The 56,294-nt window shown below is 68.1% G+C and carries 54 protein-coding genes and 1 pseudogene (1 of these 55 running past the window's edge); 30 read left to right on the forward strand and 25 right to left on the reverse strand.

What is annotated here, in order from left to right:
• The 7 genes and pseudogenes from BEMPMBAN_RS08710 to rfbA form a co-directional block, all read left to right on the forward strand.
• A pseudogene (locus BEMPMBAN_RS08710) lies at nt 1-537 on the forward strand (hypothetical protein); the annotation flags it as partial.
• Between the two features lie 73 nt (nt 538-610).
• Entirely contained in the window at nt 611-1,951 is a 1,341-nt protein-coding gene (locus BEMPMBAN_RS08715) for a UDP-glucose dehydrogenase family protein (RefSeq protein ID WP_159229975.1), read from the forward strand.
• A 10-nt stretch (nt 1,952-1,961) separates the two neighbouring features.
• Nucleotides 1,962-2,285, forward strand: coding sequence for a DUF1330 domain-containing protein (locus BEMPMBAN_RS08720; protein ID WP_159229976.1), 324 nt, complete (start codon nt 1,962-1,964; stop codon nt 2,283-2,285).
• On the forward strand, nt 2,285-3,631 hold the full coding sequence (locus tag BEMPMBAN_RS08725) for a cytochrome P450 (protein WP_159229977.1): 1,347 nt from the start codon (nt 2,285-2,287) through the stop codon (nt 3,629-3,631). Before BEMPMBAN_RS08720 ends, BEMPMBAN_RS08725 begins: the two co-directional genes overlap by 1 nt.
• A gap of 1 nt (nt 3,632) precedes the next feature.
• Nucleotides 3,633-4,379, forward strand: a complete 747-nt coding sequence (locus tag BEMPMBAN_RS08730) for a maleylpyruvate isomerase family mycothiol-dependent enzyme (RefSeq protein ID WP_159229978.1) — start codon at nt 3,633-3,635, stop codon at nt 4,377-4,379.
• 45 nt (nt 4,380-4,424) lie between these two features.
• Nucleotides 4,425-4,793 (forward strand): nuclear transport factor 2 family protein, encoded by a 369-nt coding sequence (locus BEMPMBAN_RS08735; protein WP_159229979.1) that lies wholly within the window; start codon nt 4,425-4,427, stop codon nt 4,791-4,793.
• Entirely contained in the window at nt 4,793-5,656 is an 864-nt protein-coding gene (gene rfbA / locus BEMPMBAN_RS08740; RefSeq protein WP_159229980.1) for a glucose-1-phosphate thymidylyltransferase RfbA, read from the forward strand. Before BEMPMBAN_RS08735 ends, rfbA begins: the two co-directional genes overlap by 1 nt.
• On the opposite strand, the gene BEMPMBAN_RS08745 is transcribed toward rfbA, so the two are convergent.
• The 5 genes from BEMPMBAN_RS08745 to BEMPMBAN_RS08765 form a co-directional block, all read right to left on the reverse strand.
• The gene (locus BEMPMBAN_RS08745; RefSeq protein WP_159229981.1) at nt 5,610-6,875 is read right to left on the reverse strand and encodes a YibE/F family protein; all 1,266 of its coding nucleotides are present in this window, start codon (nt 6,873-6,875) and stop codon (nt 5,610-5,612) included. The genes rfbA and BEMPMBAN_RS08745 overlap by 47 nt on opposite strands.
• A 33-nt stretch (nt 6,876-6,908) precedes the next feature.
• A complete protein-coding gene (locus BEMPMBAN_RS08750; protein WP_425294953.1) occupies nt 6,909-8,174 on the reverse strand; it encodes a pyridoxal phosphate-dependent aminotransferase in 1,266 nt (421 codons plus the stop codon).
• Between the two features lie 116 nt (nt 8,175-8,290).
• A complete protein-coding gene (locus BEMPMBAN_RS08755; RefSeq protein WP_200845921.1) occupies nt 8,291-11,398 on the reverse strand; it encodes a (Fe-S)-binding protein in 3,108 nt (1,035 codons plus the stop codon).
• 126 nt (nt 11,399-11,524) lie between these two features.
• Nucleotides 11,525-14,065 carry an isoniazid response ATPase/transcriptional regulator IniR gene (iniR, locus tag BEMPMBAN_RS08760; RefSeq protein ID WP_159229983.1) on the reverse strand — a complete coding sequence of 847 codons (2,541 nt, stop codon included), beginning with the start codon at nt 14,063-14,065 and terminating at the stop codon, nt 11,525-11,527.
• Between the two features lie 9 nt (nt 14,066-14,074).
• On the reverse strand, nt 14,075-15,895 hold the full coding sequence (locus tag BEMPMBAN_RS08765; protein ID WP_159229984.1) for an Hsp70 family protein: 1,821 nt from the start codon (nt 15,893-15,895) through the stop codon (nt 14,075-14,077).
• A 212-nt stretch (nt 15,896-16,107) separates the two neighbouring features.
• Here BEMPMBAN_RS08765 and BEMPMBAN_RS08770 point away from each other — a divergent pair, with 212 nt between their 5' ends.
• The 5 genes from BEMPMBAN_RS08770 (at nt 16,108) to BEMPMBAN_RS08790 (ending at nt 23,367) form a co-directional block, all read left to right on the forward strand.
• Nucleotides 16,108-16,623, forward strand: coding sequence for an Rv0340 family IniB-related protein (locus tag BEMPMBAN_RS08770; RefSeq protein ID WP_159229985.1), 516 nt, complete (start codon nt 16,108-16,110; stop codon nt 16,621-16,623).
• A gap of 291 nt (nt 16,624-16,914) precedes the next feature.
• On the forward strand, nt 16,915-17,994 hold the full coding sequence (locus tag BEMPMBAN_RS08775; RefSeq protein WP_159229986.1) for an IniB N-terminal domain-containing protein: 1,080 nt from the start codon (nt 16,915-16,917) through the stop codon (nt 17,992-17,994).
• 99 nt (nt 17,995-18,093) lie between these two features.
• Nucleotides 18,094-19,929: an isoniazid-induced dynamin-like GTPase IniA gene (gene iniA / locus BEMPMBAN_RS08780; RefSeq protein ID WP_200845922.1), complete on the forward strand. Its 1,836-nt coding sequence runs from the start codon at nt 18,094-18,096 to the stop codon at nt 19,927-19,929.
• 30 nt (nt 19,930-19,959) lie between these two features.
• A complete protein-coding gene (locus tag BEMPMBAN_RS08785; RefSeq protein ID WP_159230307.1) occupies nt 19,960-21,471 on the forward strand; it encodes a dynamin family protein in 1,512 nt (503 codons plus the stop codon).
• A 63-nt stretch (nt 21,472-21,534) separates the two neighbouring features.
• A complete protein-coding gene (locus BEMPMBAN_RS08790; RefSeq protein WP_159229987.1) occupies nt 21,535-23,367 on the forward strand; it encodes an Hsp70 family protein in 1,833 nt (610 codons plus the stop codon).
• Here BEMPMBAN_RS08790 and pcp read toward each other — a convergent pair.
• The 7 genes from pcp to BEMPMBAN_RS08825 form a co-directional block, all read right to left on the reverse strand.
• Nucleotides 23,364-24,032 carry a pyroglutamyl-peptidase I gene (gene pcp, locus BEMPMBAN_RS08795; protein ID WP_159229988.1) on the reverse strand — a complete coding sequence of 223 codons (669 nt, stop codon included), beginning with the start codon at nt 24,030-24,032 and terminating at the stop codon, nt 23,364-23,366. The genes BEMPMBAN_RS08790 and pcp overlap by 4 nt on opposite strands.
• An 8-nt stretch (nt 24,033-24,040) precedes the next feature.
• Nucleotides 24,041-24,526, reverse strand: coding sequence for a hypothetical protein (locus BEMPMBAN_RS08800; RefSeq protein WP_159229989.1), 486 nt, complete (start codon nt 24,524-24,526; stop codon nt 24,041-24,043).
• A gap of 27 nt (nt 24,527-24,553) precedes the next feature.
• Nucleotides 24,554-25,006: a hypothetical protein gene (locus BEMPMBAN_RS08805; protein ID WP_337761749.1), complete on the reverse strand. Its 453-nt coding sequence runs from the start codon at nt 25,004-25,006 to the stop codon at nt 24,554-24,556.
• Between the two features lie 40 nt (nt 25,007-25,046).
• A complete protein-coding gene (locus BEMPMBAN_RS08810) occupies nt 25,047-25,988 on the reverse strand; it encodes an LLM class F420-dependent oxidoreductase (protein ID WP_159229991.1) in 942 nt (313 codons plus the stop codon).
• 16 nt (nt 25,989-26,004) lie between these two features.
• Entirely contained in the window at nt 26,005-26,628 is a 624-nt protein-coding gene (locus tag BEMPMBAN_RS08815) for a TIGR03085 family metal-binding protein (RefSeq protein ID WP_159229992.1), read from the reverse strand.
• A gap of 1 nt (nt 26,629) precedes the next feature.
• Nucleotides 26,630-26,788, reverse strand: a complete 159-nt coding sequence (locus BEMPMBAN_RS08820; protein ID WP_159229993.1) for a hypothetical protein — start codon at nt 26,786-26,788, stop codon at nt 26,630-26,632.
• Nucleotides 26,789-26,851: 63 nt separating this feature from the next.
• Complete coding sequence (locus BEMPMBAN_RS08825) at nt 26,852-27,397, reverse strand: hypothetical protein (RefSeq protein ID WP_159229994.1); 546 nt, start codon at nt 27,395-27,397, stop codon at nt 26,852-26,854.
• 321 nt (nt 27,398-27,718) lie between these two features.
• Here BEMPMBAN_RS08825 and dnaK point away from each other — a divergent pair, with 321 nt between their 5' ends.
• The 4 genes from dnaK to BEMPMBAN_RS08845 are packed head-to-tail and all read left to right on the forward strand — an operon-like array spanning nt 27,719 to nt 31,861.
• Nucleotides 27,719-29,587, forward strand: coding sequence for a molecular chaperone DnaK (gene dnaK, locus BEMPMBAN_RS08830; RefSeq protein WP_159229995.1), 1,869 nt, complete (start codon nt 27,719-27,721; stop codon nt 29,585-29,587).
• Nucleotides 29,584-30,222 carry a nucleotide exchange factor GrpE gene (gene grpE, locus BEMPMBAN_RS08835; RefSeq protein WP_159229996.1) on the forward strand — a complete coding sequence of 213 codons (639 nt, stop codon included), beginning with the start codon at nt 29,584-29,586 and terminating at the stop codon, nt 30,220-30,222. The genes dnaK and grpE overlap by 4 nt, the downstream gene beginning before the upstream one ends.
• A 45-nt stretch (nt 30,223-30,267) precedes the next feature.
• Nucleotides 30,268-31,464 carry a molecular chaperone DnaJ gene (gene dnaJ, locus BEMPMBAN_RS08840; RefSeq protein ID WP_159229997.1) on the forward strand — a complete coding sequence of 399 codons (1,197 nt, stop codon included), beginning with the start codon at nt 30,268-30,270 and terminating at the stop codon, nt 31,462-31,464.
• Nucleotides 31,465-31,495: 31 nt separating this feature from the next.
• Nucleotides 31,496-31,861, forward strand: a complete 366-nt coding sequence (locus BEMPMBAN_RS08845) for a heat shock protein transcriptional repressor HspR (RefSeq protein ID WP_159229998.1) — start codon at nt 31,496-31,498, stop codon at nt 31,859-31,861.
• 4 nt (nt 31,862-31,865) lie between these two features.
• On the opposite strand, the gene BEMPMBAN_RS08850 is transcribed toward BEMPMBAN_RS08845, so the two are convergent.
• From BEMPMBAN_RS08850 to BEMPMBAN_RS08860, 3 genes are read right to left on the reverse strand one after another with little or no spacing between them, the layout of a single operon-like run.
• Nucleotides 31,866-32,867, reverse strand: coding sequence for an acetamidase/formamidase family protein (locus tag BEMPMBAN_RS08850; RefSeq protein ID WP_159229999.1), 1,002 nt, complete (start codon nt 32,865-32,867; stop codon nt 31,866-31,868).
• Nucleotides 32,854-33,657, reverse strand: a complete 804-nt coding sequence (locus BEMPMBAN_RS08855) for a CbtA family protein (protein WP_159230000.1) — start codon at nt 33,655-33,657, stop codon at nt 32,854-32,856. Before BEMPMBAN_RS08855 ends, BEMPMBAN_RS08850 begins: the two co-directional genes overlap by 14 nt.
• A 13-nt stretch (nt 33,658-33,670) precedes the next feature.
• The gene (locus BEMPMBAN_RS08860; protein WP_159230001.1) at nt 33,671-33,898 is read right to left on the reverse strand and encodes a CbtB domain-containing protein; all 228 of its coding nucleotides are present in this window, start codon (nt 33,896-33,898) and stop codon (nt 33,671-33,673) included.
• A gap of 253 nt (nt 33,899-34,151) precedes the next feature.
• On the opposite strand from BEMPMBAN_RS08860, the gene nthB reads away from it, so the two are divergent.
• From nthB to BEMPMBAN_RS08890, 6 genes are all read left to right on the forward strand, one after another.
• The gene (gene nthB / locus BEMPMBAN_RS08865; protein WP_159230308.1) at nt 34,152-34,850 is read left to right on the forward strand and encodes a nitrile hydratase subunit beta; all 699 of its coding nucleotides are present in this window, start codon (nt 34,152-34,154) and stop codon (nt 34,848-34,850) included.
• Between the two features lie 26 nt (nt 34,851-34,876).
• A complete protein-coding gene (nthA, locus tag BEMPMBAN_RS08870; protein WP_159230002.1) occupies nt 34,877-35,473 on the forward strand; it encodes a nitrile hydratase subunit alpha in 597 nt (198 codons plus the stop codon).
• Nucleotides 35,473-35,874, forward strand: coding sequence for an SH3-like domain-containing protein (locus BEMPMBAN_RS08875; RefSeq protein WP_159230003.1), 402 nt, complete (start codon nt 35,473-35,475; stop codon nt 35,872-35,874). Before nthA ends, BEMPMBAN_RS08875 begins: the two co-directional genes overlap by 1 nt.
• 13 nt (nt 35,875-35,887) lie before the next feature.
• Nucleotides 35,888-36,400 carry a DUF1097 domain-containing protein gene (locus BEMPMBAN_RS08880; RefSeq protein ID WP_159230004.1) on the forward strand — a complete coding sequence of 171 codons (513 nt, stop codon included), beginning with the start codon at nt 35,888-35,890 and terminating at the stop codon, nt 36,398-36,400.
• Between the two features lie 58 nt (nt 36,401-36,458).
• Nucleotides 36,459-36,899: a MarR family winged helix-turn-helix transcriptional regulator gene (locus BEMPMBAN_RS08885; RefSeq protein WP_234897376.1), complete on the forward strand. Its 441-nt coding sequence runs from the start codon at nt 36,459-36,461 to the stop codon at nt 36,897-36,899.
• A 110-nt stretch (nt 36,900-37,009) separates the two neighbouring features.
• The gene (locus BEMPMBAN_RS08890) at nt 37,010-38,101 is read left to right on the forward strand and encodes a substrate-binding domain-containing protein (protein WP_159230005.1); all 1,092 of its coding nucleotides are present in this window, start codon (nt 37,010-37,012) and stop codon (nt 38,099-38,101) included.
• A 72-nt stretch (nt 38,102-38,173) separates the two neighbouring features.
• Here BEMPMBAN_RS08890 and BEMPMBAN_RS08895 read toward each other — a convergent pair whose 3' ends face one another.
• From BEMPMBAN_RS08895 to BEMPMBAN_RS08905, 3 genes are read right to left on the reverse strand one after another with little or no spacing between them, the layout of a single operon-like run.
• Nucleotides 38,174-39,076, reverse strand: a complete 903-nt coding sequence (locus tag BEMPMBAN_RS08895) for an aldose 1-epimerase (protein ID WP_159230006.1) — start codon at nt 39,074-39,076, stop codon at nt 38,174-38,176.
• A gap of 24 nt (nt 39,077-39,100) precedes the next feature.
• Nucleotides 39,101-40,267, reverse strand: a complete 1,167-nt coding sequence (locus BEMPMBAN_RS08900; protein WP_159230007.1) for an FAD-binding oxidoreductase — start codon at nt 40,265-40,267, stop codon at nt 39,101-39,103.
• Between the two features lie 19 nt (nt 40,268-40,286).
• On the reverse strand, nt 40,287-41,303 hold the full coding sequence (locus tag BEMPMBAN_RS08905) for an ABC transporter permease (protein ID WP_159230008.1): 1,017 nt from the start codon (nt 41,301-41,303) through the stop codon (nt 40,287-40,289).
• Between the two features lie 100 nt (nt 41,304-41,403).
• Here BEMPMBAN_RS08905 and BEMPMBAN_RS08910 point away from each other — a divergent pair, with 100 nt between their 5' ends.
• Nucleotides 41,404-42,039, forward strand: a complete 636-nt coding sequence (locus tag BEMPMBAN_RS08910; RefSeq protein ID WP_159230009.1) for a TetR/AcrR family transcriptional regulator — start codon at nt 41,404-41,406, stop codon at nt 42,037-42,039.
• Here the strand turns inward: BEMPMBAN_RS08910 and BEMPMBAN_RS08915 are convergent.
• Nucleotides 42,034-42,705, reverse strand: a complete 672-nt coding sequence (locus BEMPMBAN_RS08915; RefSeq protein WP_159230010.1) for a GAP family protein — start codon at nt 42,703-42,705, stop codon at nt 42,034-42,036. The two genes, BEMPMBAN_RS08910 and BEMPMBAN_RS08915, sit on opposite strands and share 6 nt — an antisense overlap.
• Before the next feature lie 76 nt (nt 42,706-42,781).
• Here BEMPMBAN_RS08915 and BEMPMBAN_RS08920 point away from each other — a divergent pair, with 76 nt between their 5' ends.
• Together BEMPMBAN_RS08920 and BEMPMBAN_RS08925 are read left to right on the forward strand one after the other, a co-directional pair.
• Entirely contained in the window at nt 42,782-44,182 is a 1,401-nt protein-coding gene (locus tag BEMPMBAN_RS08920) for an amidohydrolase family protein (protein WP_159230011.1), read from the forward strand.
• Entirely contained in the window at nt 44,175-45,125 is a 951-nt protein-coding gene (locus tag BEMPMBAN_RS08925) for a putative antibiotic biosynthesis monooxygenase (RefSeq protein WP_159230012.1), read from the forward strand. Before BEMPMBAN_RS08920 ends, BEMPMBAN_RS08925 begins: the two co-directional genes overlap by 8 nt.
• A gap of 48 nt (nt 45,126-45,173) precedes the next feature.
• Here BEMPMBAN_RS08925 and BEMPMBAN_RS08930 read toward each other — a convergent pair whose 3' ends face one another.
• Genes BEMPMBAN_RS08930 through BEMPMBAN_RS08955 form a run of 6 tightly spaced genes read right to left on the reverse strand, consistent with a single transcriptional unit; the run spans nt 45,174 to nt 50,325 of the window.
• A complete protein-coding gene (locus tag BEMPMBAN_RS08930) occupies nt 45,174-45,569 on the reverse strand; it encodes a hypothetical protein (RefSeq protein WP_159230013.1) in 396 nt (131 codons plus the stop codon).
• On the reverse strand, nt 45,566-46,417 hold the full coding sequence (locus tag BEMPMBAN_RS08935; RefSeq protein WP_159230014.1) for an ABC transporter permease: 852 nt from the start codon (nt 46,415-46,417) through the stop codon (nt 45,566-45,568). The genes BEMPMBAN_RS08930 and BEMPMBAN_RS08935 overlap by 4 nt, the downstream gene beginning before the upstream one ends.
• Complete coding sequence (locus BEMPMBAN_RS08940) at nt 46,414-47,178, reverse strand: ABC transporter ATP-binding protein (RefSeq protein WP_234897377.1); 765 nt, start codon at nt 47,176-47,178, stop codon at nt 46,414-46,416. The genes BEMPMBAN_RS08935 and BEMPMBAN_RS08940 overlap by 4 nt, the downstream gene beginning before the upstream one ends.
• Nucleotides 47,175-47,897 (reverse strand): GntR family transcriptional regulator, encoded by a 723-nt coding sequence (locus BEMPMBAN_RS08945; RefSeq protein WP_159230015.1) that lies wholly within the window; start codon nt 47,895-47,897, stop codon nt 47,175-47,177. Before BEMPMBAN_RS08945 ends, BEMPMBAN_RS08940 begins: the two co-directional genes overlap by 4 nt.
• On the reverse strand, nt 47,894-49,195 hold the full coding sequence (locus BEMPMBAN_RS08950) for an FAD-binding oxidoreductase (protein ID WP_159230016.1): 1,302 nt from the start codon (nt 49,193-49,195) through the stop codon (nt 47,894-47,896). Before BEMPMBAN_RS08950 ends, BEMPMBAN_RS08945 begins: the two co-directional genes overlap by 4 nt.
• Complete coding sequence (locus BEMPMBAN_RS08955; RefSeq protein WP_159230017.1) at nt 49,192-50,325, reverse strand: hypothetical protein; 1,134 nt, start codon at nt 50,323-50,325, stop codon at nt 49,192-49,194. The genes BEMPMBAN_RS08950 and BEMPMBAN_RS08955 overlap by 4 nt, the downstream gene beginning before the upstream one ends.
• A 289-nt stretch (nt 50,326-50,614) precedes the next feature.
• Between BEMPMBAN_RS08955 and clpB the strand changes: the two genes are divergently transcribed.
• From clpB to BEMPMBAN_RS08980, 5 genes are all read left to right on the forward strand, one after another.
• Nucleotides 50,615-53,194, forward strand: a complete 2,580-nt coding sequence (gene clpB, locus BEMPMBAN_RS08960; RefSeq protein ID WP_159230018.1) for an ATP-dependent chaperone ClpB — start codon at nt 50,615-50,617, stop codon at nt 53,192-53,194.
• A 152-nt stretch (nt 53,195-53,346) separates the two neighbouring features.
• A complete protein-coding gene (gene ttfA, locus BEMPMBAN_RS08965) occupies nt 53,347-54,204 on the forward strand; it encodes a trehalose monomycolate transport factor TtfA (RefSeq protein ID WP_159230019.1) in 858 nt (285 codons plus the stop codon).
• Nucleotides 54,205-54,217: 13 nt separating this feature from the next.
• Nucleotides 54,218-54,994 carry an SDR family NAD(P)-dependent oxidoreductase gene (locus tag BEMPMBAN_RS08970; RefSeq protein ID WP_159230020.1) on the forward strand — a complete coding sequence of 259 codons (777 nt, stop codon included), beginning with the start codon at nt 54,218-54,220 and terminating at the stop codon, nt 54,992-54,994.
• A gap of 33 nt (nt 54,995-55,027) precedes the next feature.
• On the forward strand, nt 55,028-55,903 hold the full coding sequence (locus BEMPMBAN_RS08975; RefSeq protein ID WP_159230311.1) for a hypothetical protein: 876 nt from the start codon (nt 55,028-55,030) through the stop codon (nt 55,901-55,903).
• A protein-coding gene (locus BEMPMBAN_RS08980) for a TrmH family RNA methyltransferase (RefSeq protein WP_159230021.1) crosses the window boundary here: on the forward strand, nt 55,896-56,294 show its 5' portion. 258 nt of this gene lie beyond the right edge of the window; the window shows 399 of its 657 coding nt (coding positions 1-399); it begins with the start codon at nt 55,896-55,898; the stop codon falls past the right edge of the window. The genes BEMPMBAN_RS08975 and BEMPMBAN_RS08980 overlap by 8 nt, the downstream gene beginning before the upstream one ends.

A 56,294-nucleotide genomic window follows, 5' to 3' on the forward strand; every position in this document is an offset into this window, starting at 1 on the left:
GCCCCGGTGGCCCCGCCCCCGGTGGTCGCACCCCCGGTGGTGGTACCGCCCCCGGTGATCGTGTTGCCGCAGCCGGAATGGCCGCGGTGGCAACCGCCGTGGGAGCGGGACGACGCCGGGGGCGACGCCGAGGACGACGCCGAGGACGACCCCGGGGACGACGCCGAGGCGCCGCAGACCACGCGACCCACCACGCCGCAACCCACGACGCCGCAACCCACGACGCCGCGGCCGACCACGGTGGTGCCGACGACGGTGGTGCCGACGACACCGCGCCCGACCGTGCCGCAGGTCCCGACAGTTCCGCAGGTCCCGCAACAGTCCCAGTGGCCGCTGCCCGGTAGCGGCTCCGGCTCCAGCGGGGGTTCCGGCTCGGGCGCCTCGGGCGGGAGCGGCAGTCGCGGGTCTGACGCCTCCAGCCGCGGATCCGGTAATTCCGGCTCCTCGCGTGGAAGCTCGGGTAGCGGGGTGCCCGGCGACCTCAACGGCGACGGCTGCTTCCTGGTGTTCTGCTCGTCCGACGGCGGCCGCGGCTAGCATTCACCTGCCGTTGGCCCGGCGCTCAGTGTCGCGTAGCGGCCAGCTCATCCCGGCTGCCTAGAGAGGCAGTATGCGATGCACCGTGTTCGGTACCGGATACCTCGGAGCGACCCACGCGGTGGGGATGGCCGAGCTGGGCCACGACGTGATCGGTGTCGACATCGACCCGGGCAAGGTCGCCAAGCTCTCCGGCGGTGACGTGCCGTTCTACGAGCCGGGCCTGCGAGAGATGCTGCAGCGCAACCTGCACGACGGCCGGCTGCGTTTCACCACGGACTACGCGGAGGCCGCGGAGTTCGCCGACGTGCACTTCCTCGGCGTGGGCACCCCGCAGAAGAAGGGCGAATACGGCGCCGACCTGCGCCATGTGTACGCGGTGATCGACACCCTCGTCCCGCTGCTGCGGCGTCCCGCGGTGATCGTGGGCAAGTCCACCGTGCCGGTGGGCACGGCCGCCGAGCTGTGTCAGCGTGCCCGCGGCCTCGCCGCCGACGGGGTCGGTGTCGAGGTGGCGTGGAACCCGGAGTTCCTGCGCGAGGGGTTCGCCATCCACGACACCCTGCATCCCGATCGCATCGTGCTTGGCGTGCAACGAGATTCGGTGTTCGCCGAAGACGCCATCCGTGCGCTGTATGCAACCCTCCTCGACGACGGGGTGCCGTTCCTGTTGACCGACCTGCAGACCGCCGAGCTGGTCAAAGTGTCGGCGAATGCCTTTCTGGCGACCAAGATCTCGTTCATCAACGCGATCTCCGAGGTGTGCGAAGCCGTCGACGCCGACGTCACCCTGCTGGCCGACGCACTCGGATACGACGCCCGCATCGGCAGGCGATTCCTCAACGCAGGACTGGGATTCGGCGGCGGCTGCCTGCCCAAGGACATCCGCGCGTTCATGGCCCGTGCCGGCGAGCTCGGCGCCAACCACGCGCTGACGTTCCTGCGCGAAGTGGACAGCATCAACATGCGTCGCCGGGTCAAGATGGTGGAGCTGGCCACCAGGGCGTGCGGCGGTTCGCTGCTGGGCGCGAACGTCGCGGTGCTCGGCGCGGCGTTCAAACCCGAATCCGACGACGTGCGTGACTCGCCCGCGCTGAACGTGGCCGGAATGCTGCAGCTCAACGGGGCCACCGTCAACGTCTACGACCCCAAGGCGATGGAGAACTCGCGGCGGGTGTTCCCCACCCTGAACTATTCGACGACGGCGGTGGAGGCCTGTGACCGGGCCGATGCGGTGCTGGTGCTGACCGAATGGAACGAGTTCGTGCAGCTGCAACCCGAGACGCTGGCGCAGATCGTGCGCGCCAAAGTTGTTGTCGACGGCCGCAATTGCCTCGACGCCGCGCTGTGGCGACAGGCGGGCTGGCGGGTTCACGCGTTGGGCCGGGCGGAGGGGGCGCCGACGGCGGCGTAGCCTCGCGGCCATGACCGTGTACGCGCTGAACCTGTTCGACATCGCCGACCGCGACGAGTACCTGGCCTATTCGAAGCGCTCACCGAAGGAGGTCGCCGACCACGGCGGCCGCGTCGTCGCGCTGGGGCAGTTCCGCGAATCCGTCACCGGCGACATCGAGCCGCGAACGGTGATGATCCTCGTCGAGTGGGATTCCAAGGAGGCCTTCGACAGCTACCGCAACGACCCCGACCTGGCCGAACTGCACGCTCATCGGGAGAACGGCTCGTCGTCCTACATCTGGCATCTCTTCGATTCCTTGGCCGATCTGCGACCCCTGCTTAAACTCGGGTGATGGCAGTCGAACTGCAGCAACGAATCCGGTGGCTGGCCCTGCACGGAGTGATCCGCGGACTGTCCAAGGTCGGCGCCCGCCGCAGCGGTGACCCGCAGGCCCGGCTGATCTCCGACCCGGACGTCCGCGCCGACCCCGCAGCGTTCGCCGACGAACTGCGCGAGCGCGGCCCGATCATCCGGTGCCGGGCGGTGCTGCTGACCTTTGACCATCAGGTGGCCCACGAGCTGCTGCGTTCCGACGATTTCCGGGTGTCGTCGCTGGGCGCCGGGCTGCCTAAGCCGCTGCGGTGGATCAACGACAAGACCCATCCCGGGCTGCTGCACCCGATCGAGCCGCCCTCGCTGCTGTCGATCGAGCCGCCGGACCACACCCGCTGCCGCAAGCTGGTGTCCTCGGTGTTCACCCCGCGGGCCGTCGCCGCGCTGCGCGACCGGGTCCAGCAGACCGCCGACCAGCTGCTCGACGACCTCGAGGCCGAATACCGGGGCGACGGCAGCGCCGTCGTCGACATCGTCGAGCGGTACTGCTCGCAGCTGCCGGTAGCGGTGATCAGCGACATCCTCGGCGTGCCCGAGCGCGACCGCCAGCACATCCTGCACTTCGGGGAGCTCGGGGCGCCCGGCCTCGACATCGGGCTGTCCTGGCGGCAGTACATGCAGGTGCACGAAGGTCTGGTCGGGTTCAACGACTGGCTCGGTGGGCACCTGCAGCGGCTGCGCCGCAACCCCGGCGACGACCTGATGAGCCAGCTCATCCAGGCCAGCGAGGACTCCGCCGAGGGGGCCCGGCTCTCCGAACGCGAACTGCAGGCCACCGCCGGCCTGGTGCTGGCAGCGGGCTTCGAGACCACGGTGAACCTGCTCGGCAACGGCATCCGGATGCTGCTGGACACCCCCGGACACCTCGAGGCCCTGTCGGCCCGCCCAGAGCTGTGGCCCACCGCGGTCGAGGAGATCCTGCGGCTGGATTCGCCGGTACAGATGAGCGCGCGCTTCGCCCGCCGGGACGTCGAGGTCGCCGGCACCGCGATCAAGCGCGGTGAGCTGGTGATCATCCACCTGGCCGGCGCCAACCGCGACCCCAAGGTGTTCGACGACCCGCACCGCTTCGACATCGAGCGCGACAATGCCGGAAAACACCTGTCGTTCTCCGGCGGACGGCACTTCTGCCTGGGGGCCGCGCTGGCGCGCGCCGAGGGCGAGGTGGGGCTGCGGACGTTCTTCGAGCGGTACCCCGACGCGCGGTTGGCAGGGGCCGGCAGCCGGCGTGACACCCGGGTGCTGCGGGGATGGTCAACCTTGCCGATCACCCTTGGCACGGCGCGCGCCGCGTTAGGTTCATGAGGTGGACTTCCGAGCAGCCTTGCTCGAGCAGACTCGAGCCTTCGGTGACCTGATCAAGTCGGCGGATCCTGCGACACCGGTGCCCACCTGCGGGGACTGGACACTGCGGGAGTTGTTCCGGCACGTCGGCCGCGGGAATCGTTGGGCCGCACAGATCATCAGCGACCGGCGCAGCCAGCCGCTGGATCCGCGCGACGTGCGCGACGGCAAGCCGCCCGAGGACGCCGACGCCGCGATCGACTGGCTCAACGACGGCGCGCAGCTGGTGATCGACGCGGTCGACCGGGTCGGTTCCGACGCCCGGGTATGGACGTTCATCGGCCCCCGGCCGGCGGGATGGTGGATACGCCGGCGGCTGCACGAGGCGACCGTGCACCGCGCCGACGCGGCGCTGGCCGTGGGCGCCGAGTTCGAGCTGCCGCCCGAATTGGCCGGTGACGCGCTCAGTGAATGGCTCGAGCGGGCCTGCGTCGACCGGCGGAACTCCGTGGTGCTGGACCGCGGGCAGTCGATCCACCTGCACGCCACCGAGGAGAAGTTGGGGCCGACGGGGGAATGGACCATCGTCCACGACGAGGACGGCGTGTGGTGGTCGCACAGCCACAGCAAGGGCAGCGTCGCGCTGCGCGGACCCGTCACCGAACTGCTGCTGGCCACCGTGCGGCGCAAGACCGCGGCCGAGGCCGGGCTCGAGGTGTTCGGTGACACCGCCGTCTGGCAGGCCTGGCTGGACAGCACGCCGTACTGATGGCGCACTTCGTCGGAGACGAACATTTGCAGTAGTTTCGCGGACATGACCACTTCGGAGATGGCCACTGTTCTTGCCTGGCACGACGCACTCAACGCCGGGGACCTCGACACGCTGCTGTCGCTGTCCAGCGACGACATCGAGATCGGTGACGCCCACGGCGCCGGCCAGGGGCACGCCGCCCTGACCGAATGGGCGCGCGATCTCGACGGTAAGGCCGAGCCCGGACGGATCTACGTCCACGACGGCGTGGTCGTCGTCGAACAGCGCATCACGTCGGTGACCGGTGAGACCGGCTCGGCCGCCACCGCGTTCCGGGTGGTCCACGACAAGGTGACGTCGGTGTTCCGGCACGATGACCTGGCCGCCGCACTGGCCGCGACCGAGCTGACCGAAGCCGATCTGACCGGCTGATGCGCGGGATCATCCTGGCCGGGGGATCGGGCACCCGGCTGTATCCCATCACGATGGGCGTCAGCAAGCAGCTGGTGCCCGTCTACGACAAACCGCTGATCTACTACCCGCTGTCCACGCTGATGATGGCGGGCATCCGCGACATCCTGGTGATCACGACGGCTCAGGACGCCCCGGGATTTCACCGGTTGCTCGGTGACGGTGCCGATCTCGGCATCAATCTGCGCTACGCCGTCCAGGATCAGCCGGACGGCCTCGCTCAGGCATTCGTGATCGGCGCCGACCACATCGGAGACGACTCCGTGGCACTGGTGTTGGGCGACAACATCTTCTACGGACCCGGGCTGGGAACGAGTTTGAGCCGGTTCCAGAACGTCAGCGGCGCAGCGATCTTCGCGTACTGGGTGGCGAACCCGTCGGCCTACGGGGTGATCGAGTTCGGCGCCGACGGCACGGCGACGTCACTGCAGGAGAAGCCGGCCGCACCCAAGTCACACTACGCGGTGCCCGGTTTGTACTTCTACGACAACGACGTCGTGGACATCGCACGGTCACTGCGCCGGTCCGCGCGTGGCGAGTACGAGATCACCGAGATCAACCAGACCTATCTCGACGCGGGTCGGCTGTCGGTCGAGGTGCTGGCGCGCGGCACCGCCTGGCTGGACACCGGAACATTCGACTCACTGCTCGACGCCAGCGACTACGTGCGCACCATCGAACGCAGGCAGGGCTTGAAGATCAGCGTGCCCGAGGAGGTCGCGTGGCGGGTCGGTTTCATCGACGACGACGCGCTCGCCGCGCGGGCGCAGGCGCTGCTCAAGTCGGGGTACGGCGCCTATCTGCTGGAGCTTCTGGAGCGCTAGACGGCGTCGCCAGCAGTGCGGCGATACCGGTGGTCAGCGGCACCGACAGCGCCAGCGCGATCCCGCCCACCGCGGAACGGGCGATCTCGATCGCCACGCTCTCGCTGGTCAGCACGTCACCCAGCGACCGGTTCGCGACGCTGAACAGCAACAGCAGGGGCAGCGCGCTACCCGCATACGCCAGCACCAGCGTGTAGACAGTGCTGGCGATGTGGTCACGCCCCACCCGCATCGCCCCGACGAACACTTCCCGCCGGGACGCGCCGTCGCCGACCGCGGCCAGCTCGAACGCGGTCGACGCCTGGGTGACGGTGACGTCGTTGAGCACACCGAGGGAGCCGATGATGAATCCGGCCAGCAGCAGCCCGGTGATCGACACGTTGCCCAGGTAGGCGGCCACCTCGTTGTTCTGGTCTTCGGACAGCCCGGTGAGATGGGCGAACTCTATTGCGCCCCAGGACAGGAAGGCCGCCAGGAACAGCGAGGCCAGCGTCCCCAGCAGGGCGGCACTGGTCCGTAGGCTCACCCCGTGGGCGAGGTAGATGACCGCATAGAGGATCGCGGAGGAGGCCACCACTGCTACCGGCACGGCGGGTGCGCCGTCGCGAAGCGCCGGGAGCAGGAACAGCACCAGCACCCCGAACGCGATGACGATGCCGACCAGGGCGCGCAGCCCGCGCCAGCGTGCTACCGCGACGATCACCACCGCGAACACCGCTGCCAGCGCCGCCAGCGGCCACGACCGCGCGAAGTCGTAGAACGCGTAGGTGGTGGCGCCGCCCTCGTCGACCGTTCGGCTCAGGCGGACCTCGTCGCCGACGGCGAGACTCGGTTGGCCGGGGCCGCCGCTGAACTCCAGCAGCGTGTTCGCGCCCTGGTTGGGACCGGAGTCGATGGCCACCAGGTTCTGCACGCACGGCGCGCCTTCCTGCTGGGCGGGGATGGGGTCGGCGGTGAGCACCGCCCCCGCCGAGGGACTCCCGCAGGGCGCGGACCTGCTGGAGAGGACGTGGCCGGCCTCGGTGGTCACCGCGCCACCGGCGGCGTTCTGAAACGGCAACGGGATGTCGGCCTTCTGCCCGCTGGGCCACAGCAGCGCCGCCCCGATCAGTGTCGCGACGCCGCAGGCGATCAGAAGCCCGACGACGATCTTGGCCGCCAGTGGCCCGAACGGGGACGGACCGCTCAGCGAATGCGAGTGTGAATGTGAGTGGGCCACCCGGACAGGGTATGGGTACCGCCGGTCAGGCCGTCACTGCCGGTAGCTGACCAGGAAGTTGCCCAGCCGTTCGATCGCGTTGGCCAGGTCACGCGCCCACGGCAGCGTGACGATCCGTAGGTGATCCGGTGTCGGCCAATTGAAACCGGTGCCCTGGGCCACCAGGATCTTCTCCTGCAGCAGCAGGTCCAGCACCAGTTGCTCGTCGTCGGCGATGTCATAGACCTCGGGGTCCAGGCGCGGGAACGCGTACAGCGCGCCTTCGGGTTTCACGCACGACACCCCGGGGATCTCGTTGAGCTGGGTCCACGCCACGTCGCGTTGCTCCAGCAGTCGGCCGCCGGGCAGCACCAGGTCGTCGATGCTCTGGTGGCCGCCGAGGGCTACCTGAATCGCGTGCTGTGCAGGCACGTTCGGGCACAGCCGCATGTTGGCCAGCAGGCTGATGCCCTCGATGAAGCTGCTGGCGTGTTCCTTCGGACCGGTGATGACCAGCCAGCCGGACCGGTAGCCCGCCACCCGGTAGGCCTTGGACAGCCCGTTGAAGGTCAGCGTCAGGACGTCGGGCGCCACCGTGGCCAGCGCGATGTGCTCGGCGTCGTCGTAGAGGATCTTGTCGTAGATCTCGTCGGCGAGCAGCATCAGCTCGTGCTTGCGGGCCAGTTCGGCGATCTGGTTGAGGACTTCGCGGGTGTACACGGCGCCGGTGGGGTTGTTCGGGTTGATCACCACGATCGCCTTGGTGCGTTCGGTGATCTTGGACTCCAGGTCCGCGATGTCGGGCTGCCAGCCCTGCGTCTCGTCACACAGGTAGTGCACCGGGGTGCCGCCGGCCAGTGACGTCGATGCGGTCCACAGCGGGTAGTCCGGCGCCGGGATGAGCACCTGGTCGCCGTTGTCGAGCAGTGCCTGCAGCGTCATCGTGATCAGCTCGGAGACGCCGTTGCCCAGATACACGTCTTCGATGTCGAAACGCGGGAACCCCTCGACGAGTTCGTAGCGGGTGAACACCGCCCGGCGTGCGCTGACGATGCCCTTGGAGTCCGAGTAGCCCTGCGCATTCGGCAGCGCCGCGATGATGTCGCGCATGATCACGTCGGGCGCTTCGAAACCGAACGGCGCCGGGTTGCCGATGTTGAGCTTCAGGATCCGGTGGCCCTCGGCCTCCAGGCGCGACGCATGCTCGTGGACGGGTCCGCGGATCTCGTACAGGACGTCCTGCAGCTTGCTCGACTGCGTGAACGTGCGTGTTCGGCCGTGCTGGCCGGTTGCCTGCCACGGCAACTGATGGGTGCTCACGCAGATCAGTGTCCCACCGGCGTCCAGCGATTATCGAATCTGCGCCGACCGTGGGCGTTGGGTACGCAGAATGGCGGTGCTGCGTACCCAGGGCCCACGGTCGAGCGCCGATCCAGTTATCTCTTGCCGGGGCGGCGGGCGCCCTTGGCGATGCCCAACCCCTTCACCGGCGGCTCGTCGCCCACGACCCCGGCCTCGCCGTTGCCGGTCGCCGGCGGCGTCGGCTCGGTCTTCGACTCCGGTTCAGCCGCCTCGGGGGCGGGCTCGGCGGCAGGCTCCGGCGCCGGCGGGGGAGCAGCGGCCGGCGCCTTCTTGGCTCCCGGCCTACGGGCGCCAGGGGCGATGCCCAGGCCCTTGACCTCGGGCTCGGGTTTGCTCTCCAGACCACGATCGGAGTCCGCGGTGTCCGCCGATTCGGTGCCGGCTTCGGCCTTGTCCGGATCGACGTTCGGCGGCTGGACGACCGTCGGCTCACCCTCGTTGGGTGCCACCTTCTTCGCCGCAGTCTTCTTCGCGCCTGGACGCTTGGCGCCCCCGGCGATACCGAGGCCCTTGACCTCTGGCTCCGCCTTGGCCGGAGCATCGGCCGGAGCGTCGGCGGCCGCTGGAGCGCTGTCGGCGGCCGGCGCGGCCGCGGTCTTCTTCGCGCCGGGTCGCTTGGCGCCCCCGGCGATGCCGAGGCCCTTCGGCGCGGTGGCGGGTGCGGAGGCGGCGGGTTCGGCGGACTTCTTGGCGCCGGGGCGCTTGGCTGGGCCCGCGATGCCGAGGCCGGTGACCGGCTTGGTTTCCGTCGGCGGAGCCGACGATTCGGCTGCCGTCGGCGGAGCCGACGATTTGGTTTCCGTGGCCGTGCTTGCCTTGGCTTCCGCAGCTGCAGCCTCTTCTGCGGCGGCAGGGGCCTTGGCCGGTGCCTGCGCCGCCACTCGTGCCGCGCGTTCCTCGGCTTCCTTTGCCGCCGTGCCCTTTTCGGGCAGCGTGACGGCGCTCTTGTCGAGCGAACCCAGCAGCAGCTGGGCCACGTCGAGCACCTCGGCCTTCTCCACGTCCCGGCTCGCCGCGACATCGTCGACGCCGTCGGTGATCATCACCCGGCAGAACGGGCAGCCGGTCGCGATCGTGGAGGCGCCGGTGTCCATGGCCTCTTCCACACGTTCCTGGTTGACGCGCTTGCCGATGTGTTCTTCCATCCACATCCGGGCGCCACCGGCACCGCAGCACAGCCCGCGGTCGGCGTGCCGCGGCATCTCGGTCAGCTTCGCGCCCGAGGCGCCGATCAGCTCACGCGGCGCGGAGTACTCCTTGTTGTGCCGGCCCAGGTAGCACGGGTCGTGATAGGTGATGTCGGCTCCGCCGCCGTCGCCGTCCACCGACTTGACCGGGACCAGCTTCTTGTCGCGGACCAGCCGGTTGAGCAGCTGGGTGTGGTGCAGCACCGTGTAGTTGCCGCCGACCTGCGGGTACTCCCGGCCGAGGGTGTTGAAGCAGTGCGGGCAGGTGACGACGACCTTGCGGTCCACCCGCTCGACGCCCTCGAACAGTCCGTTGAGCGTCTCCACGTTCTGCGCGGCGAGCTGCTGGAACAGGAACTCGTTGCCGGAGCGGCGGGCGGAGTCGCCGTTGCAGGTCTCGCCTTCGCCGAGCACCAGATACTTCACGCCTGCGGTCGCGAGCAGCTCGGCGACCGCCTTGGTGGTCTTCTTGGCCCGGTCCTCGAATGAGCCGGCACAACCCACCCAGAACAGGTACTCGTAGCCCTCGAACGATTCGACGTCCTTGCCGAAGACCGGCACGTCGAAGTCGACCTCGTCGATCCAGTTGGTGCGGTCCTTGGCGTTCTGACCCCACGGATTGCCCTTGGTCTCCAGGTTCTTGAACAGCACGCCGAGTTCGCCGGGGAACTCAGACTCCATCATCACCTGATAGCGGCGCATGTCGACGATGTGGTCGATGTGCTCGATGTCCACCGGGCACTGCTCCACGCAGGCACCGCAGGTGGTGCACGACCACAGCACGTCGGGGTCGATGACGCCGCCCTCTTCGAGGGTCCCGACCAGCGGGCGGGTTGCCTGCAGCGGGGAATCGGCGGGAATGCGCTCGAAGCCGGATTCCGGAACATGGTCGTGCGAGTGCTTCTCATCGTGCTTCTCGCCGCGGATCTCCTCGCCGAGACCACCCTCGGGGGTGTTCTCCAGCGGGCTTTCCTTGCCGTCGAGGAAGTACGGCGCCTTGGCGAACATGTGATCGCGCAGGTTCATGATCACGAGCTTCGGGGACAGCGGCTTGCCGGTGTTCCACGCCGGGCACTGCGACTGACAACGCCCGCACTCGGTGCAGGTGGTCATGTCGAGGAAGCCCTTCCAGGTGAAGTCCTCGATCTTGCCGCGGCCCAGCACCGCGTCCTCGGCGGGATCCTCGAAGTCGACGATCTCGCCGTTGGACTCCACCGGCAGCAGCGGGCCCATGCCGTTCGGCAGCCGCTTGAAGGTCACGTTGATCGGGGCCAGGCCGATGTGCAGGTGCTTGGAGTGCAGCACGATCAAGGCGAAGCCCAAGGCCACCCCGATGTGGGCCAGCAGCGCCAGTGTCTCGATCCAGGAGTTGGCGGTGTAGCCGAGGGGCGCCATCAACCAGCCCATCAGCTGCGAGAAGAATGCACCGTTGCCGTACGGCAGCACATCGGTGTTGACGGCGGCGCCGCGGACCAGGGCATAGGTCCAGATGACATTGAAGATCATGAACAGGATCAGCCAGGCGCCGCCGGTGTGGGAGCCGTAGAACCGGGAGTCACGGCCGTGCTTCTTGGGCTCGCGGACGATGCGGATGATCGCGAACGTGATGATGCCGAGCAGCACCGCGACGGCGAAGAAGTCCTGTAGGAAGCCGAGTGCGTCCCAGCGGCCGATCAGCGGGATGTGGAAGTCGTGGTCGACGAGCAGGCCGAAGGCTTCGATGTACACGGTCAGCAGGATGAAGAAGCCCCACATCGTGAAGAAGTGCGCGATACCGGCGGTGTTCCACTTCAGCAGCCGGGTCTGCCCGAACACTTCCTCGATCTGGGTGGTGATGCGCTTTTGCAGGTGATCTTTGCGGTTGTTGGACTCGCTCATCGGCTGGCCGGACCGGATCAGCTTCGTCAGCCACAGCACCCGCTTGACAGCGAACACGCCGATGACGGCGATCATCAGGACCCCGGCCACGATCCGTATCAGCATCTGCGTATCCACGCGTGTCCTCCGGTGATGAGGTTACCAGCAGGTAACTTAGTCCAGGTTACCGACGAGTAACTTTTGCTCGGTGCCTGCTCATAGTTACATCCTGCTGGGAAAGGGCGCTACGAAGGCTGTCCTAAGTCACTCCGGCGCGGGAGGGTCCGACAAGGCCCGCAGCATCGACAGCATTTCCGAGCGGGACTCCGCACCGAGCCGCCGGCGGATGCGGGCGACGTGGTGTTCGACCGTCTTCGCTGAGATGAACAGCTGTGCGCCGATGTCGCGGTAGGGCATGCCGTTGAGCAACAGCTCGGCGACCTCGCGTTCCCGATCGGACAGCTGTGCGGCGGCCCGGGCCGGGCCGCCGGACAGGGCGGCGGCGCGGTCGTCCGGCGCGTCGGTGTCGGGCAGCTCCGGGCTCACGACGGTCTGCTTGAGGTCGCGGGCCAGCTGCAGCATCGCCTGCGACACCCGTGGGTCGGTGGTCTGCAGGGCGGCCTGGCTCGCCAGCCGGGTGGCGTCCCAGGTGTGACCGAACTGCGCCAGCGCCCGCGCCGCGGCGGCCACCTCGTCCGTCTCGACAGAATTGGCGAGCACACGAAGCCAGGTCCGACCCGCTGTGGCCAGCGCCTTGGCGAAAGGGGTGTGTGGCGCGGCCGCCGTCAACGCCTGACCGTGCGGGGCGACGGCGTCCGGGGAGTTGGCGAGGATGCCGGCGTGCACTCCCGCCCAATGCAGCGGCACCGACCACAGCACCGGCTCGCCCAATCCGGCGAGCAGGGCGAAGGCCTCGTCCAGGGCGTGTTGCAGCTGATCGATCTGCCGCATCCGGGCTGCGGCTACCCACAGTTCGCCCAGCGGCAGCAGCCCGAACAGATCCGCCGAGCACTCGGCCAGCACCTCCATCGCCGAATACCAGTGCTTCTGCATGGCGCCGCTGTCACCACTGCGCCGTGCGATGGCGGTCTGCAGCGCGCTCGCCCACAGGGCGTCGCGACGGTGCAGCGGCTGGGTGGCCGCAACGGCGGCACCGGCAGCCTGGAGTTGCCCGTCCTGCATGTGCGCCCAGCCCAACAACAGCCGGTGTCGGTGAGTGACAAAAATCGCATCGGCGCGCTCGGTCTGATCGCCGGGGCGGGAGTTGCGCACCGCGCGGGCGATCACGCTGCGGGCGCGCACCGGATCGCCGCCGTGCAGTGCAGCCAGCGTCACGAGCGCGGCGGGGGTGTCGGGGACGACGTGGGCCTGGCCACCGGAGGCGCCGTAGTCGGCGTCGATGGACTGGCTCAACCGCGCCACCGCGACGGGGTACGGCCGGTCCAGTGTCATCACCAGTCCCTCGGTGATGCTGCGTGCCGCCCTGGCCGTGGACGTCGGGGGACCGGAGATCGGCGCTTCCGCGGTCTGTCTGGCCGCGGAAGCGTCCCCGGCGGCCAACGCCGCGACGGTGGCCGCGGCGCCGACGACGGCGTCCGGTGCCGGGCCGAGCCAGCGGAACAGATCGTTGGCCTGCGCGGCGCTGCCGTCGTGCAGCGCGATGCTCGCCGCGATCCGCACCGCGGCGGCCCGCTCATCGCTGTCCGGGGAGGTGAACAGCTCGTCGGCCAGCCGCCCCGCGGTCACGCAGTCCCCGGTGAGGGCGAGGGCGTCGGCGAGTCGGGCGCTCAGCGCAGTGGCCCCGGCGTCGGAGGCTGCCCGGTAGAGCTGTGCGGCCCGTGCCGGGTGTCCGGCGGTCCGGGCGGCGAGGTCGGTGAGTGCGGTGGCCAGCCGGTCGTCGCGCACACCGTGCTCGGCGATCCGCAACGCCAGCTCCGCGGTCAGCGTCGACAGGTCGAGCTGCGAGCACAGCACCGATACCTCGATGTCGTGATGCCTTGCCGCACCGACGATCTGGGCGATGCCGTCGTGCACCGTCCGTACGAAGCCCGGCGGGTGTGACGGTTCGATCAACCCGGTGGCGCGGGCCCGGTCCACGGCCGTGAGCGCCGCGTCCGAGGGCATCCGTAGCGCGGCGGCGACGTCGTCGGGTCCGAGGTCACCGCTGAGGGAGGAGACGAGCAGCGTGTCGAGTAGCCGCCCGTCGAGGCGGCGAAGCCGTTCGATCAGCGCGAAGCGGGCTGCCTGCCGCACCGCGGCGGCGCCGTCGGCGGCCGCGGTGAGCGCGGGACCGAGCAGAAAGGGCAGCCCGGCCGTCGCCGACATGACCACTCGGACCAGTTCCACCGCAGGCGGGGTGCCGAGCAGTACCGCGGCGCTGCGGCCCACCTCGGCCGGTGACAGCGGTCCCAGCGCGACGGCAGGGTTCTCGCGTTCGAGCGCGGTCGCGAGGCCTCGCAGCGACGGGTGGTGAGCGAGCGGTTCGGCAGCCACCACCACCGTCGTGGCAGGATCGGCGACCAGCTCGGTGAGGCGGTCGAGGTCGTCGGCGCCGAGCAGGTGTGCGTCGTCCACGACGACTGCGGAGTCCACCGCATCGCCGCTCCGCAGTGGCCGCGACACCACGGGGCGGCCGGACGCCCGCAACGACCCGCGCACCGCCGCCATCACCGTCGATTTCCCGGTGCCGACACCACCGGTCACCAGCAGCTTGGTGGGGGATCGCGGATCGGCGTCCACGGTCGCGACGGCCTCCCGGGAGGCCGGGGGGAGATCAGTCGGCCGACGCGGCGCCGGACTCGTCATCGGCGCAGATCACGCACCGTCGTCGGGAGCGATGACCGTCGTCGTGATCGGATCCGGCGGGTCCGGCGGGTCCTGCGTGGTCGGCGGGGGCGCGGTGGTGGTCGGCGGCGGTGTCGTGGTGGTCGGCTGGGTCGTCGTCGGCCGGGTCGTCGTGGTCCGCGTCGTCGTCGTGGTGGTGGCCGTCGTGGTAGTCGTCGTGGTCGTCGTCGGCTCCGTCGTGGTGGTGGTGGCCGCGGTGGTTGTCGTGGGCGACGGCGTCACCGGCGGCGGTTGGCTGACCGTCGTGGTCGCCTGACCATCAGGTCCGACCGTCACCGTGGTGACCGGGTCCGGCAGCACCGGTGCGGCGGGTTCTCCCGGATCCGGCGTGGCGGTCTCGGTGACCGGGGCGGGTTCCCCGGTGGAGTTCGTCAACGTCACGGCGAGGCCGCCCATCGCGAGCAGCGCCGCCGCGGCGGCCGCCCCGAACAGCACCGGCGGACGCTTGTACCAGGGCAACGGTGGCGGCTCGTCCTGATCGCCGCCGTATGCGTCGTATCCGTCGTCGCCGGGGCCGAACGCCACCGGCGGCCGTGCGCCGGTCGCACCCGGGTCGCCGTAGGCGGCCGCCGTGGCGTAGTCGTCGCCGGTGTAGGGCAGCGGATCCCCGGCCGATTCGTCGTCCTGCGACCAGGCCAGGGCACGGAAGGTCGCCGACGCGGCACCGTCCTGGGCCGATTCGCCGGCGGCAAGGCCTGCTGCGCCCGCAGCCCATGCCGCCGGTCCCATCGCCGTCGGGATGTCGGCGGCCGCAGCCAGGCCGGTGGGTGCGTCGGCCTCCAGGCTCCGGTTGGCGACCAGAGCCGCACCGGCGGCCACGTTCAGCTGTGACTCCGGGGTGGTGACGACCGGCGCGCGCAGGTGTTCGGACAGCCGCTGGGTCACCAGCGGGATGGCAGCCCCGCCACCCACGGTGGCGACAGCCGTCACGTCGGCGATCTGAATCTGGTTGCGCTGCAATGTGTCGTCGATCGCGTTCAGCAGTCCGCCCAGGGGTTCGGCGATCACCTGCTCGAACTCGGGGCGGGTCACCCGCAGGTCGGAGCGGAATCCGGGGAGATCGGCCTGCACCACGGTGGCGGTCTCCGCGGAGAGGCGTTCCTTGGCCTTGCGGCACTCGTCGCGCAGCCGGGACAGCGCCCCGACGGCCTCGGTGCCCGCGGGATCGGCCTTGTTCGCGTCGGCGATCCCCGCCAGCACATGGTTGAGCAGCGCCTGGTCCATCCCGTCGCCCGAGAGCTCCGGGTAGCGGACGGTCTGGCCGATGGCGTCGAGGTTCGCCGCGGCGTCGGCCAAGGTGATGCTGGATCCGCTTCCGCCGAGGTCGACCAGCAGGACGACACCCCGGTCGGGCAGCCCCGGGGCGGCCTGTAGGGCGGCCAGCGCGGCTGTCGAATCGGGGATCAGCGCGGCAGGCACCCCGTCGGGTGCCAGGCTCGGCTTGTTGCGCAGCGCCCCGCGCAGCGCCCCCACGGTTCCCGGCCCCCAGTGGGCGGGCACCGCGATGGCGACCGGTGAACCCCCGTCGACGGTGCGCGCCATCGCCTCGAGCGCCTCAGCCAGTACGGTCTCGCCGCGGTGCGCCGATCCATCCGCGGCGACCAGCGGGACAGGGTCGCCGACGCGGTCGACGAAGCCGCTGAGGACAAGGCCCGACCCGGTGGGCACCCCGACCTCGGGCGCACGGTCGTCGAAGAGCGTCAGGATCGATCGCCGCATCACCGGTGCGCGGCCGACGCGGGCCGCGACCAGATGGGTCATCCCGATCGACAACCCCAGTGGTTCAGTCATGGTGGCGTCTCTCCTGTCTGGGCCGGTCACCACCTTAACGGCTGGCTCACCCGGGTCGGCGGATTTCCCCTAGTGGCGCGATTCCCCTAATGGCCGATCCCCTAATGGGCTCAACCCACGGCTGGGTTCCGCACCGATCCGAGGAGCGACCGACGTGGCTAGCATCGTGTCAGGCAGCGTGTAACACAGGAATCGAACAGAGAGGTGTGGTCGTGGCGAACTCGCTACTCGACTTCGTGATGTCGTTGGTGCGCGATCCCGACGCCGCGGCACGCTACGCCGCCGATCCCGAGCAAGCCATTGCAGACGCCCACCTCACCGACGTGACCAGTGCTGACGTCGGCAACTTGATCCCGGTGGTCGCGGAATCGCTGTCGATGACCGCTCCGTCGGCCGGACTGGATGCCTTGGGTGTGGAGCAGGCGGGCAACGTGTGGGCCAGCGGCGCGGCCACCGCCGCCTTCGATGCGTTCGCCGATCCGGCACCGGGGCCGGGAGTGATAGACGCCCCAGTCGTGGTGACCGACACCGTCGAGGACGTCGGCGCGGCCCTGGATGCGCCGTCCGACGTCGACGTGGCCGACGACGCCGCATCGCTGCAGCTCGACGACCCTGCGCTGGAGGCGGCCGGGGTCGGCGACCCGGGTCTCGCCGACGAGTGGGGCCAGCCGGTCGTCGACATCCAGCCCGGTGACGACCCGGGTCCGGGATTCGACATCTTCAGCTGATCGAGCCCTCTCCGATCACACCGCGCGGCCCTTCCAGGCCGCGCGGTTTTGTCGTATGAGGTGGGGAAATGACCGGACCCCGGCAGATCACCTCATGCCCCCGCCGCACCCCCTAATCCCCTAATGGGGGTAGCCCGGCATCCCTAGGTCGGTCGGATCAGGGAGGGGTCTCGACCCCGTTTGCCGCGGGTTCTCAAGTCCATAACGTGGTGTCCAGATCGCCGGGAGGCCCGGCGAGCAAACCTCCCCGAGGAACACGGTAGGACCCGGGAAGAACAGAAAGGCAGTTCAATGACAACCCTCATCGACTTCATCCTCGACCTGTTCCGCAGCCCCGCCGCAGCGACGTCTTTTGTCATCGACCCCGACGGCGCATTGCGTGACGCCGGCCTGCCCAACGTGACCGCAGCCCAGCTGGCGTCGGTCGCCGCGACTGCGGCGCCGGCCGGTTACATGTTCGGTAGCGGCGACCCGGTGCTGGGCTTGCAGCGCGCGGTGAGCGACCATCACAACCTCAACACCAGCTTCGCCTCGCCGTTCTCGCCGCAGACCACTTTCGCGCCGGACACCAACACCGAGTTGGGCAGCCGCAACAACACCGATCTGCTGAGCGGCAACAACGTTCCCGTCGCCAGCCCGGACCAGGCCGCGGGCGCCAACGCCCAGAACGGCGCGTTCAACCTCGGCTTCGGCGACATCACCCTCGGCGACAAGACCAGCAACACCGCCACCGACGGTGGTGTGGTGGTCGGCGGCGACAACGACGGTGACATCGTCAGCGGAGACGGCGCCGCGCTCGGCGACGGCAACACCATGAACAACGGTGACATCCTGGCCGGCTCCGGCTCCAACGTCGTGGTCGGCAAGGACAACGAGGTCGAGGACAATTCGCAGACCGCGGGTGGTGACCTCATCGCCGACAACGACGCCCCGGTGCTCAACGACGTCGACACCAGCGGCGGCAACGGCGGCGGCGCAGCCGGCGGCGACAGCCTGATCGGCATCGGCAGTGGCAACGCGGCCGGTGGCGACGGCGGCAGCGGTGGCGGCATCATCATCACCGACAACGACGTCAACACCGGCACCCAGATCGACGGGAACTACGGCAGCGACAACACCGAGGACAACTCGGTCAACACGTCGGTGCAGACGGAGACCACGTCGTCGACGGAGAGCTCGATCGAGGACAACTCCTCGAACTTCGAGTCCAACATCGGGTCGGGCAACGAGACCAACACCGATCTGTTCTCGGGCAACAGCACCGAGACCGAGCTGTTCTCGGGCAACGACACCGGTTTCGAGACCAACACCGGGATCGACACCGACGTCGCGTCGAACAACAGCACCGACACGTCACTGGACGCGTTCTGAAACACCGCGACCGCGTAGCGCAGCTGGCGGGGACCGTGATGGTCCCCGCCAGTTTCGCGCGCCTACCTTTGAATCACTGAACAGGACAAAGGGGCACCAATGACGCAACCCACCAAGGTGATCGTCGAGCTCATCGACCACACCAGCACGATCGCCGACACCAACGAGCGCGGCGATCTGGTGTCCCGGCTGGCGTGGGCGAAGCGGCGGATCAGCGATCCGCAGGTCCGGGTGGTGATCGCCGGTCAGCTCAAACAGGGCAAGAGTCAGCTGCTCAACTCACTGCTGAACATGCCGGTCGCCCGTGTGGGAGACGACGAGTCCACGGTGCTGGCCACCGTGGTGTCCTACGGCGAGCAGGCTTCGGCGCGGTTGGTGGTGGCGCGGCCCGACGGGGAGGAGCCCGAACTCGTCGAGATCCCCACCAGCGACCTCGGCAACGATCTGCGCCGCGCCCCGCAGGCCGGTGGCCGTGAGGTGCTGCGGGTCGAGGTGACCGCGCCCAGCCCGCTGCTCAAGGGCGGTCTGGCGTTCATCGACACCCCGGGGGTCGGCGGCCACGGTCAGCCGCACCTGTCGTCGACGCTGGGCCTGCTTCCCGATGCCGACGCGATGCTGATGCTCAGCGACACCAGCGGTGAGTTCACCGAACCCGAGATGACGTTCATCCGGCAGGCACTCGAGATCTGCCCGGTCGCCGCGATCGTCGCGAGTAAGACCGACCTGTACCCACACTGGCGGCAGGTGGTCGACGCCAACACCGGCCACCTGCGTCGTGCCGGCGTCACCGCGCCGATGATCCCGGCGTCGTCGACGCTGCGCAGCCATGCCGTGAAGCTCAACGACAAGGAACTCAACGAGGAATCGAACTTCCCGGCGATCGTGAAGTTCCTGTCCGAGGACGTGCTCGCCCGCCACCACGACCGGTTGCGCGGACAGGTGACGGCGGAGGTCCGGGCAGCTGCCGAGCATCTGAAACTGGCTCTGGAGGCCGAACTCTCGGCGCTGGCCGATCCGCAGGCCCGCGACGGTCTGACCGCCGACCTCGAGCGTCGCAAGCAGGAGGCCCAGGACGCGTTGCAGCAGACCGCGTTGTGGCAGCAGATCCTCAACGACGGCATCTCGGACCTGACCGCCGACGTCGACCACGACCTGCGGCACCGGTTCCGCAACATCACCCAGTACACCGAGAACGCGATCGACTCCTGTGATCCGACCCAGCACTGGGCCGAGATCGGCGCCGAGCTCGAGGACGCCGTCGCCACGGCGGTCGGGGACAACTTCGTGTGGGCGTATCAACGGGCCGAGGTCCTGGCCGCCGAGGTGGCCAGGACGTTCACCGAAGCCGGGCTGAATGCCGTGCGCATGCCCGCGATCAACCCCCGCGACATGGGCGCCGGGATGGACGAGTTCAAGTCGCTGACGGCGCTGGAGGCCAAACCGATCCGCGTCGGAGACCGGATGGTCTCGGGTATGCGCGGGTCCTTCGGCGGGGTGTTGATGTTCGGCATGTTGACGTCGGTGGCCGGCCTCGGGATGTTCAACCCGTTGTCACTGGGCGCCGGAGCGCTGATCGGCCGAAAGGCCTACAAGGAGGAGATGGACAACCGGATGCTGCGGATCCGCAGCGACGCCAAGATGAACGTCCGTCGCTTCGTCGACGATGTCGCGTTCGTGGTGAGCAAGGAGTCCAGGGACCGGCTCAAGGGGATCCAGCGGCAGTTGCGCGACCACTACCGCGAGATCGCGAACCAGACCACCCGCTCGCTCAACGAGTCGCTGCAGGCCACTGTCGCAGCGGTCAAGATGGAGGAGGCCGAGCGCAACACCCGGGTCAAGGAGCTCGAGCGCCAGCTCAACATCCTGCGGCAGGTTCTCGATCACGCGGACAAGCTCGCCACGGCGACGGGGTCACTAAGCTCGAACGGTCAATAGTCGGGCGAGCGGGACGGGACTGGGCGAACCCTGAGCACAAGCGACCAAGTGCGGGCCATCCTCGGGGGCACCATCGCGGCCTACCGGGCCGATCCCGCCTACCGCCAACGTCCGGACCTGCAGCGCGAACTCGAGCGCATCGGCGGCCGGCTCAACCAGCCCATGCGCATCGCGTTGGCCGGCACGCTCAAGGCCGGCAAGTCGACTCTGGTCAACGCCCTGGTCGGCGAGGACATCGCTCCGACCGACGCGACCGAGGCGACGCGCATCGTCACCTGGTTCCGTCACGGCCCCACCCCGAAGGTGACCGCCAACCATCGCGGCGGGCGACGTTCCAACGTGCCGATCACCCGGCGGTCGGACGGTCCTGCGCAGGAGCGGGGCCTGACGTTCGACATGGCGATGCTCGACTCCGACGACATCGTCGACCTCGACGTCGAATGGCCGGCTGCCGAACTGACCGACGCGACGATCATCGACACGCCCGGCACCTCGTCGCTGTCCCGCGACGTCTCGGCCCGCACGTTGCGGTTGCTGGTGCCCGACGACGGCGTGCCCCGGGTCGATGCCGTGGTGTTCCTGCTGCGCACCCTCAACGCCGCCGACATCGCGCTGCTCAAGCAGATCGGTCAGCTGGTCGGCGGCTCGTCCGGCGCGCTCGGGGTGATCGGGGTGGCCTCCCGCGCCGACGAGATCGGGGCAGGCCGCATCGACGCGATGTTGTCGGCCAAGGACGTCGCGCAGCGGTTCACCGCAGAGATGGACCGCACCGGCATCTGCCAGGCCGTGGTGCCGGTGTCGGGTCTGTTGGCGCTGACCGCCCGCACGCTGCGGCAGAGCGAGTTCGTGGCGCTGGAGAAACTCGCCGCGGTGGAGCCCGCCGCATTGGCCAAAGCGATGCTGTCGGTCGACCGATTCGTGCGCGAGGACGGCAGCGAAGCCGCGTTGCCGGTTGATGCCGCGACCCGCGCGGCGCTGCTGGACCGGTTCGGGATGTTCGGGATCCGGATCTCGATCGCCGTGCTGCGCGCCGGGGTCACCGACTCGGTGGCGCTGGCCGACGAACTGCTCGAACGCAGCGGTCTGGTGGCGCTGCGCGAGGTGATCGACCAGCAGTTCGCGCAGCGCTCCGATCTGCTCAAAGCGCATACCGCGCTGTTGTCGCTGCGACAGTTCGTGCAACGCAATCCGGTGTACGCGACCCCGCAGATTCTCGCCGACATCGAGCCGCTGCTGGCCGACACCCACGCGTTCGAGGAACTCCGGCTGATCAGCCAGTTGCGGTCCCGATCGACCACCCTCAACCCTGACGAGATGGCCTCGTTGCGCCGCCTGATCGGCGGCTCCGGAACCGATGCCGCCAGCCGACTGGGACTGCGGGCGGACGCCCCCGACGACGGGCCGCGCGCCGCCTTCGCCGCAGCTCAGCGGTGGCGTCGCCGGGCTGATCACCCCCTCAACGACCCGTTCACCGCGCGGGCCTGCCGGGCGGCGGTGCGCAGCGCGGAGGCCCTGGTCGCCGACTACGCGCGCGGCAGGTAGCGGCGCGGGATCGGGTGAGCCGGGGACGCCTAACGTTTTCGTGCTCGCAAACGACTAACAGATATGCGCAGTTCTCTGGGTGTCTCGTTGGGCGCAGCTAACCTCGTCGCAGTCGCCGACGGACGGCCGACAGTCCGGCGGGCGGTGGTGACGCTGCCCGGTGGTGTGTCGCTGACGGGGTTCGTCGACCGTGTCGGTGACCCGGTGCCACTGGTGGCGCCCGACGGCTCCAGCCACCATGCGGACCGGTTGGCTGCGACCGCCATCGAAACGTTGACCCGGATCGCCCGGCCGCAGCGGCGGCCCGACGTCGCCGCCGTCGCGGTGCCCGCGCACTGGCCGGAGTCGGCGGTGGCGGCGCTGCGCGCCCGCGTTCCGCATCTGACCGTGGTGTCCGACGCGGTGGCCGCACTCACCGTGCTGCAGACCGACCCCGGGCTGCCGACACGCGGTGTGGTGGCGCTGTGCGATTTCGGTGCCACGGGCAGCAGCATCACGCTGGCCGATGCCGGCAACGGCTTCGCGCCGATCGGGCAGACGGTCCGCTACCCCGACTTCTCCGGGGACCTCATCGACCAGGCCGTGCTGGGCCGCGTGCTCACCGACCTGGAGGTCGACCCGGCAGGCACGTCGGCGGTCGAGTCGCTGAGCGAGTTGCGTGAGCAGTGCCGTGCCGCGAAGGAGCGGCTGACTGGTGCGACCGCCACCGGGCTGGTCGGTGCCGGGGCGAGGATCCGGCTGACCCGAGCGGAACTCGAGGCGGTGATGCGGGCTCCGCTCGATGGGTTCGTCGAGGTGCTGCTCGACATGCTGCTGCGGAACCGGATCGCTGCGACACAGCTCGCGGCGATCGCCACAGTAGGTGGCGGTGCGCGTATTCCGCTTGTCACCCAACGGCTTTCGGAGACTCTTCGGCTGCCTGTGACCACCACGCCCTACGCGCAGGCCGCGGCCGCGGCCGGGGCGGAGCTACTCGCCCTGCGGGGCGCCGAACACGAGGCGCGCACCGCGCTCGTCTCGGCACCTGGGCTGCCCGAGACGGTGGCGGCTGCGGCGGTTCCGCTGGCCTGGTCGGCGGAGACCACCGACCTCGGCGCCACCGGGTTCGGCGACACCCAGTTCGTCGAACCCGTCTATGAGTCGGCCGACGCGCGACCCGACGTCCACTTCGATCCGCGAGGTGACGATGTCCCCGAGTTCGACCCGCTGCCCTGGTATCGGCGGCCCGGCGTGTTGTTCGCCGGTGCGGCCTGTCTGGCCGCGGTGGCGATGACGGGCTTGGTGCTGACCACGCAGACCGGTCAAGCCGACACCTCCCCGGCCGGCGCGTCCGGGATCTCCACACCGGTGGCGACGCAGCCGATGGAGGCGCTTGCCCCGCTCACCGCGTTGCCGCCTCCACCGGCGACCGAGACGGTGGTCGCGAACGCTCCTGCACCGCGGGTGGTCCAGGTGTCTCCTCAGGGGCCGCCGCCCCCACGGCGGGTGGTCGCCAAGCAGGCGGCGCCGCCGGTGATTCCTCTCCCTGCGGCCCCTGCGACATCCGCCGCGCCGGAACCGACACCGACATCGACACCAGAGCCGACCCCGACACCTTCGCCGACCCCGACGCCTTCGGCCACGCCGGAGCCAACCCCGACGCCTTCGCCGACTCCGGAGCCAACCCCGACACCTTCGCCGACTCCGGAACCAACCCCGACGCCTTCGCCGACACCGGAGCCGACCCCTACACCGACGCCGACGCCGACTCCGGAACCTTCGCCGACACCGGAACCGACGGCCACGCCCGAGCCGCAGCAGACGCCACCACCTGAGCCCGGAACGTCAGCCGTCCCCGAGGCGGTCGCCGACTCCGAATGCGCGCCTGACTCGGCTTCCGGCTGCCAGGCCGGCTAGATCTGCAGGCGGGACGGGAACGGGTCGGCGATGTCGTCGGTGTGTGTCACCGCCGCCTCGATCGCAGCCGAGATTCCCGCCGCTGCCGTGTCCACCGACATGCTGGGAGCGCCCAGGTTGCGGTCGAGCGCGGCGACCTCGGGCAGATGGGGCAGGTGCAGCCAGCCCGCCCGGATCGGCAGGTCGTGCCGGGCGATGTGGTGCAGCATCCCGTACAGCAGGTGATTGCACACGAAAGTGCCGGCGGCGTCGGACAAGTCGGCGGGAATGCCGGCTCGGCGCATCGCGATCACCATCGCGCGGTTGGGTGTGGTGGCCCAGTAGGCGACGGGACCGTCGGGGGCGGTGGGTTGCCCGTTCAGTACTTCTCCGGCGGTGTCGGCGACCCCGTAGCGCGCGCAGTCGTTGAGGTTCTGCGCCAGCCGTTCAACCGTGATCATGGAACGCCCGCCGAACTCCCCGAGCATGATCAACAGCTCAGGTCCCACTTCGTCGACCGCCTGAACGGTTGCCGCGACGGACTCGAAGTATGCGCCGGGCACGATCCGCGACACCACCGAGGCGCCGGCGATGACTCGGCCGTCCACGGCCTCCGCGGCCAGCTGCGCGGGATTGGTGGGGGTATCGGCATAAGGCCCGAAACCGGTGACAAGCACCTTCGTCACAGCTGGACTCAGGGCTCTGCCGGCGGCGGCGGAGTCTCCGTCACTGTCTCGGTTTCGGTCTGGGTGACGGTGCTGGTACTGGTGCTCGTGGTGACCGACGTGGTCGGCGTCGTCGTGGTTGTTGTCGTTGTTGTCGTGGTGGTCGTCGGCTCGGTGGTGGTCGGGGCGACCTCGGTGGTCGTCGTCGGGGTGGCGGTCTCGGTCACTGTCGCGGGGGGCACCACGGCCGGGGCCGGGGTCGACGTCACCGGTGTGAGGGATGTCGTCGTGGTGGTGTCCGACGTCGAGTCGCCGGTGATGGCCTTGGCCAGCCCGTAGACGATCAGGGCGATAAGCACCGCGCCGATCGCGCCGAACGCGACCAGTGCCACCGGCTTGCGGTACCAGGGCACACCGCCGGGCGGCGGCTCGTCGTAGGAGCCGTAGTTGCTGAGCTGGGTCGGCTCCTCGTCCGAGTAGTTGTTCGGGTCGTCAGGAGATCCGTAGCGCGCCACGAATCCCGATAGTAGGCGCGCTCGCCGCTACGGAGCCGGGTTCAGCGTGCGTGTCACGTTGGTGCGCGGGCGGTTGCGGGTGGTTCGTGAGGTGGAATCGTCGTCCGCGTCGTCCTCGCGTGTCCTGGGAGGGCGGTAGTTCGGGTTCCGGCCAGGTGATTCCGAGGTGTCGGCGGTGCTCGGAGGCGTCAGGTCGGGATTGATGTCGGTGGTGACCGGCGGGCTGGTGCTGGTGATGGTCCCGGTCGTGGTGCGCGTCGGCGACCGGGTCTCGGTGGCCGAGGTCCCCGAGTCGATGTAGTTGATGGGTGCCTGCGGCGGATCGTTGAACTGCCGGGTGCCCCAGCTGATCGTGACGACCAGCAGCGCGATCGCGGCCATGCCCGCCAGGCTGGCTCCGAGCAAGGTCGAGGTGCGGTTGTGCCAGGGGACGGGTGGCGCCTCCCCATGGGCGTCTTCGTCTCGATCCCGGCTGCTCACGGCCACCGATAGTAGCCGCGGATACCGGTCGGACGCTGACTCAGCGGAGCTGGGGGACGACCCGCTCGGCGAAGAACGCCACGTGGTCGAGATCGGACATGTCGAGGAGCTGCAGGTAGACCCGCTGCACACCGGCTTCGATGAAGGGGCCCAGTTTGTCGACGATCTCTGACGGGGTCCCGACCGCAGGCGAGTTCGTGCGAAGTTCGTCGACCTCGCGGCCGATCGCCGCCGCGCGCCGGGATACGTCCTCGTCGTCGCGGCCTGCGCACACCACGAACGCGGCCGAGTAGGTCAGCGAATCCTTTTCCCGCCCCTGCTCCTCGACGGCCGCTGCGACCCGCGCGTACTGCGTGCTAAGCGTTTCCAGCGGTACGAACGGGATGTTGAACTCGGCGGCGTATCTGGCGGCCAGCGCCGGGGTCCGTTTGGCGCCACCGCCGCCGATGATGATCGGCGGGTGCGGTGATTGGGCGGGTTTGGGCAATGCTGGGGACTCGGAGACGGTGTAGTGCGTCCCGGTGTAGTCGAAGGTCTCACCGACCGGTGTGGTCCACAGCCCGGTGAGGATCTCGAGCTGCTCGGTCAGCCGGTCGAATCGCTCGCCCAGCGGCGGGAAGGGGATGGCGTAGGCGCGGTGTTCGGCTTCGAACCACCCGGCGCCGATGCCGAATTCGATACGTCCGTTGGACATCTCGTCGACCTGGGCCACCGAGATGGCCAACGGCCCGGGGTGGCGGAACGTCGCCGAGGTCACCATGGTGCCGAGCCGGATCGAGGTGGTCTCCCGGGCGAGGCCGGCCAGCGTCACCCACGAGTCCGTCGGACCAGGCAGCCCGTCGCCGGCCATCGCGACATAGTGGTCGGACCGGAAAAACGCCGAATATCCCGCGCTCTCCGCGATCCGGGCGACCGCGAGCTGGTCGGCGTAGCTGGCTCCCTGCTGGGGTTCGACGAAGATTCTGAAGTCCACTGGGTCCACGACTTTCAGCCTATGCTCACAGCCCGCCGCGGGCCTTCTTCACCCGCTCGATCAGGTCGGCCGGTCCGTCGATCGAGACCCGGGCCTGGTCGCGGCCGGCGGCGAACAGCAGCAGCTCGCCGGGCTCCCCGGTGACCGTGACCGGTTGGCCCTGCCCCGCGGTGGCAAGCGTCTGGCCCTGCGGGGTGCGGAGAACGACCTTGGCCGGTGCCTTGCGCAGCGTCATCCGCGACATCATCGCCACCGGCCTGCGCAGCGCCGCGACGGTCCTGTCGTCGAGCGCCCGGGGTTCCCAGTCCGGACGAGCCCGTCGGACGTCCTCGTGGTGGATGAACATCTCGGCCACGTTCGCGATCGGATCCAGCAGCTTGAACGGCGAATAGAGCGGCGGTCCCTCGGCGACCTGACCCAGCAGCGCATCCCAGTCGGTGGATGCCGCCAGTTGTTTCTGGACCCGCTCGGTGTAGCCGGCGAACGCCGGGATCAGGATTCCCGGCGCCGCGTCCAACCGGCGCTCTCGGACCACGAGGTGTGCGGTGAGATCGCGGGCGTCCCAGCCCTCGCACAAGGTGGGTGCGTCCGGCGGAACCTCCCGGAACGTCGCAACAAGGGCGGCCCGTTCCCGCTGTGCCACGGTCATGTCAGTGGTGGCCCTTCTGTCGTGTTTCCCGTAGTGCGTCTTTGGTGAGTTTCCCACCTGCCCGCCGGTCGACCCAGTCGCTTCGGGTGAACAGCGCCCGATCGCCGCGCGCCCCGAACAGCACGAGTACCTGCGGTTCGATGGTGGTGTCGGCGTTCATCCGCTGTGCTGTTCCACGTCGGATCAAACGTCAAACTTCAGGCGGATGTGACGCGCCGCCGGGTCAGAAGCCTTCGACGCCTTCGACACTGACGACCATGCCCCGTCCGGTGCTGTCGTTGGTGAACCGGGTGCCGTCCACATCGGCCTCGATGGTCCAGCCCACCGCCGAATAGGTGCGATAGTCCAGGGTTTCGGCGGGGATGGCACCCAGATTGCCCAGCACCCAGCTGATCCTTCCGTCGGCGGTGAGGCGCACCCCGTTCGCCGGCGTCCCCTCGATCTCGGGCGCATCGGTGAACGCCGCCTCGCAGCCCACCTCCTGCGCGTTGAGTTGGCACCTGGTCTTGCCGGACTTCGTCTCGATGAACACATACCCGTTGCGGGGCTGGAGCACCTCGCCGCTGGAGGGCCGGGGCGCCGTCGGGGTCGGACGCGGGTTCATGGTGGACGGCGGTGCCGCGGTGGGGCGGCTCGGCCGCGGGGTGGAAAACTCCGGCTCGGCGAACGAGTCCTGTTCCCGCGTGGCGGTGCCCTCGACGCTGGACTGGCATCCGGCGAGCAGGCCGGCGCAGGCAAGCACGCTTGCGATCGCCAGGCGCGTGTTCATTCCGACCAGCGTACCCAGCATGTGGCGACAGTGACGCAAGTGACGCGCGGGTCGACGCTGGTGGAGGAGGTCGGCGGTCGCACCGTGAGTGTGAAGCCAGGGCTGCGATGACGCTGCAGATCGCGACCCGGAATGGTATTTCGCGCAAGCGAGCGGTGCGGACGGGAACAAATCACGGCACGGTCCCGTTGGCTCTATCGATAGTTGAGTGAATCAGACTCAAGTCTGAGTTGACACCACGGTGGCAACAGGTGCAGTCTTGAGCGCGGTGCACTCACACATCTGAGGACCAACTAAACGTCTATTCAGGAGGCAGCAATTATGGCTCGTGCGGTCGGTATCGACCTCGGGACCACCAACTCCGTCGTCGCAGTGCTGGAAGGTGGCGACCCAGTCGTCGTCGCCAACTCCGAGGGCTCCCGGACCACCCCTTCGGTCGTCGCGTTTGCCCGCAACGGCGAAGTGCTGGTGGGTCAGCCCGCCAAGAACCAGGCGGTGACCAACGTCGACCGGACCATCCGTTCGGTCAAGCGTGAGATCGGCACGGAATGGTCCGTGGAGATCGACGGAAAGAACTACACGCCGCAGGAGATCAGCGCACGCATCCTGCAGAAGCTCAAGCGCGACGCCGAGAGCTACCTCGGTGAAGACATCGCCGACGCCGTCATCACGGTGCCCGCCTACTTCAACGACGCTCAGCGCCAGGCCACGAAGGAAGCCGGCCAGATCGCCGGGCTCAACGTGCTGCGCATCGTCAACGAGCCGACCGCGGCCGCGCTGGCCTACGGCCTGGACAAGGGCGAGAAGGAACAGACCATCCTGGTCTTCGACCTCGGCGGCGGCACCTTCGACGTGTCGTTGCTGGAGATCGGCGAGGGTGTGGTCGAGGTGCGCGCCACCTCCGGCGACAATCACCTCGGCGGCGACGACTGGGACGACCGGATCGTCGAATGGCTCGTCGACAAGTTCAAGGCCTCGGCCGGCATCGACCTGACCAAGGACAAGATGGCGATGCAGCGGCTGCGTGAAGCCGCCGAGAAGGCGAAGATCGAGCTGAGCTCGGGTCAGTCCACCTCGATCAATCTGCCCTACATCACGGTCGACGCGGACAAGAACCCGCTGTTCCTCGACGAGCAGCTGACCCGCTCGGAGTTCCAGCGCATCACCCAGGATCTGCTCGATCGCACCCGCAAGCCGTTCCAGCAGGTCATCAAGGATGCCGGGATCGCAGTCGGCGACATCGACCACGTGGTCCTCGTCGGCGGCTCCACCCGGATGCCCGCGGTCTCCGAGCTGGTCAAGGAGATGACCGGCGGCCAGGAGCCCAACAAGGGCGTCAACCCGGACGAGGTCGTCGCCGTCGGCGCCGCACTTCAGGCCGGTGTGCTCAAGGGTGAGGTGAAGGACGTTCTGCTGCTTGACGTCACGCCGCTGTCCCTCGGTATCGAGACCAAGGGCGGCGTGATGACCAAGCTGATCGAGCGCAACACCACGATCCCGACCAAGCGGTCGGAGACGTTCACCACGGCCGACGACAATCAGCCGTCGGTGCAGATCCAGGTGTTCCAGGGCGAACGTGAGATCGCCTCGCACAACAAGCTGCTCGGCTCCTTCGAGCTGACCGGTATCCCGCCGGCCCCCCGCGGCGTGCCGCAGATCGAGGTCACCTTCGACATCGACGCCAACGGCATCGTGCACGTCACCGCCAAGGACAAGGGCACCGGCAAGGAGAACACGATCCGCATCCAGGAAGGCTCCGGCCTCTCCCAGGAGGAGATCGACCGGATGATCAAGGACGCCGAGGCGCACGCCGAGGAGGACCGCACGCGTCGCGAAGAGGCCGACGTCCGCAACCAGGCCGAATCGCTCGTCTACCAGACGGAGAAGTTCGTCAAGGAGCAGCGGGAACCCAAGGAGGGAGCGGGTGGTCCTTCAGTATCCGAGGACACGCTGACCAAGGTCGACGGCGCGATCACCGAGGCCAAGACGGCGTTGGCTGGCACCGACATCGGTGCGATCAAGTCCGCGATGGAGAAGCTGGGTGAGGAGAGCCAGGCCCTGGGCCAGGCGATCTACGAGGCCACCCAGGCCGAGCAGGCTGCCGGTGGCGGTGACGCCTCCGGGGCCGACGGTTCCAACGACGACGTCGTCGACGCCGAGGTTGTTGAGGACGATCAGGAGCGCAAGTGAGTGACGCCGACCGAGACCGTTCCGCTGAACAGGAACCGATCACCGTCACCGACAAGCGGCGCATAGACCCGGAAACGGGTCAGGTGCGGGACGCCGCGGCCGCCGGGCCGGCCCCCAGTGGGGGGCCGGCGCCGGACGAGTTCGCGGGCGAATCCGTCGAGGAAGCCGGCAAGGCGGCCGAGTTGCTCAACGACCTGCAACGCGTGCAGGCGGATTTCGCCAATTACCGTAAGCGGGCGCTGCGCGATCAGCAGTTGATCTCCGACCGCGCCAAGGCGTCGGTGATCACCCAGCTGTTGCCGGTTCTCGACGACCTGGACCGGGCCCGTAGCCACGGTGACCTGGAGTCCGGACCGCTGCGGTCTGTCGCCGACAAGCTCTCGACAGCGCTTGAGGCGCTTGGGCTTTCGGGATTCGGTAGCGAGGGTGACGAGTTCGATCCTGCGTTGCACGAAGCCGTTCAGCACGAAGGCGAGGGCACGCATCCGGTCGTTGGGACCGTGATGCGGCGCGGCTACAAGGTCGGTGATCAGGTGGTCCGCCACGCCATGGTGGGCGTCGTCGACACTGTTCCCGACGCGACCGCGGCCGACGGTAATGCCGACGTGAGCGCGGAACAACCCTCAGAATCATAAGAGTTGACCATCTACAACAACGAGCGGGAGAGGAGGTGACCCGATATGGCCCAGCGAGAGTGGGTTGAGAAGGACTTCTACAAGGAGCTCGGCGTCACCTCTGATGCCGACGAGAAAGAGATCAAGCGGGCCGCCCGCAAGATTCTCTCCGAGAACCACCCCGACCGGAACCCCGGCAACGCCGCGGCCGAAGAACGGTACAAAGCCGCCTCGGAAGCCAAGGAAGTCCTCACGGATCCGGCGAAGCGCAAGGAGTACGACGAAACCCGCCGGCTGTTCGCAGGCGGCGGGTTCGGTCGTGGCCGCTTCGGTGCGGGTGGCGGGGGCGGCGGAGGTTTCGGCGGGTTCGGCGGCGGCGGCGACGGTCAGGAGTTCAACCTGAACGACCTGTTCGATGCTGCCGGTCAAACCGGGGGTGCGAACATCGGGGATCTGTTCGGCGGGCTTTTCGGGCGGGGTGCTCAGCAACCGCGCCCGTCGCGTCCGCGCCGGGGCAACGACCTCGAGACCGAGACCGAGCTCAGCTTCCTGGAGGCCACCAAGGGTGTGGCGATGCCACTTCGGCTGACCAGCCCGGCGCCTTGCACCAACTGCCACGGCAGTGGCGCACGTCCGGGAACCAGCCCGAAGGTCTGCCCGAACTGCAACGGAGCCGGCGTCATCAGCCGCAATCAGGGCGCGTTCGGCTTCTCCGAACCGTGCACCGAATGCCGCGGCAGCGGGTCGATCATCGAGAACCCGTGCAACGAGTGCAAGGGAACGGGCGTGACCACCCGCACCCGCACCATCAACGTGCGGATACCTCCAGGCGTCGAGGACGGTCAGCGGATCCGGCTGGCCGGCCAGGGCGAAGCCGGACTCCGGGGAGCGCCGTCGGGTGACCTCTACGTGACCGTTCATGTCAGGCCGGACAAGGTGTTCGGGCGCAACGGCGATGACCTGACCGTGACGGTCCCGGTCAGCTATCACGAGTTGGCCTTGGGTACAACGCTTTCGGTTCCGACGCTGGAAGGCAAGGTCGGGGTGAGGGTGCCCAAGGGGACGTCGGACGGTCGCATCCTGCGGGTGCGTGGACGTGGCGTGCCCAAGCGGTCCGGGGGCCACGGCGATCTGCTGGTCACCGTGAAGGTGGCGGTGCCACCCAATCTGGAGGGTGAGGCCGTCGAGGCCCTCGAGGCCTACGCCAAAGCCGAGCGCGCCGCTGGGTTCGATCCCCGGGCGGGATGGGCCGGTTCGCTGTGATGAGCGCTCGCGCGAAGAACCGAGGGCTCCAATGAGTGCCGGCCGCAGGGAGGAAGCCAGGACGTTTCTGATCTCGGTGGCTGCCGAACTGGCCGGAATGCACGCGCAGACCCTGCGCACCTACGACCGGCTGGGTCTGGTCAGCCCCCAGCGTAGTTCCGGTGGCGGACGGCGCTATTCGGAACGTGACGTCGATCTTCTCCGCGAGGTGCAGCGGCTGTCGCAGGACGAGGGCGTCAACCTGGCGGGGATCAAGCGGATCATCGAGCTGACCAACCAGGTCGAGGCGCTGCAGGCCCGGGTCCGCGAACTGAGCGCCGAGGTCGAGCAACTGCGGGCTCAGCCGCGCGCAAAGAGCACCGCGCTGGTGGTGTGGCAGCCACGCCACCAGCGCTAGCTCCTCACGCCAACATCGCCCCCTGGGACCTCAGCGAGGTGTGCATCCCGGAGAACGGGCTGGCCTCGGGCAGAAGAACTTTCGGGATCTTGGTGACTGCGCTGTAGTTGACGTCGACGACGTTGGCCAGCGGCGACAGGCACAGCTGGCTGCACAGCTGATACGCATCGAGTTCCCCCAGGGCGTAGAGCTCGACCAACCACCGCACCATCTCCACCTGACTACACCGCCAGGCGTCTTCGAGCGGACGCGCGGAGCCCACGGTGAGAAGCGCGTCGTCGTGCTCGAACCGGGGCCAGGCCGGGGCGTGGCCCTTGATCAGATCGACGATGAGCGTGACGTCCATGGCCCCTTCCAAGGCGGTTCCGCACGTCTCACCCTCGCCCTGGCGGTAATGGCCGTCGCCGATGGAGAACAGCGCGCCCTCGACGTTCACACCGAGATAGACCGTGGTGCCTGCGCGCAGCTCGGGGGTGTCCATGTTCCCGCCGAAGTAGTCGGGCACCAGGGTGGTACGGACTTCGCGCAGTGCGGGCGCGACACCGACCGTGCCCAGCATCGGAGCCAGCGGAAACGTCAATTCGAAATCCGACTCGTGGGCGGTGAACACCGCGGTCGACGCTGCCCGGTCAACTGCGTATATCCAGGTCAGCTCCTTCAACGGTGTTTGAAGGCCCGCCGTCCTGTCGGTTCCGGTCAATGCTCCGAACAGGGGGATGGTCGTCGACGCCGCCCAGTCCCGCGCCGGTGTCAACGACACCACGTGCAGTGCGAGGGTGTCGCCGGGCTCTGCCCCGGTGACGTAGAACGGTCCGGTCTGGGGGTTGAGCTCCTTGGGGTTGAGTACCTGGCTGGGTTTGTCGTCGGGTGAGGTCACCCGGCCGGCGAATGCATCTTCGGTCCACAGCCGCAGGACGGTGCCCGGGGCGACCTCCATGACAGGTTCGGCGCCGCCGAACGTCCACACGTACTGCTCGCGGGACGGGGTGAACTCAACGACCGGCATGTGCCACCGCTGCCATCGGTGCTGGGGCGACGACCCGGGGAAGCGCGACGGCGAACGTGGCGCCGAGCACGGTCCACATCACAGCGTGGCTGATCACCGAGGACAGTCGGAAGTCGGCGAGAAGCTCGGCCGGGAAGCCGGGGAAGATCGCGGAACCGTCGGGGCCGGTCAGGGGTTCCGGGACCTCGCGGACCGGGGGCATCACGACGATGACCGCTGTCATCGACACCAGGTAGCCGGCGAAGGCGGTGACTGCGGCTCGTGCTCCGCCGATCCGCGGTGCCAGCCGCAATGCCGCGGCCAGGGCGAGTGCCGCAACAGCGATCGACACGACCATCACGGTCAGGTACAGGAACGTGCGTTCACCTGCCGTATCGGGATCGCCGACGCCGGGAGGGTTGGCCGGGTAGGCCAGAGAAGGCATCAGTGCCACGGTGACGAACGCCGCTGCCGCGGTGGCCACGGCGGCTCCGCGCAGGTCTGCTCGCACCCCGTGCCGCGTGAGGGCGGCGAACGTCATCGTCAGCGCCACCGCGAACAGCGCACCCACGATCACGCCGAACGCAACGGTGCCCACCGCTGCCCCGACGTTCTCCTGCACCGCTCGGCTGAACACCTCGTGTTCGTGGCTGTGCCCGCCGGTCAGCGATTCCTCTACGTGTGCACGCGCCCCTTCGAAGTCGATGGCCGCGTCGATCAGCGGCGCCATCTGTAGGCGGGCGTAGACGAAGGTGGCCAACCCTGCGGCCAGCCCACCGGCCAGGCCGAGGGCGATGATTCGTTTCTCCATCGTCGGTGCCTTTCTAGTGGCAGGGGAAGCCCAGCAGATGCCGGGCGTCGTGGAGGAATTCGTGGACGTGGGTGTCGGACCCGAACACCGACACCGCGCCCTGGTCATAGCCGAGGAAGTAGTAGGCGATCAACGCCACCACGGTCGTGGTGGTCAGCCACAGGGCTGCCTCCAGCCGTGAGGTGTCCGGTAGATCGAGCACGCCGGCGCGCCGGGACGTTGCCGTCGAAGTGGGAGACATGGGGGACCTCTCTGTTGAATATTTGTCTGATGAAAATATTTTGAACGAGCGCCAGTGTGCGAATGCATGCTGCTCGCCGTCAACTCGAATGCCAGGTTAGGAGTTGGACGAAACGCACATTTAACACGGTTTTGGAATCAGGTTAAGGCCCTGTTACGGCTGGCCCCAGCAATTGCGATGGCGCACGCATCATGTGCATAGTTTCGTCTGGAAGTATTGCCAACATGAAATAAGGATCGGAGGCGTGACCGCGATGCATGGTCCGCATGATGTCGGAGGGCGTGACGGTCTCGGCGCCATCGCCGAGGAATTTCTCGAACCGGGGATCCCCGATTGGCGGTATCCGTTCGAGGGCCGCATGCACGCCGTCACGGCGATGGCGATCGCCAAGGGCGCGTTCAACCTCGACGAGCAACGGCACGGGATCGAGCTGATGAAGTGGAGCGAATACATCGACTCGACGTACTACGCGCACTGGCTGTTCTCAGTGGAGAAGCTGCTCAACGACAAGGGGTACATCTCCCATGACGAGATCGACGCACGAATGGCCGAGCTCGGTACCCCGCAGATGACTCCGCACCCGCAGAAGCCCGAGACCCTGTCGCCGTTCGCGCAGCAGATGGTCGACGTGCTGTGGGCGGGCACGCCTCACGACCTGTCAGCCGATACTCCGCCGGTGTTCGCGGTCGGTGACGCCGTCGCGGTGCGCAACATCAACGCGACCAGTCACAACCGCCTGCCGGGCTACCTCAATCGTGCCAAGGGAGTGATCGCCAAACTGTATGGGGCTTTTCATGATCCGGCGGCCAGTGCCCACCGGCAGGAGGATGAGCCACACCAGCTCTACATGGTGAAGTTCAGCTCGACCGAGCTGTGGGGCGACGAAGCAAGCGAGGAATTCGACCTTTACGCCGATCTGTTCGAGGGCTACCTCGAACCTCTCGGCAAGTGACCGCTTTCGGACAAGGAGAACACGAGATGGATTGGCTGTCTTTGAAAGACGTCGAAGCGCGGGTCAACGCGCTCGAGTCGTTGATGGTGGAGAAGGGCCTGGCCGAGCACGAGGCCGTCGACGCGGTGGTGGCGTCGTTCGAGAACGACATGGGCCCGGTCAACGGCGCCAAGGTGGTGGCGCGAGCGTGGACCGACCCGCAGTACCGTGAATGGCTGCTCTCCGACGCCACCGCCGCGATCGCGGACATGGGCTTCACCGGCCTGCAGACCGAGCACATGGTGGCTGTCGAGAACACCGCCGACCGACACAACGTCGTGGTGTGCACGCTGTGCTCGTGCTACCCCTGGACGCTGCTGGGCATCCCGCCCGCCTGGTTCAAGTATCCGCAGTACCGCGCCCGGGTGGTCAAGGAACCGCGCAGCGTGCTCGCCGAGTTCGGTGTCGAACTTCAAGACCACGTGAAGATCGACGTGTGGGACAGCAGCGCCGAGATCCGCTACCTGGTCATCCCCGAACGTCCGAAGGGCACCGAAGGTCTGACCGCCGACGAGCTGGTGCCGCTGATCAGTCGAGACTCGATGGTCGGCACCGCACTGGTGTCCGCGCCGGAGGCGGCCTGATGAGCGCGCCGACCGACGAGATCGCGTTCGTCGGATTCGACGATCCGGGTGACGCCACGGCACTGCCTCGCTCCAATGGCGAACTCATCTTCGATGCACCCTGGCAGGGAAGGCTTTTCGGGCTCGTTGTGCAGATGTGCAAGTCCCGGATTTTCGAATGGGACGAATTCAAGAAACACCTCATCGACGTGATCGGGGAGTCGGAAAGCCTCGGGATGACCGACGTCTGCGACCCGGCGGTGTACTACCGCCAGTTCGGCGAGGCGTTCACCCGACTCGCTGTGGAGAAGCAGTTCCTCCACGAGGCCGGCCTGGAGGACCGCGTTCGCGAGGAGGCAGTCCGACTTTCGCACGCCGACCATGACCATGGACACGACCACGACCATGACCACGGGCACTGAAGGGAGCGCTGTGATGTCGAAGATGACTGCGTTGTCCATCAGCGTCGGGGTGCTCGGGATGCTCTCGACGTTGATGACCGCAACGGTGTGGCCGTTGCCGGTGTGGGTGTTGTTCCTGGCTTGGGCATCGTTCTTCTTCGTCGGATCGGGGATCAGCGGGCTGCTGAAGTCGGTGGCGTGCAACTGGACCGGGATCGCGATCGCCACAGCGACACTGTGGTCGGTTCAGTCCACCGAAAGCGCACTGCTGCTGTCGATCGCTGTCGGGGTCGGCAGCCTGGTGATGGTTCAGGTTTCCCGAGTGCCATGGATATCAGGGACTCCAGCAATCGTTTTCGGGTTCGCGATGACGGTCGGCACGATAGCTGCCACCGGAAACGGCGTGACCACAGCAGGATTCGGGCATCCGGCACTGGTCGCCGCGACGACGGCGTTGGTCGGAGCGGGATTCGGGCTGGCCTCGGAGTGGGGCGCCACGCTGATCGGGAACCTGGTTCCCCCGCGCGCGGTCGCCGCGCCCGGGTGACCGGGATAAGCTGCAGTCGACAATAGTTTTCATCGGAAGCAATGACGTCAGGAGCGTTGTGCCGACCTCGACCAGTATCGAGAGCGTTTCCGAGGTGTTCTTTCGGGTCGGACGCTGGTGGACCGAGGCGTTGACGCAGGGATTGCTCGACGCCGAGATTGCGAGCCTGGAGGGCTGGCGGGTCCTTGGTGCGCTCCGCAGCGGGGATGGCTTCACGATGAGCGACATCTCCGCGGCGATGGGGATCCCGCCGCCCACGCTCACCCGGATCGTCGACAAGCTCGTCGAAGGAGGATTTGTGCTCCGCCGCGTCGATGCCACCGACCGCCGGCGCGTACTGATCTACCTGTCGGTCAGGGGCAAGACCAAGGTGCGGCGGCTTGCCCGGCAGGAGGCGCAGGTCAAGGCATTGCTGGTCGAGGAGTTCGGTGAGGACACCGCGATCCTCCTGATTCGGACGCTGGCCCGGGTGGGTGAGCTTCCCGTCGGGAGACGCTGACCGATGAGCCGGCGGCGGCGGGCTTATCGCCAACAGAACAGCTGCGCAATGGCGCGGTAACGCAGTACCGCGACGATGGGGCTGTATGGGTGCGGTGAGGAGGCACTGCGATGGATGTTCCACCGGTTCTCGGCGGTGATCGCCGCCGAGCGACCATCGACATCGCACTGGTCGTGCCGCGCAGCGGTTCTGCAGGGATCTACGGTCCATCGTGCGAGGCGTGCGCCGAACTCGCGATCACCGACCTCAACGACACCGCCGGCTTGCTGTCGCGGCCGGTGCGGCTGCTACCCGTTGACGGCAGCCGTCCGCCCGCCGTGGTGGCGGCCGACATCGCACGGTTGGTGGCGGCCGGGGCCATCGACGCGGTCACCGGCTGGCACATCTCGCCGGTGCGGCAGGCGGTGGCCAAGGTCACGGCGGGGCGGATTCCCTACGTGTACGGCCCGCTCTACGAAGGCGGCGAACGTACCCCGGGACTGTTCCTGACCGGGGAGACGCCGTCACGTCAGTTGCTGCCGGCCATGGATTGGATGACGGCGGAGTACGGTGTCGATCGCTGGATCGTGATCGGCAACGACTATGTCTGGCCCAAAGAGACCGGTGCCGCGGCGCGGCTGCACGCCAGGTCCCAGGGACGGCCGCTGGTCGACGAGATGTACCTTCCTCTGGGCACCGAGGATTTCAGCGCTGCCATCAAGCAGGTCGAGATCACCGGTGCCGCCGGCGTCGTGCTGTTGCTCGTCGGTGGTGACGGGGTCGCCTTCAACCGACAGTTCGCCGGCGCCGGCCTGGCCGCCTCGGTGCCGAGGCTCAGTCCGCATGTCGAGGAGAACATGCTGCTGGCCAGTGGGTACGGCAGCAACGACGGGTTATTCGCGGCGGCAGGGTATTTCGAAGCCCTCAACACCTCCGCGAGCATGGAGTTCGCGGCCCACTACTACCGGCATTTCGGGCCGGCCGCCCCAGCACTGAACAGCATCGGCGAATCCTGTTACGAGGCGATCACCTTGCTGATCGCGCTGGTGCGCAGAGCCGGCTCGCTGCGCATCGCGGAGATGACGACGGCAGCGGAGAACCTCACCTATGTCTCCCCGCGCGGGGAGGTCCGGATGCGTGGCAACCAGCTCAACCAGGACATCTACGTCGCTGAGGCGCACGGCCTCGATTTCGAGGTACGCGACCGCATCTCCGCCGCTTGATCGTCGTCCGGCTGGTGTTGTTTGCCGGACTCCTCAACGCGGCTCGTTCCTCGCCGCTTGATCGTCGTCCAGCTAGGCGACCTTGATCCGGAACTGGGCTGTCGCAGATTCGCCTGGCTGCACCTCGTGATACCCACCGCGGCGCAACGCGTCGGTCGGGGCGGCCATCGGCTCGAAGCACACGACGTCGTCGTCGCCGGGTGCGAACACCTGCGCAGCGGTGAAACCCTGATCGAAGTGCACCTCGATGCGCCGGTCGCCGCCCGAGAGGGCGAACACCGAGCCCGGTGCGACCTCGTCGTACCCGTCATCGATGAACCTGTCCCCCAACAGCTCTGAGGCTGCCGGACGGTCCTCGATCCGGCCGGTCGGAATTCCCCAGGCGTTCACCGGCTGGTACCGCATGGCGGGTGTCTCGATGTTCCAGTTCGCCCGCGGCACGCCGGGCAACTGCAGGTAGGGATGGAAGCCGAAGCACATCGGCACCCGCGACCCGGTGGTCGCAGTGACCGTGGTCTTCACCGTGAGGGTGCGGTCGAGCAGGGTGATGTCCAACGTCAGCAGGTGCGGGAACGGAAAGGTCGCCAGCAGCGCCGGCCGGGCGGCGAAATCCAGTTCGGCTGTCAACTGAGACTCCAGCATGGTGGTGACGTCCCAGTCCGGGTACGCGGCCAGCGTCCCGTGGATCGGCACGCCGTGCTCGTCGGTGCGCACCCCGCCGGTGCCCGGGGTCAGCGTCACGACGGCCCCGTCGACGCCGTAACCATTACTGCTCAGTCGGTTCGCCCACGGATAGAGGATCGGGATCCCCATGGTCTTGTGGTTGGACACGTAGGCCTGCAGGCCGCGACGCTGACCCAGCAGTTCGGCGCCCCCGTCCGACAGCGACGTGGCGACCATGCCCGCGCCGGGGACGTAGGTGACGGTCAGCGCGGACGAGGGATCGCGCAGCGTGACGGTTTCAAACTCGGCCATGGCAGTCGATCCTGCCATGTGGGCTCAGCTTGCCAGCGGGTCATGGCGGATTTGTTCGGCAGGTGCGCCTTTGGCGATCAGTGCGGCCTTGGTGGCCTGCACCATTTCGGGCTTGCCGCACAGCAGGATCTGGCGGTCGCTCCAGCTGCCGTACCGGGTGACGACGTCGGGCAGGGCACCGGTCTGCCGGACGTGAAGTCCACGAGGCGGCGTCGCGTCGGGGTAGTCGGCGGCCCACGGAGGATCGGTCTCGAGCTCCGACACCGGCGTCACCGACAGCCAGGGGTTGGTCGAAGCGATCTCCCAGAGGGTGCGCAGGTCGTAGAGCTCGCACGGGTACCGCGCCCCGAAGAACAGGTGGACGCGAGGGTTCTCCCCGAATCTGGTCAGATCCATGATCAGGGCACGCAGCGGCGCCAACCCGGTCGAACCGGCGACCATCAGGACGTCGCCGGCGTCGCGGTCGACGTGCATCGCGCCGTGCGGGTTGGACAGCCGCCACCGATCGCCGGGGCGGGCTTCGCCGACGATCGCCGTGCTCACCATCCCGCCGGGCACCGAGCGGATGTGGAACTCGACGTACCCGGCCGGGTCGGCCGGGATCGACGGGCTCAGGTAGCGCCACCGCCGCGGCCATTGCGGGACCTGGACCGGGACGTACTGACCGGGCAGATAGTTCAGCGCGTGGTCCATCTTCAGCCGAACGATCGAGACGTCGCGGGTGGGCCGCAGATGTTCGAGCACGGTGCCGTCACTGAACGGCGGGCTGGTCTCGGCGTCCGCGGCGCCGCTCATCACGCCGATGACCAACTCGACGACGTCGTTGACCGCCTCGTTGAGCCGGCGGTCCCACCGGTCGGCCAGCTGGGAGCGCAGCACGGTCAGCAGTGCCTGCTGCAGCGACGCGTAGTGCGCCGGGGTGACACCGTACTTGCGATGGTCCCGGCCGAGCTGGGCGAGGAAGGCCACCGGCTCCTCGGCACGCTGGGCGATGAGCTCGTCGCACAGCCAGCACAGGGCCTGGGCGAACACCCGGCGCTGCTTCGCCATGTCCGGCGGGAACAGGTCCCGGGCGGCGAGATCCGCGCCGAACCATCGAGTGTGGATCTCGCGGATCAGCGCCTCGGACCCGAGATCCGGGTCGACGGCATCGCGGAGGATGCGCATCGATTCCCGGTCTTCGAGTCCCACGCCGCACGATACTAAGTCACTACTCTGTGGATCCCGGTCGACGCAGCGCGGCGGTGACGATGAGCACAGTCCCGGCCAACACCCAGCAGGCCAGCACCACAACCGCGCTGGTCGCGCCCGCGCCGTCGAACGCGGCCGTCGACCGCAGCAGGGTGGCGGTTGCGCCCTGAGGCAGCAGCTGGCCCAGCTGTCCCCACGGTGCGGGCAGCATCTCCGGGGCACTCGTCAGCCCCGACAGCGGGTTGCCCACCAGCAGCGCCAGCAGCGCGCCGACAGCCAGGCCGACCCGGCCGAACAGCGCACCCAGACCCAGCACGGTCAACGAGGCAGCCGCCACCCCGAGGGTGACCGCCGCCGCGACGCCCCAGAAGTTCTGGTCGATCGAGCCGAACACATAACGCAACAGGATCGCGATCGTGACACCGGCGACGCCGGAGAAGACCACCGCGGCGCCGAAACGGGTCCACGCCTCGCGTCGCAGCACCAACAGCAGGGCGATCGCCGGCAGCAATCCGGCCAGTGTGATCGGGAGCGCCGACGCGGCGATGCCGGCCCCGCGGGGATCGGCTGACGGGAGCGGGGCGAGGTCTTCGGTGTCCATCGGCATCCCGGTCCGCTGGCTGATCTGGCTTCCGAGTTGGGTCAGCAGTTGGGCGATCGCCGGGCTGCCACCCGAGGCGATCAGCAGCCGGGGCTGTGCGCCCGGCTCGGAGGGGAGTACGACGCCGCCGTAGACGTCGCGCTGCCGGATGGCTTCTGTCAACGCCGCTTCGCCGGGGTAGTAGACGACCTCGAAGGCGCCGGGGGCGTTCTGCTCGAGCATCGTGGCGAGCTGCCCGCCCGCGGCCTGCGGGCCCGCCGCCCCGATGGGCACATCATGCGGACCGGTGTGCACGGCGGGTAGCGCGAACGCCAACGCCAGGATCACCAGGACCGTGGTGATCGCGACGATGACGCCCGCCGCGCGCGCCGCTGCCGGTGCCTCGTGCGAGGGCTCCGAGCGATGGTGGGTGTGCTCCGGGCTGGTGGTGACCATGACCTGTCCCCTTTTCACTGACTGTTGAATTAACCGCTGAGGGGAGCGTAAGCCTTCGCCCTCAGGATTTCAACAGCCATTGAAATGGTAGCGTCGCTGTATGCCACCACCAGCGCATACGGGCAGGCGCCGGGGCCGGCGGCAGGGCGGTCCGGTATCCCGGGACGTGGTTCTGTCCGCGGCGAAGACCCGGTTCGCCCGGGACGGATACGAGAAGACGACGCTGCGGGCCATCGCCGAGGAGGCGCGCGTCGATCCGTCGATGCTGCTGTACCTCTTCGGTTCGAAAGAGGAACTGTTCCGCGAGTCCCTGCGGCTGATCATCGACCCGGAGGTGCTCGTCGCCGCCCTCACCGGCACCGGTGACGACGAACCCGACATCGGCACCCGGATGGTGCGGACCTACCTCGGTGTGTGGGAAGCGCCGGAGAGTTCGGCGAGCATGCGAACGATGTTGGCGTCGGCGACCTCCAACCCCGACGCGCACGCCGCGTTCCGCGGCTTCATGCAGAACTATGTGCTGACGGCTGTTTCCGGTGTGCTCGGTGGTGACGAACAGGCCAGGCTGCGGGCGATGCTGGCGGCGAGCAGCCTGGTGGGCACGGCGATGCTGCGATACCTGATCTGCGTGCCGCCACTATCGGATCTGCCGACCGAGGACGTGGTGCGCCTGGTGGCGCCGACGGTGACCCGGTACCTGACGGCGGACGCCGACGAGCTGGGGCTTCCGCTATAAGCCGTGAATCCCCTTGTACAGCACCAGAAGGCCGATCACCACGAGGATCGCGGCGACGAGGACCGCGTGCTTTTTCTCCATCCAGTCCTTGAGCCGGGTCAGGGCCGGATCGAGACGTTGGCCCGACACCGCGTACCCGAGGATGGGCAATGCCACCGACGAACCCGCCACCGCCACGAACCAGCCGACCGCGATCCACACGCTCGGTGACGGCAGGCCCGCCGAACCGATGGCCAAACCGGCTGCCGCACAGATGAACAGCACCTTGACATTGGCCACCGTCAGGACCGCGGCGGTCACGGCCGCTTTGGCGGGAGTCAGCGAACTCATCCGGGTCATCCACCCCGGCATGTGCTCGGATTTCTTCCGGGTGAACCACCGGTAACCGCCGAAGACGATCAGCGCGACGCCGACGACGATCCGGAGCCACGAGGCCCACCCCGGCGGTTTCTCGCCGATCCCGCCGATCAGGTTGGACACCGAGAGGAACGCCCCGGTCAAGACGGCGAGGCTGAGGATCCAGCCGGCCGCGAACGCCAACCCCGTCGGCTTGGGCCGCGCCGTGTGCAGCGCCAGCACCGCCGGGATGATCGACAGCGGAGACAGCGCCACCACCAGCGCGAGCGGAATGAGCTCGGTGAGAATCGATCCCCAGTCACCCGACACCCGGAGAACCTAACAAGAAGTCGCCCTTCGTGGCGCTTGAACCTCGGTAACGGCTCGTGAACGGTACCCTCACTCGATGACGCAGGTTCATCTCGGGCACGTCTTCCATCTGGCTGGACGGCCTGGGGTCGCCGACTCGCCCAGCGCCCTGGTGTCCTTGCCCGATGGCGCGCTGGTCATCGACGATGACGGCCGGATCGTGTTCTGCGGGGACCGCGGGCGGCTGCCTGCCCGGTTTGGCTCCGCGGAGACCGTCGACCACCGGCCCGGGTTTCTCCTGCCGGGCTTCGTCGACACCCACATCCATTTCCCGCAGACCTTCGCCGGAGATTCCTACGGGGGCGGCCAGCTGCTGGAGTGGCTCGACCAGTGCATCTTCCCAGCCGAATCCCGGCTCGCGGATCCGGAGTTCGCCCACCAGGCGGCGGTGGAGTTCTGCGAGCGTCGCATCGCCGCAGGCACCACCGCGGCGATGGTGTTCGGGTCGGCGTTTCCCCACGCCCAGGACGCGTTGTTCACCGAGACCCGGCGGCGGGGCCTGCGCATGGTCAGCGGTCGCGGCATCCAGACTGTCGGCCCGGACAGCGCCGCCGCACTGATCACCTCGGAAGAGGACGCACTGCGGCTGACCGCCGAGGAGATCGACAGGTGGCACGCCGCTGACACCGGCGACGTGGCGACTGCGCTGTTGCACGTGGCCATCGTCCCGAGGTTCTCGCTGTCGGTCACCGCTGAGACTCTGAAAAGCCTTGGGGAGCTCTACGATTCAGTGCGTGATCGTGGTGTCTACGTGCACTCGCACCTCAACGAGAACAACCGACCCGGAACCGGCGAGGTGGACTCGGTCCTGCAGACCTATCAGGTCGACAGCTACCTGGACACCTACGACGGGAAGTTCCTGCCGGGCTCGCAGGTCGGTGGCACGAGCCTGCTCGGTCGACGCACCATCCTCGCCCACTGCGTGCACTGTCAGGACGCGGAACTTCAGCGGATGGCCGAGACGGGGACCTCGATCTCGCACTGTCCGGTCTCGCAACTGTTCCTCGGCTCCGGGACGATGCCGTGGCGCCGCACCGTCGCCTCCGGTGTGAACATCTCCGCCGGAACGGATTTCGCTGGCGGTGACGAATGGCTGATCCCGCGGGTCCTCGGTGATGCCTTCAAGGTCCACATCAATGAGGCTGACGAGGCGGGGGTCTCGATGCACCCCGCCGAGATGCTGTTCGTCGGCACCCTCGCAGGTGCGCGGGCACTGGACATGGAGGACCGGTTCGGCAACTTCGACGGCGGTAAAGAGGCGGACTTCGTGGTGGTGGACCCGTCGCGCACCCCCGCACTGGCGAACTCGATCCTGCGTGGCGTCCGCTCCTCCGATGCCGACATGGCGCGCGATCAGACACTTTTTGCGTTGTTGATGGGGATCCGGGAGTCCTCGATCGCGCAGGTCTACGTGCAGGGTCGCCGCGTCGATGAGTGAGGCAACGGCGGTCACCGTCTTCCATCCGGTGGACGACTCGGCCGCTTTCGGTCGTTGGTCGCAGGATCTGTTGGCGTCGGCGCAGGCAGCGGCGGGTCATGTGGCCGGCCAACTCTCCGCGTTCCCCGACGCGGTGCTGGATTGTGCTGTGGCCGTGACCTTTTCCGATGAGATACAGCTACACGGCTGGCTCGACAGTGCGGACCGGGATGATGTCCTCGGCGACGGCCGGGCGCGCGGTTACTCGACGTGTTCGGGCGACCTGATCTTCACCGACGACGGTCCGCTGGCGGCGGGCGTGGGACTGTTCCGCCATGACGTCGCGGCGGGCAAGGAGGCGGATTTCGAGGCGATGGAGGTGCGCCTGGCGGTCGCTGCCGCCGGCATGCCCGGCCATGAGGGGACGGTGCTGCTGCCGCCGGACCGGCACGGCGACTGGATCTCGCTGGTGCGGTTCCGCACCAGCGCTCAGCTGTCGGAGTGGCTGCGCTCAGCCGAACGGTCCGAGGCCTTGTCTGGACTGCGCTCGACCCTGCGACGGGAATTTGCTTCCGCGTCCAACACGACTCCCTTCGCCACCACGGTGCGGATCGAGGGCGGCCGCACTCTGATGACGCCGAACTGGAAGTCGGCGATGCTGGTGCTGCTCGTGCTCTACCCGACTGTGATGCTGCTGTCACGATTCCTCGGACCGGTGCTCGCCGATGCCGGTGCAGAACCCTGGTTGGGGTTGTGGCTCAGTCAGATCGTCAGCGTGGCGGCGATGCAGTGGTGGCTGATGCCGACGGCGTCACGGCCGTTCCGTCGCTGGCTGGACCCGGTCGAGGGGAGGGGCTTCCGTATCGGTGTTGCGGGGGCGGCGGCGATCATCGTGTTGTACGCGGTGACCCTCACGGTCTTCGCGACCGTGCATGAGCTGCACTTCTGGGACTACGTCGACTGATTGACGCTGCTTAGGGTATGCGGGACCACCTCAGCTGCCGGGGCACCGTCAGGTGCGGTCAGGACTGTCGGGATCGTAGTGGACGAACTGCACGGTCAGCCCGGCGTCGTCGGCGAGCATCGCGGAGTCGGCTTTGCCCGCCGCGAGGCGATACGGCGGGCGCTGCACGTGAAGTTGTGAGGGAGGCGCCGCGGTCGCGGCATCAACATCGGCCACTTCGAAGGCGACATGGGCTAGTCCGTCACAGTGGGATTCGACGATCTCGAGCTTGAAACCGCGTTCGTCGCTCAGCATCGCGATCCGGCGAGTGGGGTCCGCGCTGAGTGCGCCGACTCGCAGCACCGCCATACCCAGCTGTTGCAGTAATGCCAAGCGGTCGTCGAAATCACCGACCTGGAGGGCGACGTGATCCAGGCGGCCGCTGCCGGGCTCTCCGGTGCTCATCGGCTCGTCCCCGTCCATGCGCCAGTCACTCGCTGACCGAGCCAGCCGATGAACCAGAACACCACGATGCCCAGCGACGACGACGCGAAGATCGCTGCGAGCAGCCCCTCGTAGTTCAGGTTTGCCCGGTAGATGTCCAACAGCCGCCCGATCCCCGGATAACCCTGGCGGAAGAAGAAATCGCTCACGATCGCACCGATGACCGAAAGACCTCCCGCGATCCGGATCCCGGTGAACATCGCAGGCAGCGCGTTGGGGAATGCGATGGTCCGCAACCGGGTCCATCGTGATGCACGATGCAGTGTGGCCAGGTCGTGCAATCCGGGGTCGGCGGATTTCAGGCCGAACAAAGTGTTGGTGATGATCGGGAACAGGCTCATCACCACGCAGACGATTACCCGGCTCTGAAAATTGAAGCCCAGCCACAGGCCGACCAGCGGAACGATCGCCACGATCGGCAGGGTCTGCACGATCACCGCGTACGGATAGATCGATTCCTCGACCCAGCGCGCCTGGCTCATCAGGATCGCAATCGTCACCCCGAGCAGAATGGCGACCGTCAGGCCGGTCAGCGCGACGGTCGCGGTCTGGGCGAGCGCCGAGAAGATCGCCGAACGTGATTCCTGATCTATCAGGCCGGTGTGTGCGACTGCCCACGGCGGCGGCAGCAGGAACCGGCGCCGCTCATCGAGGAGCAGGTAGGTGACCGCCAGCCACAGGCCGAGTCCGGCGAACAACACCAGAGATGGCAGGACGATCCGGCGCAGCCGCAGTGCCGTGGTGCTGCGCTGAGGCGCGACGGTGGTCGCCTGGGCCGCGACGCGAGCGGGCTCGGTGGTGACACTCATCGGCTCACCGCCCGCAACGCGTCGGATGCCTCGGCGCACACTTCGGCGAACCGCGCTGAATACCGCAAGTCCGCGCCCCGTGGATAGGGGAACGGGACCTGGATGTCGGCGACGATGCGGCCCGGGCGCGGCGACATCACCACCACGCGGGTACCCAGGTACACCGCTTCGGGAATCGAATGGGTCACGAACACCCCGGCGAACGGTGCGCCGAGGAACACCTCGATGAGCTCGTCGTTGAGCCGTTCCCGGCTCAGTTCGTCGAGCGCGCCAAAGGGTTCGTCGAACAGGAAGACCTCCGGGCGCAGCGTGAGCGATCTGGCGATGGATGCCCGCATCCGCATTCCGCCGGAAAGCTGTCGAGGATAGTGCTTTTCGAAACCCGAGAGGTTCACCCGGTCGATCGCCTCCTGCGCGAGCCGCCGACGTTGCACGCGCCCCACGCCGTTGAGCTCGGCGAGGTAGCCGACATTGCCCGACAGGGTCCGCCATGGCATCAGGGTCGGGTCCTGGAAGACGTAGCCCAGCTCGCCGCGTACAGCCACAGCGCCGGCCGTCGGGCGCAGTAGGCCAGAGGCGAGCTTGAGCACGGTGGACTTGCCGCATCCGGAAGCACCCACGATGCTCACCATCTGGCCTTGGGTGACGTCGAGGTCGATGTGGTCCAGCACCTCGGTGCCGTCCGGATAGCGCATGCTCACGCCCTTCAGCTGAAGCCCCCGCACCGCCCGGTCGGTCGGCGATACCGCCGGCGCGCTCACCGCAGCCCCTCGATCGGGTCGCGCCGGTACTTCAACGAGAAGTCCGCTGTGGCATTGGCGATGTGGACGCACATCAGCTGATCGGCGCCCTCCACGTCGCCGGCTTCGATGGCCTTGAGCAGATCGCCGTGTTCGCACCAGGAGGCGGGAGCACGGTTGCCGACGTCGATCGAGTACATCCACGCCACCTTCATCATCAGTCCGGCGATGATCCGCCGGGCAACCTGGTTGCCGCTGGCCTGCGCCAGCAGGTCGTGGAACTCGGAGTTGAGCGCGGGCAACTCGTCGAGCCGGCCTTGCGTCATCGCGTCCTCGGCCGCGGCCATGACTCGATGTAGCTGTGCCAGTTGGTCTTCGGTGCGTCTTTCCGCTGCAGAGCGGGCGATGAGGGTTTCCAGGTTGGCCCGGACCTCGAGAATGCCCCGGGCTTCGTCCTCGTCGATTCGGGCGACGATCACCCCGCGGCCGGGACGCGACACCAGGAACCCTTCGGCTTCGAGCACCCGCACCGCTTCGCGAACGGGATTGCGCGAGACCCCGAACTCGGCGGCGACCTCGACCTCGCCGAGGGCAGTGCCGGGGGGGCGCCAGCCCTTGATGATCTCCTCGCGGAGCCGGCTCGCGAGACGTTCGTGCAGCGGGTCCAGACGCGACCTGCGCGCCAGCTCATCCGTCATCGCGGCGGGGCCTTCCGGGGCTGTCCGGGGTGTTGCGGTCACCGACATTGTGGCACCAGCTTGCCCGGATTGAGCAGGCCGCGCGGATCGAAGGCGGCCGCGGCAGCAAGGTAGTCCTCGAGGCCGCCGTGGCTACCGACCAACCATGTGTGTGGATTGACCACGACCACGCCGATAGCACGCAGCGCCGCGATTCCGTTTTCCAGGGTCGCGTCGTCGACCCAGTTCGACAGCAACAGTCCGGAGTATCCCTTTCCGAACCGGCGGGGCGCGTTGCCGTCGAGGTGAATTCGCGAGCCGGGTAACGTAGAGCGGACTTCTTTTTCGTTCTCGACAATGGCGCTACCGCGGATCTGCACCGCGGCCAGTCCGCGATCGGACCGGAAGGCCCGAAGTGTGCTGTGGTTGTATACGCTGCTCATCATCGGACGCACGGCGGCGTCGTCGATTGCGGTCACCCGGCCACCGTCGGCGACGGTGGCCGTCCGGCCCTGCTCGGCAGTGCCGACCTCCAACATCGCCCGCAGCAGCACGGTGCCGTCATGGCCGTCGTGGGGGATGAACGTCTCCCAGATGGCCTGGTCGTCGATCGCGATCGCCCGGGGCGGCACCGGCAGATCCATCAGCTTGCGGCCCGCCCGCGTGGCGGCGGCCAGCGAGTCGAATGCGGCGAACAACACGGTGCGGTCCCGTTTGGGTGCGGTCAGCAGTCGGGCCCGGGCAATGACGCCGGTGGTCCCGTAGGCGTGCAGGTGTCCGTTCATCGATGACCCCGAGACAACCACGGGCGCCGGATCTTCTACGCAGCCGACGACCGTGAGCTCGCGAACCCAGCCGTCCCAGATGGAGCCGAACTCGATCGACCCGATGCCCTGGTTCCCACCGGACAGGAAGCCCCCGACAGTGCTCGTCACGGTGCTGGGCATCACCGCGACCTCTCTGCCGTGTTCTGCGAGCGCGTTCTCGAGGTCGGCGAACGTGACCCCGGCCTCGACGACCACGTCGTGCTTACCGATGTCGTGGATGCCGCTGAGTTTGGTTGTGTCGAGGACGATTCCGGGCACCATCGGCACCGACTGGCCGTAGTTGCTGGTCCCCGCCCCGCGCGGTGTCACCGCAAGGCCGCGCTGATAGGCGAATCCGAGAACCGCGACCAACTCTGCGACCGAGGCGGGACGGACCCCGGCGGCCGCGGTCACCGGGCGCAGATCGCGGGTCAGGATCGGTGAGAGCCAGGAGAAGTCCCGTGACAACCGGTGCAGTACGTCGGGCCGGGTCTCGACCCCGTTCTCGCCGACGAGCTGGGTGAGTTCGCCGGCCAGGTCAGCGGAGACCGTCACAGCCCGATCTCCGGGTCGATGAACTCGTTGCTGTAGATGACCCCCGGGTCGGCGACCGGGGAGAAGTCCGAATTCGACTCTGCCAGAATGGGTGTCACCAGGGCTGCGAACTCGGAGATGCGGACCGGATCAAAATCGCCGACCGTGGCGTTGCTGCCGTTGCCGACGACGCCGCGTTCCCGCATGGTCTCGGTCGCGAACTCGTTTGCATCCAGGGTCAGGGTCCACGAGCTGGCCAGTTCCTCGACGATGGATACCAGACGTGCGTTCATCGGGCCCGGGTCTGTCATGTAGTCGACCTGGGCCTGCTGTAGCAGCGGCACCAGCCCAGCCAGGCAATCGCGTTGTTGCTCAATTGTTTCCGGGGTGGCGCCCAGGGCGTTCTCATATGGGTTGTAACCGGCCTCCGCGAGCAGCAATGAGTCCACGGGCTGACCCCACTCCGGGAAGTCGTGCTGATAGGTGTAGGGCTCGCTGGTGACGTAGCCCTGTTGCACCACCTGACCGTCGCTGGCGACCAGCCGTGACGGGGAGCCGTCGTAGCTGTCGTCTATCTGGGTGGCCGCCAACTGGCCCTCGCCCACGAAGTAGGTCACCCACGGGTCGTCTGATCCGTAGACCAAGACGGGCAACCCGGATGACCCGATGTCGGCCATCGAGTCGAACTCGTGCTTGTCGGGATCCCACAACAGAACCTGAGGGCTCTGCTCGAGGGGGGCGAACACCGAGACCGTGGGGAATTCACCATGGAGGTTGAGCGCCTCGTCGGTGTTCACCTCGCCGAGCAGTATGCCGGGGTCCTGATAGAGCATCGACACCGCCGACTGGTCCCCGACATACGGCCCACCGACCCGCACCTCGAGGTTCACGCCGGTGGAGCCCAGCGGGCCGACATATGCGCCCTTGTCGACGTCGACCACGCCCTCGGTGCCGATGAGCTGATAGAGGTAGCCGCGCTCGGGCTGCGGGAACCAACCGGTCTGGATCACCACGGTCTCGGGGCAAACGCCGGACAGATCTGTGGTGTAGGCCGACGCGGCGCGCTCATCGGAGGTGGCCTGCGGGGCCGGATCGGACGAACAGGCGGCCAGGGAGGCAACCGCACTACAGGCGACGACCGCGGATGTCATGCGGGCAATCTTGTATACATGCATGCCTGCAATGCTGTGGGCAGGTCATTTCGACCGTGTGACATGGCCGTGAACATCGGTATACGCCTGGCGGCGCCGGTCCGACCCACTGGGAGCAGTCGCGCGAGTACTGATCGCCCCCCGGGGCCGAGGGTAATAAGGCCCTAGTTCCTGCGAACCAAAAAAGTTAAAGTTGAGCGGAACAGACTCAACCTTGACGACGTTGGTCAAGGGGACAAGCATTCGAAGGGCCGTTCTGCGGCCCACTGCACATGGAAGGGGAGGTGTCGTGGATTCGTTCAATCCGACGACCAAGACCCAGGCAGCGCTGACCTCGGCACTGCAGGCTGCCACAGCGGCGGGGAACCCGCAGATTGCGCCCGCGCACCTGCTGATGGCTTTGCTCACGCAGAACGACGGCATCGCCGCGCCGCTGCTCGAGGCCGTCGGCGTGGAACCCGCGACCGTTCGCTCCGAGACTCAGCGGCTGCTCGACCGGCTGCCCAGCGCGACCGGCTCGGCGTCGCAGCCGCAGCTGGCGCCTCAGTCGCTGGCGGCGATCACCGCCGCGCAGCACCTCGCCACCGAGATGGACGACGAGTACGTCTCCACCGAGCATCTGCTCGTCGGCCTGGCTGGATACTCGGGTCGCTCCGCGGGCTCCGCTCCTGAAGGCGACAGTGACACCGCCAAGCTGCTGACCGGCCATGGCGCGTCGCCCCAGGCGTTGCGCGAGGCGTTCACCAAGGTGCGCGGCAGCGCCCGCGTCACCAGCCCGGATCCCGAGGGCACCTATCAGGCTCTGGAGAAGTACTCCACCGATCTGACCGCACGCGCCAAGGAAGGCAAGCTGGACCCGGTCATCGGGCGCGACAACGAGATCCGTCGTGTCGTGCAGGTGCTGAGCCGTCGCACCAAGAACAACCCGGTGCTCATCGGTGAACCCGGTGTGGGCAAGACCGCGATCGTCGAGGGCCTGGCGCAGCGCATCATCGCCGGCGACGTGCCCGAGAGCCTGCGGGACAAGACCGTCGTCTCGCTCGACATGGGTTCGATGGTGGCCGGTGCCAAGTACCGCGGCGAGTTCGAGGAACGGCTCAAGGCCGTCCTCGACGACATCAAGAACTCCGCGGGCCAGATCATCACGTTCATCGACGAGTTGCACACCATCGTCGGCGCCGGTGCCACCGGCGAGGGAGCCATGGACGCGGGCAACATGATCAAGCCCATGCTGGCCCGCGGTGAGCTGCGGCTGGTGGGTGCCACCACGCTCGACGAGTACCGCAAGTACATCGAGAAGGACGCCGCGCTGGAGCGTCGTTTCCAGCAGGTGCTGGTGGGGGAGCCGTCGGTCGACGACACCGTCGGCATCCTGCGCGGCCTCAAAGACCGCTACGAGGTGCACCACGGCGTCCGGATCACCGACTCGGCGCTGGTGGCCGCGGCCGCCCTCTCCGACCGGTACATCACCGCACGGTTCCTCCCGGACAAGGCCATCGACCTGGTCGACGAGGCCGCCTCGCGGCTGCGGATGGAGATCGACTCCCGCCCCGTCGAGATCGACGAGGTCGAACGCCTGGTCCGTCGCCTGGAGATCGAAGAGATGGCGCTGGCCAAGGAAACAGACGCAGCGTCTGTCGAACGGCTGGAGAAGCTGCGCGCCGAGCTGGCCGATCACAAAGAGAAACTGGCCGAACTCACCACCCGGTGGCAGAACGAGAAAGGCGCCATCGACATCGTCCGCGACCTCAAGGAGCAGCTGGACACGCTGCGCGGTGAGGCCGACCGGGCCGAGCGTGATGGTGACCTGGCCAAGGCCGCCGAGCTGCGCTACGGGCGCATCCCGGAGGTCGAGAAGAAGCTCGACGCGGCCTCGCCGGTCGCCGAGGCCCGTGAGAATGTGATGCTCAAGGAAGAGGTCGGACCCGACGACATCGCCGACGTGGTGTCGGCGTGGACCGGAATCCCCGCAGGTCGGATGCTCGAAGGCGAGACCGCGAAGCTGCTGCGGATGGAAGACGAGCTGGGTAAGCGCGTCGTCGGCCAGAACAAGGCCGTGCAGGCTGTTTCTGATGCGGTTCGCAGGAGCCGTGCCGGCGTGGCCGACCCGAACCGTCCGACGGGGTCGTTCATGTTCCTCGGACCGACCGGCGTCGGTAAGACCGAGCTGGCCAAGGCGCTGGCGGAGTTCCTGTTCGACGACGAGCGGGCGATGGTCCGCATCGACATGAGTGAGTACGGCGAGAAGCACTCGGTGGCTCGGCTGGTCGGCGCCCCTCCCGGCTACGTGGGCTACGACCAGGGCGGCCAGCTGACCGAGGCGGTGCGCCGGCGTCCGTACACGGTGATCCTGTTCGACGAGATCGAGAAGGCGCACCCGGACGTGTTCGACGTGCTGCTGCAGGTCCTCGACGAGGGCAGGCTCACCGACGGGCAGGGCCGCACGGTCGACTTCCGCAACACCATCCTGATCCTGACCTCCAACCTCGGGGCCGGCGGCACCGAAGAGCAGGTCAGAGCGGCGGTGCGGGCGGCGTTCAAGCCGGAGTTCATCAACCGTCTCGACGACGTGATCGTCTTCGACGCCCTCGACCCCGAGGAACTGGTGTCCATCGTCGACATCCAGCTCGCCCAGCTGGCCAAGCGGCTGGCTCAGCGCCGCCTCGCCCTCGAGGTGTCGCTGCCGGCGAAGAAGTGGCTGGCCGACCGGGGCTTCGACCCGCTTTACGGTGCGCGGCCGCTGCGGCGGTTGCTGCAGCAGGCCATCGGCGACCAGCTGGCCAAGTTGCTGCTGGCCGGCGAGGTGCACGACGGTGACGTGGTGCCCGTCAACGTCAGCGAGGATGGCGATTCGCTGGTCCTGGGCTGACGTCCAACCCTCCGCCGGAACGGTATTCCAGCAGGCGTCCACTCGGATTTGACCTACTGGAATACCGTTCCGCGGGGGTGTCAGGCCGGCGATTGCGATTGTGATCCGTTCGAGTTCGGGATTCATCGCCCAGAGCGGATACTCTGGAGCCAATGGTTCCGCTCTGGTTCACGCTGTCTGCACTCTGCTTCGTGGGTGCGGCCGTGTTGTTGTACGTCGACCTCGACAGACGTCGGGGTCTCGGCCGACGCCGCAAGTCGTGGGCCAAGTCGCACGGATTCGACTACGAGAACGAGTCCACCGACATCCTCAAGCGCTGGAAGCGCGGCGTGATGTCCACCGTCGGCGATGTCAGCGCCCGCAACGTGGTTCTCGGCCAGATCCGCGGCGAGGCGGTGTTCATCTTCGATCTCGAAGACGTCGCCACCGTGATCGCGCTGCACCGCAAGGTGGGCACCAACGTGGTCGTCGACATGCGACTCAAAGGCATCAAGGAGCCACGCGAGAGCGACATCTGGCTGCTCGGCGCCATCGGCCCGCGGATGGTGTACTCCACCAACCTCGACGCCGCCCGGCGGGCCTGCGACCGCAGGATGGTGACGTTCGCGCACACCGCACCGGATTGCGCCGAAATCATGTGGAACGAACAGAACTGGACGCTGGTCAGCATGCCGATCACCAGCACCCGTGCCCAATGGGACGAGGGGCTGCGCACGGTGCGCCAGTTCAACGACCTACTGCGGGTGCTGCCGCCGCTTCCGTCGGCGTCTGCGGGCCAGCCGATCGCCCGTCGCAGCGGCTCGCCGAGCCGCCCGCTCTCGCCGGCCCCTTCGGGACGTCCCGAGTTGGCGCCCGGGATGAAAGACCATCCCGGCCGCGCGGACGCCGGTCGTTTCGCCACCCGGCCCGAGCCCGGCAGGTCCGAAGCCGGCGCGGCCCGGCCTGAGCCGATCCGTCGCACCCCGCCGCCGGCCCGCAACGGTCGGCAGTCGCCGAACTATCAGCGGTAAGTATCCTCTGGGGATGCCTCGCCCCGTCGCTCTGATCACCGGGCCGACGTCCGGTCTGGGTGGAGGGTTCGCCCGCCGCTATGCCGTGGACGGCTACGACCTGGTGTTGGTGGCCCGCGACGTCGACCGGCTCGAACGGCTCGCCGCGGAGCTGCACGACGAGGCGGGGGCCCGGGTGGAGGTGCTTCCCGCCGACCTGTCCGTAGCCGCCGACCGGGAACGGGTCGCCGAGCGACTGCGCGCCGGTGTCCGCGTGCTGGTGAACAACGCGGGGTTCGGCACCGCCGGCGAGTTCTGGTCTGCTGACCTCGAGGTGCTGCAGCGTCAGCTCGACGTCAACGTCACCGCTGTCATGCAACTCACCCATGCTGCGCTGCCGGCGATGTTGGCCGCGGGCGAGGGCACCGTGCTCAACGTGGCCAGCGTGGCCGGACTGTTGCCCGGGCGCGGCTCCACCTACTCGGCATCCAAGGCGTGGGTGGTGTCGTTCTCCGAGGGACTGGCCAACGGTCTGTCCGGAACCGGTGTCGGGGTGCACGCACTGTGCCCGGGGTTCGTCCACACCGAGTTCCATGCGCGGGCCGACATCGACATGGCCGGCACTCCGTCGTTCCTGTGGCTGGAGGTCGACGAGGTGGTCCGGGAGACGATGGCCGACCTCGCCAAGGGCAAGATCGTGATCATCCCCGGCCTGCAATACAAGGCGCTCACCACCGGTGGCCGGATGATCCCTCGAAACGTGGTGCGCGCCTTGACGAAAGTGGTGGGCAAGGGCCGTGACCGTACCTGAGACCACGTGCGGGTAATCGCGATCCTGGTGGCGATGGTTCTCGCCGCTACGTCCTGCTCGGGATCAGCCGACCGGACCGACGTGTACTCCGCCGCCACGGCTTCGATGGGTGAATCACTGGCGATCCTCGGCTGGAACATGTCGGTGGCCAACCTGAGATTCGACGCCGACTACGTGCTGGTCGACGTGGACGCGTCGCCGTCGCAGGAAGACGGCCCTCATGCCGATCCCGGCGACATCAGGTTCGGGCTCTACGGGGCACTGGTGCACCCGATCGAGGCCCCCGGCATCGGCGGCTGTGAAGACGTGACAAGCCTTGACATCCAACCGTTGTCGGCGCCGGCACCGGACCGGTTGACCGGCACGGTGTGCATGGGACCGTTGCGTGACCAGACCCAGGTGCGTGGGGTCTACGCGTACTCACCGCGCGACCGCATCGCCGGTACCACGGCGTCCTATCCCGCGGCTTTCCCGGTCGGAGTGATGCCCACCAACGAGAACGACACCGGGCTGACCATCAGGACGACCAGCCTGGACGCGTTCCGCGCCGACGGGGCGAAACTCGATCCCACGGCTCTCGGTGACCCGACGTCGTTCACCGGCAACGGCTACATGCTGTTGGGACTCGAGATCAGCGGTCTGGCAGCACGATACCGCGACGATTCGGCGCAGCGCGGCGGCCCGATGATGGTGCTGGCCGCCCCGACGCTTCCGGGCCGAGGGCTCAGTCACGCGTGCAGCGTGTACGGTTCCTCGGTGCTCGTGCTGCCCGAGGCGTCACGGGAGGCGGTGCAGGTCCGCGCCTCATTGTGCACCCAGGGCGAGATCAATGCCGCGCTGCTCTACCCGACGGTGTCGTTGACGGGGACACACGCGGCGCTGTGGATCGTCGAGCCGACCGATGACTGACGCCGCCGACGACGCCGCCGGACCCACCGAGTGGGGTGAGGGCCGCGGCGTGGGGCCGTGGCAGGGCCCGCTGCCCGACGACGCCAGGTACGACGTGGAACTGCTGCGCTCCGGGGACACCCGCAATGTGGTGGACCCCTACCGGTACTGGACTCGCGAAGCCATCATCGCGGACATCGATGAGCGGCGGCACCCGCTGCACGTGGCCATCGAGAACTTCGGCAACGACGCCAACATCGGCGCGGTGGTACGCACCGCGAACGCGTTCGCCGTCGACACCGTGCACATCGTCGGCCGACGGCGCTGGAACCGGCGAGGCGCCATGGTCACCGACCGCTATCAGCGGTTGCGCCACCACGACACGACCGCCGAGCTACTGGCCTTCGCGTCG

Source organism: Mycolicibacterium austroafricanum, assembly GCF_902705885.1.
Classification (GTDB): domain Bacteria; phylum Actinomycetota; class Actinomycetes; order Mycobacteriales; family Mycobacteriaceae; genus Mycobacterium; species Mycobacterium vanbaalenii_A.

Excerpts from the sequence above, each read along its gene's own strand:
- BEMPMBAN_RS08825 (WP_159229994.1), bottom strand. The coding sequence starts at position 27,397 with ATGAACACGCGCCTGGCGATCGCAAGCGTGCTTGCCTGCGCCGGCCTG.
- BEMPMBAN_RS08855 (WP_159230000.1), bottom strand. The coding sequence starts at position 33,657 with ATGGAGAAACGAATCATCGCCCTCGGCCTGGCCGGTGGGCTGGCCGCA.
- rfbA (WP_159229980.1), top strand. The coding sequence starts at position 4,793 with ATGCGCGGGATCATCCTGGCCGGGGGATCGGGCACCCGGCTGTATCCC.
- BEMPMBAN_RS08975 (WP_159230311.1), top strand. The coding sequence starts at position 55,028 with ATGGTTCTCGCCGCTACGTCCTGCTCGGGATCAGCCGACCGGACCGAC.
- dnaK (WP_159229995.1), top strand. The coding sequence starts at position 27,719 with ATGGCTCGTGCGGTCGGTATCGACCTCGGGACCACCAACTCCGTCGTC.
- BEMPMBAN_RS08930 (WP_159230013.1), bottom strand. The coding sequence starts at position 45,569 with ATGAGCACCGGAGAGCCCGGCAGCGGCCGCCTGGATCACGTCGCCCTC.
- BEMPMBAN_RS08860 (WP_159230001.1), bottom strand. The coding sequence starts at position 33,898 with ATGTCTCCCACTTCGACGGCAACGTCCCGGCGCGCCGGCGTGCTCGAT.
- BEMPMBAN_RS08895 (WP_159230006.1), bottom strand. The coding sequence starts at position 39,076 with ATGGCCGAGTTTGAAACCGTCACGCTGCGCGATCCCTCGTCCGCGCTG.
- BEMPMBAN_RS08815 (WP_159229992.1), bottom strand. The coding sequence starts at position 26,628 with ATGACCGTGGCACAGCGGGAACGGGCCGCCCTTGTTGCGACGTTCCGG.
- BEMPMBAN_RS08925 (WP_159230012.1), top strand. The coding sequence starts at position 44,175 with ATGAGTGAGGCAACGGCGGTCACCGTCTTCCATCCGGTGGACGACTCG.
- BEMPMBAN_RS08725 (WP_159229977.1), top strand. The coding sequence starts at position 2,285 with ATGGCAGTCGAACTGCAGCAACGAATCCGGTGGCTGGCCCTGCACGGA.
- BEMPMBAN_RS08880 (WP_159230004.1), top strand. The coding sequence starts at position 35,888 with ATGTCGAAGATGACTGCGTTGTCCATCAGCGTCGGGGTGCTCGGGATG.
- BEMPMBAN_RS08905 (WP_159230008.1), bottom strand. The coding sequence starts at position 41,303 with ATGGTCACCACCAGCCCGGAGCACACCCACCATCGCTCGGAGCCCTCG.
- BEMPMBAN_RS08875 (WP_159230003.1), top strand. The coding sequence starts at position 35,473 with ATGAGCGCGCCGACCGACGAGATCGCGTTCGTCGGATTCGACGATCCG.
- BEMPMBAN_RS08720 (WP_159229976.1), top strand. The coding sequence starts at position 1,962 with ATGACCGTGTACGCGCTGAACCTGTTCGACATCGCCGACCGCGACGAG.
- iniR (WP_159229983.1), bottom strand. The coding sequence starts at position 14,065 with ATGACGAGTCCGGCGCCGCGTCGGCCGACTGATCTCCCCCCGGCCTCC.
- BEMPMBAN_RS08910 (WP_159230009.1), top strand. The coding sequence starts at position 41,404 with ATGCCACCACCAGCGCATACGGGCAGGCGCCGGGGCCGGCGGCAGGGC.
- BEMPMBAN_RS08775 (WP_159229986.1), top strand. The coding sequence starts at position 16,915 with ATGACAACCCTCATCGACTTCATCCTCGACCTGTTCCGCAGCCCCGCC.
- BEMPMBAN_RS08935 (WP_159230014.1), bottom strand. The coding sequence starts at position 46,417 with ATGAGTGTCACCACCGAGCCCGCTCGCGTCGCGGCCCAGGCGACCACC.
- ttfA (WP_159230019.1), top strand. The coding sequence starts at position 53,347 with ATGGTTCCGCTCTGGTTCACGCTGTCTGCACTCTGCTTCGTGGGTGCG.
- BEMPMBAN_RS08890 (WP_159230005.1), top strand. The coding sequence starts at position 37,010 with ATGGATGTTCCACCGGTTCTCGGCGGTGATCGCCGCCGAGCGACCATC.
- BEMPMBAN_RS08820 (WP_159229993.1), bottom strand. The coding sequence starts at position 26,788 with ATGAACGCCGACACCACCATCGAACCGCAGGTACTCGTGCTGTTCGGG.
- BEMPMBAN_RS08850 (WP_159229999.1), bottom strand. The coding sequence starts at position 32,867 with ATGCCGGTCGTTGAGTTCACCCCGTCCCGCGAGCAGTACGTGTGGACG.
- BEMPMBAN_RS08970 (WP_159230020.1), top strand. The coding sequence starts at position 54,218 with ATGCCTCGCCCCGTCGCTCTGATCACCGGGCCGACGTCCGGTCTGGGT.
- BEMPMBAN_RS08920 (WP_159230011.1), top strand. The coding sequence starts at position 42,782 with ATGACGCAGGTTCATCTCGGGCACGTCTTCCATCTGGCTGGACGGCCT.
- BEMPMBAN_RS08735 (WP_159229979.1), top strand. The coding sequence starts at position 4,425 with ATGACCACTTCGGAGATGGCCACTGTTCTTGCCTGGCACGACGCACTC.
- nthB (WP_159230308.1), top strand. The coding sequence starts at position 34,152 with ATGCATGGTCCGCATGATGTCGGAGGGCGTGACGGTCTCGGCGCCATC.
- dnaJ (WP_159229997.1), top strand. The coding sequence starts at position 30,268 with ATGGCCCAGCGAGAGTGGGTTGAGAAGGACTTCTACAAGGAGCTCGGC.
- BEMPMBAN_RS08845 (WP_159229998.1), top strand. The coding sequence starts at position 31,496 with ATGAGTGCCGGCCGCAGGGAGGAAGCCAGGACGTTTCTGATCTCGGTG.
- BEMPMBAN_RS08955 (WP_159230017.1), bottom strand. The coding sequence starts at position 50,325 with ATGACATCCGCGGTCGTCGCCTGTAGTGCGGTTGCCTCCCTGGCCGCC.
- nthA (WP_159230002.1), top strand. The coding sequence starts at position 34,877 with ATGGATTGGCTGTCTTTGAAAGACGTCGAAGCGCGGGTCAACGCGCTC.
- BEMPMBAN_RS08715 (WP_159229975.1), top strand. The coding sequence starts at position 611 with ATGCGATGCACCGTGTTCGGTACCGGATACCTCGGAGCGACCCACGCG.
- BEMPMBAN_RS08790 (WP_159229987.1), top strand. The coding sequence starts at position 21,535 with ATGCGCAGTTCTCTGGGTGTCTCGTTGGGCGCAGCTAACCTCGTCGCA.
- BEMPMBAN_RS08765 (WP_159229984.1), bottom strand. The coding sequence starts at position 15,895 with ATGACTGAACCACTGGGGTTGTCGATCGGGATGACCCATCTGGTCGCG.
- iniA (WP_200845922.1), top strand. The coding sequence starts at position 18,094 with ATGACGCAACCCACCAAGGTGATCGTCGAGCTCATCGACCACACCAGC.